The sequence below is a fragment of the Pseudonocardia nantongensis genome (assembly GCF_046546495.1).
Lineage (GTDB): Bacteria > Actinomycetota > Actinomycetes > Mycobacteriales > Pseudonocardiaceae > Pseudonocardia > Pseudonocardia nantongensis.
This window is the reverse complement of the sequence record NZ_JBKGXT010000015.1, coordinates 1-56874: the sequence shown is the minus strand read 5'-3', so window position 1 is coordinate 56874 and position 56874 is coordinate 1. Positions and strand designations below refer to the sequence as shown.

The following is a 56874-nucleotide window of genomic DNA, read 5'->3' as shown; positions in this document are numbered from 1 at the left end:
TCACCCTGCGCGGCGGCACCAACGAGGTCCTGCGCGGCATCGTCGCGCGGGGGATGGGACTGCGTTGATGAGGGAGCAGTGCTGATGGGCCGCAACGCCGAGCTGGCCGAGCTCGCGGAGTCGATCTTCGCGGACTCCTACGACAAGGACGCCGTCGGGCTGGACCACGCCGTCTGGACGGCGTGCGCCGGGGCCGGGCTGACCACGCTGACCGACCCGGGGACCGGCGGGACCCTGGACGACGCCGCCGTCCTGCTGGAGGCGGCCGGTGCCTGGGCTGCGCGGGTGCCGCTGGCCGAGACCGACCTGCTGGGGGGCTGGCTGGCCCGCGCGGCCGGCCTGGAGGTGCCGGACGGCCCGCTGACGGCCGTCGCCGCGGCGCCCGGCTCCGCCCGCCGAGCCGGCTCCGCTCCCGGTACCGGCTCCGCTTCCGGGTCCGGCGCCGACCGCTCCGCCGGTCCCGAGGGACACCCCGGGGGCCTGGCCCGAGACCAGGGTGCCTCCGGGAACACCGGGACGGTGTCGGGGACCCTCGCCCGGGTGCCGTGGGGCCGGTCGCTGGCCGCGGTCGTCGTACTGGACGCCGACCGGGTCCTGGTGCTCGACGCGTCGGACGCGCAGGTCACCGAGGGCGCCAACGTGGCCGAGGAGCCCCGGGACACGCTCACGTTCTCCGGTGCCACACCGCTCGCGGCCGGGGCCGCACCGTCCGGGGCGGCCGAGGAGCTGGCGCTGCGCGCGGCGTTGGCCCGGTCGTTGCTGCTGGCCGGGGCCGCCCGCGGGGCGCTGGCCCGGGCGATCGGCTACGCCGGGGAGCGGGTCCAGTTCGGACGTCCGATCGGGAAGTTCCAGGCCGTCCAGCAGATGCTCGCCGAGGCCGGCTCCGAGGTCGCCGCCGCGTCGGCCGCGTCCGCCGAGGCGGCCCGGGTCGCCGGCACGCACGGGTTCGCCGACCCCGCGACGACGCTCGCCGTCGCCGCGGCGAAGGCCCGCTGCGGCGAGGCCGCCACCGTCGTCGCCCGGATCACCCACCAGGTGCACGGCGCGATCGGCTTCACCCGCGAGCACGACCTGCGGCTGGTCACGACGCGGCTCTGGGCCTGGCGCGACGAGGACGGCAACGAGTCGTACTGGAACGACCGGGTCGGCGCCGCCGCGCTGGACGCCGGCCCCGGCGGGCTCTGGCAGCTGGTCACCGGCACCCCCTGACCCCGGCGCTCAGGAGATCCCGAACTCGCGCAGCTTGCGGTAGAGGGTGTTGCGGCCGATTCCGAGTGCCCTGGCTGCCCGGGTGCGGTTGCCGCCTGCCGTCCGGAGCGCCTCGACCACGGCGTCCCGCTCGGCCGTCTCGAGCAGCCCGGGCGCGCGCCGGGACGCACCGAGCTCGGCCGGCAGGTCGCCCGGTTCGACGATCCCGCCCGCGGACCGCCGGGCCGACACGGTGACGGTGTTGCGCAGTTCGGCGACGTCGCCGGGCCAGCGCCAGGCCAGCAACCGGTCCCAGGCCGGGGCGGAGAATCGGGTGGCCGATGCGGGCCCCGGCAGCTCGGCCAGGATCGCCGCCACCAGCGCCGGCAGGTGCTCGCGGCTCCCGGCCAGCGAGGGCAGGCGCACGGTGCTCGCGACCCGGCGGAGCAGGTCGAGCACGGTCCCGTCGGCCGCGTCGGGATCGACCGTGAGCGCGACCGGCGCCCCGCTGCCGGTGAGCGCCTCGATCTGCGCCGCGGACGGGCACGGTGCCGCGTGGACCCGCCGGACCACCACACCGCGACCCTCCGCGGCGGCCGCCCGTGCCGCCGGGAACCAGTCCGGGTCCAGGTGCGGCGCGACGACGAGCACGTCACCGGCGCCCCGCGCGTCCAGTACCCGACGGGCGGTCCGCAGCTTTCCCGACCCGCCCGCCCGTCCCGCTGATCGCGACGGTCTCGCGGTGCCGCACGACGTCGTCGAGCAGGCGGTCGACCTCCGGGCTGACGTGCAGCGGCTCCGGCGCCGCCCGCGATCCCGCACGACTGCCACGACCCTCGCCGCCGGACCGGTCGGCCGGTCGGGACGGCCGGGGCGTGAGCCGGATACCGAACGCCGGACGCGCGCCCCTGTCGACCGGTTCGACCACGGCGTCGCGCATCCCGCCCGCGAGCGGTACCTGCATCCGCCGCGGCCGGGTCGGACCGTGCTCGCCGAGGAACTCCCAGAGCACCGGGTGCACCTCCGGGCCGGTGTGTACCAGCCCGGCCCGGTTGGCCAGCACGGTGTCCTCGTCGACGACCAGCGCGCCAGCGCTCGCCCGGTCGATCGCCAGGTAGGCGCGGACGAGCCGCCGCCGGCGGTCGCCCGCCTCCTCCAGCAGCCCGTCCTCGATCTGCCGGGCGATGTCACCGGCCATGACCTGCATCAGGGGATGGACGTCCCGCGTCGCGCAGGCCAGTGAGAACGACCCCACCACCCGCCCGGTAAACGGCTCGACGATCGGGGTGCCGGCGCAGGTGAGCCCCTCCAGCCCGAGGTTGTAGTGCTCGGGGCCGCGGACCAGCACCGGGCGCCGCTCGACCAGCACGGTCCCGATGCCGTTGGTGCCGATCGACCGCTCGGAGAAGTCGAACCCCTCCGCCGCACTCGCCCGGTCCATGATCGTCCGCTGCTGCCGGACCCCGACGTGCCGCCGCACGATCCGGCCGTTCGCATCGGAGAGCACCATCGCCACCGGCACCTCGGCGAAGCTGTCCCGGAGCCGGTCCAGCACCGGCTCGGCGGCCCGGACGAAGGCGGGGTCGACGTCGTCGGGCTCCTGGTAGGCGATCCGGTCCGGCGCCGCCGGCACCTCGTCCCCGGCGCAGCGCCGCCAGCTCCGCTCGATGAGCTGCGGCACCCCGCTGCGCCCGGGCGGCTCGGTCAGCAGCCCGCCGTCGGCGAGGGTCTCCCGGCTCCGGCGGATGCGCTCCCGCTGAGCCGACGACAGGCTCGGCAGGTCCCGGCGCTCGTGTCGACGCGTCATCGTCTCGGTCCGTCCCCGGTCGGCCCGCTCGCGGGCGTTCAGCTCCTTCCGGCCGGCGCGCGGCCGCCTCCGTCCACCGTGCCTCAGGTCACACCCGCACCGCCAGCGTCGATCTCCCCGGATGCCGTTCCGCCACCGCTCCCGGCAGGCGTTCCAGAACGGAACACCCACGGCGACGCGGACCGGCCGAGGATCGACACACAGCCGAAGCCGCCCCGCGCGCGGCTCGAGACGGAGGAGGAACCAGATGACAACGGCGCCATCGACCGGTCCTGCGGGCACGTCCGTCGAGTCGGACGCCCTGCGAGCGCTCTACGCCGACTGGGCCGCCATCCTGGCCGGCACCCCCGACCTGCCGCCGCGGCTGCTCCGCAGCCTCTTCGACGAGTGGCACCAACCCACCCGCGAGCCCGAGGACGTGACCTACCGCGACGACGTCGTCGGCGGCGTCCCCGGGATCTGGACGCTGCCGGCCGGGGCGAACGCCTCCGAGGTGCTGCTCTACACGCACGGTGGCGGGTTCGCCGTCGGCTCGGCGGCCAGCCACCGCAAGCTGGCCGGGCACGTCGCGAAGGCGCTGGGCGTCACCGCGTTCGTGCTCGACTACCGCCGCGCCCCGGAGCACCCGCACCCGGCGCAGATCGAGGACGGCGTCGCGGCGTTCCGGGCGCTGACCGAGCGCGGCGTCGCACCGGCCGACATCACGACTATCGGGGACTCGGCGGGCGGCAACCTGGCCGTGGCGATCCCGCTGGCGCTGCGTGAGCGGGGGCTCCCGCAGCCCGGCCGGGTGATCGCCTTCTCGCCGTGGCTGGACATGGAGAACACGGGCGCGAGCCTCGTGACGAACGCCGAGACCGACGCCCTGATCACGGTGCCACTGCTGGAGGGCATGATCGCCGGTGTGCTGGCCGAGGGCCGGATCCCTCCGCGGACCCCGCTGGCCAATCCGCTGCACGCCGACCTGACCGGCCTCCCGCGGCTCTACGTCGACGCCGGCGGCGCGGAGGCACTGCTCGACGACGCCGTCCGGCTCACCGACCGGGCACGGGCCGCGGGCGTCGACGTCACGCTGTCGATCCGCGAGGGCATGCAGCACGTCTTCCCGTTCCTGGCCGGCACCGCCCAGGAAGCCGACGAGGAGATCGCCGCCGTCGCCCGGTGGTACCGCGGCTGACCCGTCCCGAGCGACCCGCGAGAGGAGCATCCCATGAGCGACCCCACGACCACCCCGGACGTCGACGCCGTCGTCATCGGCGCCGGGTTCGGCGGCATCTACATGCTGCACACGCTGCGCGACCGGCTCGGGCTCTCGGCCCGGGCGTTCGAGAAGGGCGGCGGTGTCGGCGGCACCTGGTACTTCAACCGGTACCCCGGCGCCAAGTCCGACACCGAGGGCTTCGTCTACCGGTACTCGTTCGACCAGGACCTGCTGCAGGAGTGGAACTGGAACACCCGCTACCTCGACCAGCCCGACGTCCTAGCCTACCTGGAGCACGTCGTCGAGCGCTACGACCTCGGGCGCGACATCCGGCTGAACACCGAGGTGACCGGCGCGGTCTTCGACGAGCGCACCGACCTGTGGCGGATCACCACCGCGACCGGGGAGACGCTCACCTGCCGCTACCTGGTCAACGCGCTCGGCCTGCTGGCCCGGAGCAACGTCCCCGACATCCCCGGTCTCGACGACTTCGCGGGCCGGCTCGTCCACACCAACGCCTGGCCGGACGACCTGGACATCACCGGCCGGCGGGTCGGTGTGATCGGCACCGGCTCGACCGGGGTCCAGTTCATCGTCGCGGCGGCGCCGCGGACCGAGCACCTGACCGTCTTCCAGCGCTCACCGCAGTACGTCGTGCCCTCCGGCAACCGCCCGGTGGCCCAGGCCGAGGTCGAGCAGACCAAGGAGAACTTCGACGGCATCTGGGAGCAGGTCCGCGGCTCGGCCGTGGCCTTCGGCTTCTCCGAGAGCGACGTGCCGGCGATGAGCGTCTCCGCCGAGGAGCGCCGGCGGGTGTTCCAGGAGAACTGGGACATCGGCAACGGCTTCCGCTTCATGTTCGGCACGTTCTGCGATGTCGCCACCGATCCGGAGGCGAACGCGGAGGCGGCGGGGTTCATCCGCTCGAAGATCAGCGACATCGTCGACGACCCGGAGACCGCCCGCAAGCTGACCCCGACCGATCTCTACGCCAAGCGGCCGCTGTGCGACGAGGGTTTCTACGAGACCTTCAACCGCGACGACGTCGAGCTGGTCTCGGTCCGGGAGACGCCGATCGTCGAGGTCACCCCGGCCGGTGTGCGCACCGCGGACGGGGTCACCCACGAGCTCGACGTGCTCGTACTCGCCACCGGCTTCGACGCCGTCGACGGCAACTACCGCGCGATGGACCTGCGTGGGCGCGGCGGGCAGCACATCGACGAACACTGGGCGGAGGGGCCGACCAGCTACCTCGGGGTCTCGATGTCCGGCTTCCCCAACATGTTCATGATCCTCGGGCCGAACGGGCCGTTCACCAACCTGCCGCCGAGCATCGAGACCCAGGTGGAGTGGATCGGCGAGCTGGTCGGGCACGCCGAGCGGTCCGGGGCACGGACGGTGGAACCGACGCCCGAGGCCGAGCGCGACTGGACCACGACCTGCCGGGAGATCGCGGACGCGACCCTGTTCCCGCAGGCCGACTCGTGGATCTTCGGGGCGAACATCCCCGGCAAGACGAACACGGTCATGTTCTACATGGCCGGGCTCGGGCAATACCGGGAGAAGCTCCGCGAGGTCACCGACGCCGGCTACGAGGGCTTCGTCCTGACCCGAGAGAGCGAGCCGGCCGCCATCTGACCTGCGAGCACGGCCCCGCTCACGACCGGCCGCGCGTCGGCACTCCGGTGCGGTGCTGCGTCGAGGTGCGCAGAGCAAAGGGCGGAGTCAGCCCTGCGGAAGCTTGCGGAAGTCCCAGCTGGTGATCTTCTCCGGGCGCAGCCGCAGCCAGGCGTGCCGGCCGTCGATCGCCACGTGGCCGCCGGTGTAGCGGTCGGCGAAGGCCTGCTCGACCCGCTCCAGCTCGGCGTGCGGCTCGCCGGTGCGCGGAACCTCGCCGACGACCTCCACCGAGCCGCGCAGCTCCACCCCGCGCAGCTCGGTGTAGTCGTGCCCGGCGTCGACGACCGCGGCGATCCGCGGGTCGGCCATCAGGTCGGTCCAGCGCTGGGACCGTGACAGCGAGGTCAGCCAGAGCGCCGTACCGTCCCAGAGGTACCAGAGCGGCGTCGCGTGCGGGCCGTTCGTGCCGTTGGTCGCGACCCGGCAGGTGCGCTCGGCGTCCAGGAACGCGGTGACCTCCTCGTCGGTCATCGCGATCTTGCGGGCGCGGCGCTGCTGCTTCGGTGCGGTCATGGGCCGACAGTAGATCAGCATCGTGGCCGTGCCGAGATGATCCGAGACGGGGGACGACGCGACACGGGGGAGGGCCCCGCGTCCCGGGCGTGGCGGACGCGGGGAGCATCTCCGGCGTGCATCTGAGCCCCGGACTGGAGAAGATCCTCGCCGTCCCCCGCCGGACGCCGTTCCTGGCACTCGATCCGCAGGTGGTGCGCGAGCGCTACCGCGCGCTGAGTGCGGCGTTCGCGGGGGCGCGGCTGCTGTACGCGGTCAAGGCCTGCCCGGAACCGGCGGTGCTGGCCGCGCTGGTCGCCGAGGGCGCAGGGTTCGACGTCGCCTCGCACGCCGAGATCGAGCTGTGCCTGGCCGCCGGCGCTGACCCGGACCTGCTCCAGCACGGCAACCCGGTCCGTGGTCCCGGCGCCGCGACGGCCGCGGCGGCGCTGGGGGTGCGCCGGTTCGTCACCGACAGCGCCGAGGACGTCGACGCGCTGGCCGCCGAGGCTCCCGGCGCCCGGGTCCAGGTCCGGCTCTCGGTCGACGACACCGGTTCGGCGACGCCGTTCCACGGCAAGTTCGGCACGCTGCCCGGTGAGGCGGTCGCGTTGCTGGGCCGGGTCGCGGACCGCGGGCTGGTCCCGGCCGGACTGACCTTCCACGCCGGCTCCCAGCAGACCCGCCCGCAGACCTACGCCGCGGCGGTGCGGCTCGCGCTGGACGTCGCCGGCCGGGCCGGTCTGCGCCGTCCCGAGCTGGACCTCGGCGGCGGCTGGCCGGTGGCCTACCGGGCCCCGGTCGTCGGGCCGGAGCCGTTCGCCGCCGCCGTCGACGCCGCGGTCGACGCCGGTGTCGCCGCCGGCCGGGTGGACGGCGTGGACCTGCTCCTGGAACCGGGGCGGGCGCTGGTCGCCGAGGCGGGGGTGCTGCGCGCGACCGTGCTGCGGGTGTCCCGCAGACCCGGGATCGACCACCGGCGCTGGGTCTACCTCGATGTCGGCCGCTACCAGGGGCTCGCCGAGACCGAGGGGGAAGCGATCGGGTACCCCGTGCACGTCCCCGGCCGGGCCGGGACGACCCCGGCCGGCCCCTGCGTGCTGGCCGGCCCCACCTGCGACGGCGACGACGTCATCTACCGCCGCACCCCGGTCCCGCTGCCGCTGGACCTGACCGCGGGCGAGCCGGTGGACCTGCTGCGCACCGGCGCCTACACCTCGAGCTACGCCTCGGTCGGGTTCAACGGCTTCGGCCCGCTCGACGTCGTGGTCGCGGAAGGAGTCGCGGAAGGAGGCGCCGGAGGAGGCGCCGGGGGGGAGTGGCCGGGTGACATGAACCGGGCCACGGGGACGCGCGCCCCGGTCACGAGACGGTTACCGTATCCGGACGTGTCACCCTCCACCTCGCTGAACGCGCCCGCGCCGACCGTCGCCGGGGAGCTGCATCCGAGCGTCGAGCTGACCGGCTCGTCGCTGCCGGCGCTGCCCAGTACGGCCTCGCCGGTCGGCCGGCACGTCCTGGCGGAGCTCGGCGGGATCGACCCGCGGGTGCTCGACGACTCCGAGCGGCTGCGCACCGACCTGGACGCGGCCCTGACCGATGCCGGCGCCCGGGTCCGCCAGATCGTCACCGAGCGGTTCGAGCCGCAGGGCGTGACGGTCGTCGCCGTCCTCGCCGAGTCGCACGCGTCGATCCACACCTGGCCGGAGCACGGCGGGATGCACGTGGACGTGTTCACCTGCGGGGAGAGCGCCGACCCGGTCGCCGCCGTGCGGAACCTGGCCACCCGGGTCGGGGCCGGGGACACCGCGCTGCAGGTCGTGGACCGGGGCGGCGCCCCGCGCACGGTGACCGAGCCGATCTCCGAGGGGCTGACCCGGCGCTGGGAGCTGGGCCGGGTCCGGCACGTCGCGCACACCGGGTTCCAGAAGGTCGTCATCGCCGACACCGAGCACGGCGTCACGCTGTTCTGCGACGACGAGCGCCAGTCCACCGAGCACACCCAGCGGACCTACCACGAGGCCCTCGTGTGGCCGGGTGCGCTGCTGGCCCGCAACCTCGAGCGGGTCCTGGTCGTCGGGTCCAGCGAGGGCGTCGCCTGCGAGATGGCGGTCGCGGCCGGGGCCACCCACGTCGACCACGTCGACATCGACACCGAGGCCGTCCGGATCTGCGCCGAGTACCTGCCCTACGGCTACACCCCCGAGTCGCTCGCCGCCGCCGAGCGCGGCGACGGCCCGGTGCAGCTCACCTACGGCGACGGCCGGGAGTTCGTCCTGGACGCCACCGAGCACTGGGACCTGATCCTCGTCGACCTGCCCGACGAGCGCCCGGACGAGCCGGACGCCCAGATCAACCAGCTCTACTCCGAGGACTTCGTCCGGGCCTGCGCGGACCGGCTCACCGAGGGCGGGGTGCTGGTGTTCCAGGCCGGCAGCCCGGCGGTGTGGCGCGACGCCACCCTGAAGTCGGCCTGGCAGCGGTTCGCCTCGGTGTTCGGCGCCACCGGCGGTCGCGGCGTCTACATCGGCTGCGAGGAGCACGAGTGGGCGTTCCTGGCCGGGGTCCGCGAGCCGCTCGACGACCCGGGCGAGGCCGCCGCGGCCCGGCTGGCGTCGATGCCGTCCCGGCCGCAGGAGTGGGACGGGACCGCGCTGCGGCACCGCCTGGTCGCACCGTTGTCGTTGCGCCGCCTCACCTCCCCGACCCCCTGAAGCCCGCCTCCCCTCTCCACAACGCGGTGGGGGCGGGGCGTAACCGGGTGTGGGGAAGATCGTTACGTGGGGTGGGTCGGTGCGCGGTGCACCGACCGGTTCCCGACCGGAGGTCCGTGCCCGTGCGTACCCGTCCCGTCCGCTGGCTCGCCGTGGCCGCGATGACCGTGCTCACCTCCGCGGGCACCGGCGCGCTCGCCCCGGCACAGGCCGACGCGCCGACCACACTCGCGACGACGACGCAGTCCGCCCGGAACCTCGACACGGCGCCCGAAGGGCGGTACGTGGCGCTGGGCGACTCCTACGCCGCCGGGCCGCTGATCCCGGTGCAGTCCGGCCGGCCCGCCGGCTGCCTGCGTTCGACGAACAACTACCCCGGCCTGCTGGCGCGCTCGGCCGGGTCGACCGTCACCGATGTCTCGTGCAGCGGCGCGACGACCGAGGAGATGACCGCCGAGCAGGACGTGAAGCTCGGCCCGAACCCGCCGCAGCTCGACGCCCTGGACGGCACCGAGTCGCTGGTCACGATCACCATCGGCGGCAACGACATCGGGTTCGGCGAGATCGTCCAGGAGTGCGCGAGCCGGTCGTCGACCGACCTGCTCGGCGCGGCCTGCAAGGACTTCTACACCACGGGTGGCCAGGACCAGCTGGCCGAGCGGATCGACGACACGGCGTCGAAGGTCGGCGACGTGCTGTCCGAGATCAAGGAGCGGGCACCCCGGGCGCAGGTCGCCGTCGTCGGGTACCCGACGATCCTCCCGGACAGCGGGCCGGGCTGCTACCCGGTCCTCCCGTTCAGCGCCGGGGACACCGCCTACCTGCGGGACGTCACGAAGCAGCTGAACGGGATGCTCGCGGAGCAGGCCGCCGAGGCCGGCGTCGACTTCGCCGACACCTACACCCCGACGATCGGGCACGACGTCTGCCAGCTGCCCGGCGTCAAGTGGACGGAGGGTCTGGTGCCGACCGCGCCGGCCGCCCCGGTGCACCCGAACGCCCAGGGCATGCGCGCGATGGCCGCCGCCACCGGCGAGGTCGTCGGCGTCCCGGTCGCGCCGCCGTCGTCCGAGCCGGCCGAGGCCGCACCGGCGGCGTCCGCCGCTGGTCGCTGACCGGTTCCCCCACCGGCGGCGCGGCGTTAGCGTCGGGCCGGTGGACGGCACGGCGCGGGTCGGGGAGCGAGACCTGGAGGGCATGGACCAGGCCCGGCTGGACGACGGCGGGGTCGCCGAGCTCTGCACGACCGCGCGGGAGTGCACGTTCGTCTTCGCCGGCCCGGACGGCTGGCCCGCCGGGGTGACGATGAGCCACCTGTTCGCCGACGGGGTCTTCTGGTTCACCTCCGTGGAGGGCCGCGCCCAGGTGCGCGCGGTGCGCCGCGACGAGCGGGTCGGGCTGGTCCTCTCGAGTGCAGGGACCGGGCTGGCGGGCCGCCGGATGGTCCGGGTCAAGGGCCGCGCGCGCGTCCTCGACGACGTCGCCACCCGGGCCACGATGCTGCCTGCGCTGGCCGCGCACCTCGCCCCGACCGGGACCGACCGGCTGCTCGCATTGCTGGACAGCCCGAACCGGGTACTGATCCGGGTCGAACCGGTCGCGTTCCCGCAGAGCCACGACTCCCGCCGGATCGCCGGTGACGGCCGCGGGGGAGCCGGGTCCTGATCATCGGCCGCGGCTCGGGCGGGGCCGCCGGAGGTCGTGTCAGACTCACGCCGTGACGACGTGGGCGCGCGAGCTGCGCTCCCGGCTGGCCGGGACGGACCCCGGCCGGACGCGGCTGCACCTGGCCTCGGTCGCGACCGCGGCCATGATCACCGCCGCGCTGCTGGCGAGCGGGCTGCGCGCGCTGACCGGCCAGCCGGTCACGATCGTGCTGTTCGCGGTGGCGCTGGCGATGGTCAGCAACCTCGCGGTCAACGAGAACGACCTGGCACGGCGCCGGGTCACCACCGCGCTGATGCTGCTCCCGGCCGCTGCGGCCGCGACCCTGAGCGCCCTGCTCAGCCGGCAGCAGTTGCTCGCCGACACGGTGTTCGTGCTGGTCATGATGATTGCGATGGCCGTGCGCCGGTACGGGCCGCGGGGCGTCGCGCTCGGCATGGCCGCGTTCATGCCCTACTTCTTCGTGCAGTTCCTGCACGCCGGGCCCGCCGAGCTGCCCTACCTGCTGGCCGGGGCGGCGATCGGGATCGGGAGCACCTTCGTGCTGCGCTGTCTGGTGTTCACCCGGTCGGTCCCGGCGGTGCTGGACGCGCTGGTGCGGGCGTTCGAGGCACGGCTGCACACCATGACGCTGGCCGTGCTCGAGGTCGTCGAGTCGGGGGAGCCGGATCCGGACCTGGAGCCGCTGCTGCGCTGGCAGGCCCGGCTCAACGAGACCGCGCTGCTGGTCGCGGACCGCCTCGACGAGGCCGACGACGATCCGGTTGCCCGCCGCCCGGCGCGCCTGCCCGGCGGTGCCGGGGTGGACGGCGCGGCAGGGGACGCGACGGCGGCCGAGACCGAGATCGCCGGGCTGCGCCAGTGGATCGTCGACTCCGAGCTGGCCGCCGAGCGGCTGGCGATGTCGGTGCGCCGGATCCTCGAGCACCACGACCCGGTCCCGCCCGACGACCGGGAGGCACTGGCCGGCGGGATCCGCGCGCTCGCCGCCGCCACCGCCGTCGGGACGCCGCGGGCGATGGCCTCGACGCTCTACGAGAACGCCCGGCAGGCGGTCGAGGGCATCGTCGACCGCCCGGCCGGTACGGACGCCACGGCCCGCGAGCAGCGGATCGCGTTCGCGGTGCGGCGCCTCGCCGATGCGATGCAGTCCACCGTGGAGCAGGCGCAGGGCCGGATCGCGGCGTACGACGACGCCCGGTCCGGCTCCGGCTCCGGGGCCGGAACCGAGGGGGACCGGGACGCTGGGAGCCGGGACGCTGGGAGCCGGGACGCGGCCTCCGACGACGAGCACGGGCGTTCCGGCGGGATCGCCCTGCACACCCGGCAGGCGGTGCAGGTCGGCGTCGCCACCAGCCTGGCGATCGTCGCCGGCGAGCTGATCTCGCCGGCCCGCTGGTACTGGGCGGTGATCGCGGCCTTCGTCGTGTTCGCCGGGACGGCCAGCCGGGGCGACGTGTTGAGCCGTGGCTGGGCCCGCGCGGTCGGCACCGTCGGTGGCGTCGTCGCCGGCATGCTGCTGGCCCTGGTGGTCGGGACGAACCCGGTCGCCAGCCTGGTGGTGCTGTTCGCCTGCGTGTTCCTGGCGCTGTACCTGGTACGGATCTCCCAGGCGATGATGGCGTTCTGGATCACTGCCGTGCTCGCACTGCTCTACGGCGTGATCGGCCAGTTCAGCGTGCAGACACTGGTGCTGCGGGTGGAGGAGACCGTCGTCGGTGGGGCGCTGGGGATGCTGGCCGCCTACCTGATCCTGCCGACCCGCTCGCGCACCGCGTTCGCGGAGGCCCTCGACGAGGCGCTGGACGCCGTCGGTGCGTCGCTGCGCAGCTCGGTCGACCGGCTGCTGGACCGGCCGGGCGAGGAACCGCTGGAGAAGGCCCGCGAGGTCGACACGGCACTCGCCACGGTGCGCGCCCGCGCGGTGCCGCTGGAGCACCCGGTCGCGCGCCGCCCGCTGCGCCGCGGGGTGCACCACACGGTGCGCGTGGTCGGGGCCCTGGACCACTACTCCCGGCTGCTCGCCGCGCAGGCCGCCGGCACCCGGGCCCCGGAATGGGCCGCCACCCTCGACCCGGCGGTCGTGCGGGTCCGGGACAACATCGACGCGCTGCGCGGGATCCTGAACGACGGCTGGGGCCCGCCCTCGGAACGCGCGCACGGCCCCGGCGCCGACCCGGCCGACTACGGCGTCGCCTCCGCCGAGGATCTGCTCGACGCCGCCGAGGCGGCTGCCGCGGGGGCCCGGGCACCGGCCGGCGGGACACCCGCCCCCGGCCCGGGCACCGCGGAACCCGGTGCCGGCGATCGGGGGCGGGACGCGCTGCTCGGCGCGGCGCGGATGTTGCGCCGGGTCGACCAGCTCGCCGTCGGGCTGGCGCGGGAGCTCTGCGGCGGGCGCTGGAGCGAGCCGGCCACCGGGGAGCGGGCCGGTGCGAGCGGACGCGGGGCCGCGTCCGGTTCGGGTTAGGCTCCGCGAGTGATCACCGTGAGCACCACCGACGGCGTCGGGCTGATCGAGCTGGACCGTCCGGACCGCCGCAACGCCCTGGACGTCGCCACCTGCCGCGAGCTCGTCGACGCCTCGGCCCGGGTGCGGGCGGACGGGGCGCGCGCGGTCGTCGTGGCCGGGACCGGTCCGGCGTTCTGCTCCGGCGCCGACTTCGGCGAGGTCTACGGCGAGGACTTCCTGGAGGCGCTCTACGCCGCCCTGCACGCGGTGGCGGACCTGCCGATGCCGGTGATCGCCGCGGTGCACGGGCCGGCGATCGGGGCCGGCCTGCAGCTGGCGCTGGCCTGCGACCTGCGGGTCGCGGCCCCGGAGGCGGTGTTCGCGCTGCCCACCGCCCGGCTCGGGCTGGCCGTGGACCCGTGGACGATCGAGCGGCTGGTCCAGATCGCCGGCGGCGGCACCGCGCGCAGCCTGCTGCTGGCGTGCGCGACGGTGGACGCCGGCACCGCGCACGCCCGCGGGCTGGCGGACACTCTCGGTGACCGGGAGGCCGCGTTCGCGATGGCCGCGGACGTCGCCACCATGGCGCCGCTGACCCTGGCCTACAACAAGCGCGTCGCGAATGCCTTCGGCCGGGGCGGGCACACCGAGGAGCGGGACGTGCGGGCACTGCAGTCCGCGTTCGAGGACTGCTGGAACGCCGAGGACATCGCCGAGGGCCGCACCGCCCGGGCCGAGAAGCGGCCGCCCCGGTTCCAGGGTCGCTGAACGCGGTATCCCGGGCACCCCGATCGGTCGAAGATCGAGCCGGCTACTCTCCGGTACCAGTTGATCGCCCAGCGCCGAACCCGCCTCCGCGGAGCCGTGCCGGTGATCGGAGACCGGGGCCTACGGATGCCCTACTCGGTGTTCTTCGCCGAGGGTGGGGTGGCGTTCATCAGGGATCGAGGGACACCCCGTCCGCGGGCTGCGTGAAGCTGACCGAGACGGACGCCCGGCACTACTTCGGTGCGCTGGAGGTCGGCGACCAGGTGCAGGTGCACTGAGCAGCCCTGCCGGGATGTGACGAGGAACCCGGGTGGGCTTCTACGTGCAGTAGAGCAACTCGCGTACGATGACCACCGTGACGAGTCTGGGCGAGCTGGAGCGGGCGGTCATGAACGTTCTGTGGGAGGCCGACCGGGACGTGACCGCGCGTGAGGTCCAGGACCAGCTCGCGGACCGCGACCTGGCGACCACGACGGTGCTGACCGTTCTGGGCCGGCTCGAGCGCAAGCAGCTCGTGCAACGCATCCGGGACGGCCGGGCGCACCACTACCGCCCGGTCGCCGGCCGCGAGGACCACGTCGCGGAGCTGATGACCGACGCCCTGGACGACGCCTCGGACCGCGGTGCGGCGCTGGCCCGGTTCCTCGGTTCGATGACCGAGGAGGAGCGGTCCCGGTTGCGGGACCTGCTCGGCTGACGGGACCGACCGGGGTGTCGCGCGGGAGATGTGTCCTCGCGCAACGGTGGGGCCGTGCGGCGTGGCCGTCCGCCGTCGGCCACGATGAGACGCGATGCAGCTGACCGCGCTCGGACTCGGACTGCTCGGCGTGCTGCTCGCCGAGCCGGTCAGCCGGGTGCTGTCACGGGCGAGCTGGCCCGGTCGGGACCCGGTCGGGGCGCTGCTGCTGTGGCAGGCCGTCGGGCTCGGTGGCGGGATCTCGCTGTTCGGTGCGGGGCTGGCCTACGGGCTGTCCCCGCTCGGGGACAGCCTGCCGGCGGCGACCGGCGTGCTGGTCCGGTCGCTCGCCGCGGGCGGGTTCCCGCGCGCGCTGGACCCGCTGCACCTCGGTGCGCTGCTGATCGCGCTCGGCGTGCTGCTGCGGCTGCTGTCGGTCCTGGTGATCACCACCGTCCGCACGTTGCGGACCCGGCGCCGGCACCGCGACCTGCTCGACGTGCTGGCCACCCCGTGGCCGTTCGCCTCCGGTACCCGGGTGCTCGACCATCCGGTCCCGGTCGCCTACTGCCTGCCCGGACGCGGCTCCCGGCTGGTCGTCTCGGCCGGCGTCCTGGACGCCCTGGACACCGCCGGGGTGGTCGCGGTCCTCGCCCACGAGCGGGCCCACCTGCGGGAACGGCACGACCTGGTGGTCCTTCCGTTCGTCGCGTGGGGGGCGACCGCACCGTTCGTGCGCGGGATGGTGTGCGCGCAGCTGGCGGTGGCGCGGCTGATCGAGATGCGGGCCGACGACGTCGCCCGCAAGCTCTGCGACCCGACCGAGCTGGTCACCGCGCTCAAGGCGATCGGCGGGTCCGCGCCGGCCGCCGCGCTGACGTCGTTCAGCGCGGCGCTGGAGGCCCGGATCGACCGGGTCACCTGCCCGCCGCCGCCGCTGCCCGCGGCCCTGCACTGGCTGATCCGGGCCGTGGCGCTCGCGCTGGTCGCGGTGCCGCTGTGGCTGCTGCTCGCACCGTGAACGGGACCCGCACCGACGGCAGGGCTGGTCAGGGCCGGGCGACCCGGTCGTCGGCGGTGGCGCGGTAGTCCTGGAACAGGGCGGGCCCGGATGGTGGCCGCGGGGGCCGACGAGCGTGTTCAGCGCGGTGCCGCAGGCCGAGCCGGTCGGCGACCGCGTCGCCGTGGAACCCGGCCGATGATCACTGGTGATCGCCGACAGCTGCCGGTGCCCTGGCCACCGGGCTCTCGACGGCGCGCCGCGCACCGCGTCCGGGCGTAGCGTGGAATCCGTGCCCGTCACACCTGACCTTCCCCGTACCGTCGGTGCCCTCCGGGCGTCCGGCCACGAGCTGCGGGGCGTGAAGCAAGAGATCCGCGACAACCTGCTGGCGGCCCTGCGCGAGGGCCGCGACCCCTGGCCCGGCATCGTCGGGTTCGCCGACACCGTGATCCCGCAGCTGGAGCGGGCCCTGATCGCCGGCCACGACGTCGTCCTGCTCGGCGAGCGCGGGCAGGGCAAGACCCGGGTGCTGCGATCGCTGGGCAACCTGCTCGACGAGTGGGCCCCAGTGATCGAGGGCTCGGAGATCGGGGAGCACCCGTACGAGCCGATCAGCCCGGCCTCGGTCCGGCGCGCCGAGGAGCTCGGCGACGACCTGCCGGTCGGCTGGGTGCACCGCACGCACCGCTACACCGAGAAGCTCGCCACCCCGGACACCGCGGTCGCCGACCTGATCGGCGACGTCGACCCGGTCAAGGTCGCCGAGGGCCGCTCGCTGGGCGACCCGGAGACCATTCACTTCGGCCTCGTCCCGCGGGCGCACCGCGGGATCGTCGCCATCAACGAGCTGCCCGACCTGGCCGAGCGGATCCAGGTCGCGCTGCTCAACGTGATGGAGGAGCGCGACATCCAGGTCCGCGGGTACACCCTGCGGCTGCCGCTGGACGTGCTGCTCGTCGCCTCGGCGAACCCGGAGGACTACACCAACCGCGGACGGATCATCACCCCGCTCAAGGATCGGTTCGGCGCCGAGGTCCGCACGCACTACCCGCTGGAACTGGCCCCCGAGATCGACCTGGTCGTCCAGGAGGCCGAGCTGGCCGCCGAGGTCCCGCGGCACCTGCTCGAGGTGGTCGCCCGGTTCACCCGGCACCTGCGGGAGTCCTCGGCGATCGACCAGGGCTCCGGCGTCTCGGCCCGGTTCGCGGTCGCCGCCGCGGAGACCGTGGCCGCGGCGGCGCTGCGCCGGGCCGCGCTGGTCGGTGAGGGCCGCGCGTACGCCCGGCCGGTCGATCTGGAGTCGGTGCCGACCGTGCTGCGCGGCAAGCTGGAGTTCGCCGCCGGCGAGGAGGGCCGCGAGGACGACGTGCTGGAGCACCTGCTTCGCCGGGCCACCGCCGACACCGCGCGCTTCGCGCTGCGCGGCGTCGACCTGGACGAGCTGGCCACCGAGGTCTCGACCCGCCCGGTCCGCACCGGTGAGCGGGTCCCGGCCGGCGAGGTGGTGGCCGCGCTGCCGCAGGTCGGGGCGCTGACCGAGATCGCCGGGAAGCTCGGCGCGTCCGGCACCGAGGACCCCGGTCCGATGGCCTCGGCCGCGGAGCTGGCCCTGGAGTACCTGTTCCTGACCCGCAAGCTGGCCAAGGACTCCAGCGACGACGGGGACACGGTCTCGTATGGCTGATGGGCGGGCCGGGAGAGAGCGTTACAGCCGGCGGCGCTACGCCTACGGGCCCTACACCGGCGGGCCCGACCCGCTGGCCCCGCCGTACGACATCCGGTCCGCGATGGACCAGATCGGCCGTGACGTCATGGAGGGCAGCTCCCCGCGCCAAGCGCTGCAGGAGCTGATGCGGCGCGGCCTGGACGACCGCCGCGGGCTGGACGACCTGACCCGCCGGGTCTGGGAGCAGCGGCGCGACCTGCAGCGGGACAACCGGATCGACGGCACGCTGCAGGAGGTCCGCGAGCTGCTGCAACGGGCCATGGAGGCCGAGCAGGAGGCGCTGCGCAACGAGGACTCCGACGACGCCCGATTCCGCGAGATGCAGCTCGACGCGCTGCCGTCGGACACCGGCGGTGCCGTCCGCGAGCTGGGCGAGTACGACTGGCGCTCCTCGGACGCGGCCGAGGCCTACCAGGAGATCCGGGACCTGCTCGGGCGGGAGATGCTCGACCAGCGGTTCGAGGGCATGAAACAGGCGATGGAGGGGGCGACCCCGGAGGACGTCGAGCGGATCAACGCGATGCTCGACGACCTCAACGACCTGCTGGAGCACCATGCCCGCGGGGAGGACACCACGGAGCGGTTCGCCGAGTTCATGCGCCGGCACGGCGACCACTTCCCGGAGAACCCGCAGAACACCGAGGAGCTGATCGACGCGCTGGCCGCCCGGTCCGCGGCCGCCCAGCGGATGCTGAACTCGATGTCGGCCGAGCAACGGGCCGAGCTCGCCGAGCTGGCCCAGCAGGCGTTCGGCGACCCGCGGCTCGCGCAGGCGCTGTCGCAGCTCGACGCCCAGCTGCAGGGGCTGCGGCCCGGTGAGGACTGGTCCGGCGAGGGGAACTTCCGGGGCGAGAACCCGATGGGCATGGGCGAGGCCACCCGCGCGATGGAGCAGCTCGGACAGCTCGACGCGCTGGCCGAGCAGCTCGCCCAGAGCTACCCGGGGGCGCGGATGGAGGACATCGACCTCGAGGCGCTGACCGAGATGCTCGGCCCGGAGGCGGCCGCAGACGCCCGGACGCTCGCCGAGCTGGAGCGGGAGCTGCAGCGTCAGGACCTGTTCCGGCGGGCGCCGGACGGGTCGTTGATGCTCTCCCCGAAGGCGCTGCGGACGCTCGGGCAGTCGGTGCTGCGCGACGTCGCCGACCGGATCGCGGACCGGCAGGGTGCCCGGGAGACCCGGCGCGCCGGAGCGGCGGGGGAGGCGACCGGGGCGACCCGGCCTTGGGAGTTCGGCGACACCGAGGCGTGGTCGGTGCCGCGTACCCTGCTCAACGCCCAGCTGCGCCGTGCCGGAGGCGCGCATCTGCACGGTGCCGGAGGCGCGCATCTGCACGGTGCCGGTGGGGACGACCGCCGGCTGGACGTGTCCGACGTCGAGATCGTCGAGACCGAGCAGCGGACCCGGGCCGCGGTGACGCTGCTGGTGGACACCTCCTGGTCGATGGTCGCCGAGGGCCGCTGGGTGCCGATGAAGCGCACCGCGCTGGCGCTGCACCAGCTGATCTCCACCCGGTTCCGCGGCGACGACCTGTCACTGATCACCTTCGGCCGGCACGCGCAGACCGTCGACCTGGCCGAGCTGGTGGGCCTGGAGGGCGTGTACATGCAGGGCACGAACCTGCACCACGCCCTGCTGCTGGCCCGGGGGCGGCTGGCCCGGCAACCGGACGCGACCCCGGTGGTCCTGGTGGTCACCGACGGCGAGCCGACCGCGCACCTGGAGCGCGACGGCGAGGCGTCCTTCGACTACCCGCCCAGCCCGCAGACGCTGCGGGCGACCGTGGACGGCCTGGACCGGTTGATCGGGATGGACGCGAGGTTCACCTTCTTCGTGCTCGGCGACGACCCGGGGCTGGCCGCGTTCACGGACCGGCTGGCCCGCCGGGCCGGCGGCCGGGTGGTCAACCCGGACCTGGACGGGCTGGGCGCCGAGGTCGTGTCGGACTACCTGCGCAAGCGCCGGGGCTGAACACATCGAGCGTTGCCGGACGGTCATGATGTCGACCGTGACGCGATGCTCGGTGGCGGGTGGGGCGCGGACCCGGCCGAGGGCAGGTGCTCGGCGGCCCAGGACCGCAGCGTCGTCGGGGTGGTGGTCGTCGCGTCCCGCGGCTGCTCGGGGACGAACCCGTCGCTCAGGCCGGCCGCCATCCCAGCGATCGCGTCGACCTCGGGCGGACTCAGCCCGGCACCGGACAGGGCGGCGCGGAAGTCGGCATCGGGCACATGCACCGCGTGCACCGGCCGGCCGGCGAGCTCGCCCAGCACCGCAGCGACCTGCGTGAACGTCAGGTCCTCCGGGCCGTGCACGGCCTGCACCGCCCGGCCTGTCCACCCCGGAGCGAGCAGCCGGGCGGCCGCGACGTCACCGATGTCGCGCGGGGCCACCCACGGCAGCGGGTGATCCGGAAGCCACGGTGTCGACAGCGTCCCGGTCGCGATCTCGTCGGCCGAGGCGAGCAGGTTGGTCATGAAGTACCCGCAGCGCAGGTGCAGCACCGGTGCCCCGGTCGCGTCGAGTGCCTCCTCGGTCGCGCCGAGGCCGTCGATGTCGCCGGCGCCGTGTCGCTTCTCCGCACCGCCGCTGCTCTGGAACACCACGCCGCCGATGCCGTGCTCCCGGACCGCGTCGGCCACCACGCGCGCGCAGGCCGCGTGCTGCGCGAGCGGGTCCGAGCCGAACGGCGCCGGTGGGTTCACCCAGTACAGCCGGTCCGCGCCCGCGGTCGCGCGCAGCACGGCGTCCCGGGCGGTCTGGTCGGCCCGCACCGGCTCGACCAGGCCGGACAGGTCCGGCGGTAGCCGCGCGGGGTCGCGCAGCAGCGCCACCGGGCGCACCCCCGCCTGCACCAGCAGCCGGAGCACCCGCGAGCCGACATTGCCGGTCGGTGTCGTCACCACGATCCGCATGCCGGCACGGTGGCACGGGCCCCCGACAGGGAACCGGCGCCAGGCAGTACAGCTAGGCCACGATCAGCGGGCGCAGCGTGCGGTACGCGACCTCGAGCCCGGTGTGGACCCTCTCCTCGGTCCCGCCCCACACCGGGTCCTCGTGCTCGACCGAGAGCACGCCGTCGAACCCGCCCTCGTACAGGGTGTCGACGACCCGGCGCCAGTCCACCTCGCCGAGGCCGAGCCGGGCCGCCGCCTCGGCGGAACGGTCCGGTGTGGACGCTGAAACCCGGGTCACCGCGCCGCCCGCGGCGCGCACGGCGTGCGCGTGCACCCCGCCGATGAACCCCGTTCCGATGATCCCGGCACGGAGGGTCCTGGTCTGCGTCATTCCGTCCTCCCGGTCGCTTCGCGGTCGTGTCGGCTGAGTTGTGACGTGTGCGGTCGGGGTGTGCGACGTCCACATCAGTCGCGGGGCAGGTGCCGTCACACGATCCGCATGCCGGGCAGTGCGTCGGCGACCCCCACAGGAATCGGCGGATCAGCCCAGCCAGGGCTTCGCGAACCGGTCCCAGGTCCCGTCCGTCCGGGCGGTGCGCAGCCAGGTGTCGACCCGCCCGGTGAAGACGGGGTCGCCTGCCGGGGTCAGGTAGGCCTTCTCGGACTCGGTGAAGGGCGCCTCCGGGCGTACCGCGCAGAGCACACCCGGGTGTTGGGTGGCCTGCCAGCGGGTCTCGATCGCATCGGTCACCATGACGTCGGCGCGGCCGTCGGCGACCGTGTCGAAGATCGTGTTGTTGTCCGGGTACGGGACGATCGTGGCGTCGCCCAGCGTCTCGCGTGCGAACCGCTCGTTGGTGCCGCCCGGGTTCACCACGGCCCGCACCCCGGGCCGGTCGATCTGCTCGACCGTGCGGTACCTCTCGACGTCCGGGCAGCGGACGATCGGGCTCTTGCCGTCGCGCAGGTAGGGCACGGTGAAGGCCGCGCGCTCCGCGCGGTCCGGGGTGATCGAGACGCCGCCGACGGCGATCTCGCAGCGGCCGGCGACGACGTCGTCGAGCAGCGTGGACCAGGTCGTCTCCACCATCGTCACCCGGGCGCCCAGCTCGGCGGCGAGGTCACCGGCCATGTCCACGTCGATGCCCGACCAGCGGCCGCCGTCGAGGTGGGTGAGCGGCCGGTAGTCGCCGGTGGAGCAGACCCGCAGCTCGCCGGACTGGGCGATCCGGTCCAGCGCCGGTGACTCCGGCGGGGTGTCGGTGCCGCAGCCGGAGAGCGCGGCCGCGCAGAGCAGGACGATGGACAGCAGACCCCCGCTACGTCGCACGGGGGTGGACCTTATCCGCCGGCGGATGGTGCCGGGTACGGGATCGGTGCGGTCGGAACGATCATTGCGGCGCCGGGTGCTGTTCGGCGGACCGGCCGCGGCACTCGTCGTGCTGCCGGTGATGCTCGTCCGCCGGATCCAGCTGAGGCCTGCGCGACGATCGCGGACCGTCTCGGTCGGCGGCGCGCACCTCGACGACGAGGTCCCGGCTCCGGCACGATCCCGGGGGTGACCGACACCCCGGCACCGGCCTGCCGGCTCTGCGGCACGCCCGGGCCGGCGGGTCCGGGCGCCGCCGCGATGGCGGGCTGGGTGACCGAGCGGGATGCGCGCGGCCGGGAGACCTGGCTGTGCCCGGACTGCGCGCGCCGGCACGCCCGCGACATCGAGGCCAGGCTCGACGCCGAGTGGTGGTGAGGCGTGGCGTCGTTCAGCCGAGCCGGGCGGCTCCGGCGGACGGGGTGCCGGGGAAGGCGACCGGCGCCGTCCAGCCGCGTCCGGCGTAGGCGGCTTCGACGGCCTCGGTCACGGCGGCGACGTCGCGGGCCCCGCACAGCGCGATGACACAGCCGCCGAAGCCGCCGCCGGTCATCCGTGCCCCGTACGCCCCGGCCGCGCGGGCGGCCTCCACGGCGACGTCGATGTGCGGGACGGTGATCTCGAAGTCGTCGCGCATCGAGGTGTGCGAGGCGTCGAGCAGCGGCCCGATCTCCCGCGGGTCGGTGCCGACGCCCAGCAGCCGGACCACCTCGCGGACCCGGTCGTTCTCGGTGACGACGTGCCGGGCCCGCCGCCGGACCCGGTCGTCGGCCAGCCGCTCGACGTCGTCGAGGAGGGCGTCGCGCAGTGCCGGCACCCCGAGGGCGGCGGCGGCCTCCTCGCAGTCCCTGCGCCGCTGCCCGTACTCCCCGCCGGCGTGCGCGTGCGGCGCCCGCGAGTCGATCACCAGCAGCTCCAGGTCGTGCGCGGGCAGGTCGAACGGGACCAGCTCGACGGTGTCGTCGCGGGTGTCGAGGAAGACCAGCCGCCCGGCCCGCCCGTGCATCGCCGCCATCTGGTCCATCCCGCCCGTCGGCGCGCCGACGAACTCGTTCTCCGCCCGGCGCGCGATCCGGGCCAGCTCGGTCGGGCCGACCTCGACCCCGGCCAGCCCGGCCAGCGCCACCCCCACCGCGGACTCCACCGCCGCCGACGACGACAGCCCGGCCCCGACCGGGACGTCCGAGTCCAGCTCCAGGTCCAGCTCCGGCACCGGGTACCCGGCCTCCCGGAACGCCCAGCAGGTCCCGGCCACGTAACCGGCCCAGCCGGGCACCTCACCCGGGACGACCGTGGCCGCGGAGAACGTGACCGGCTCCGCCTCCTGCGTCGAGCGGACCGTGCTGCGCCGCCCGGCAGCCGGGCCCGCGGCCAGCACCGCGCGCTGCGGCAGCGCGAAGGGCAGCACGAACCCGTCGTTGTAGTCGGTGTGCTCGCCGATCAGGTTCACCCGGCCCGGCGCGAACCAGACCCCGGCCGGGGACCGGTCGTGCCGGGCGGCGAACGCGGTGCCGGCGCGGATGCCGGTGTCGTGGCGGGTGCCGTGGGTCATCGGGGTCCTTTCGGGAGGTCCGGGACGGCACGCTAGCCGAACCGGCGGTCGTCGCCGACGGCCGCCGTACCGGTGACGGGGTGCGGCGGCCGCGGCGAGATGCGGCGGGCAGGATCGGTGGCATGCCCCAGTCCCCGGACTCCCTGACCAACCCGGTCCCGGCGGCCCTGCACGGCCGGTTGCACGCCTTCGGCGCCGTGCGCGGGGGTGCGGTCCGGTTCGATGCCGAGGTCTCGCCGTTCGCCGGGCTGCCGCCCACCCCGTCCGGCGACGACTGGGCGGACCTGGCGGCGCTGTGCGAGCCGGGTTCGCCCGCGGTGCTGGTCCGTCCCGGCGACGGCCCGCCGGACCTGCCGCCGGGCTGGTCGCTCGTCCACCCGTTCCCCGGCGTCCAGATGGAGGGCTCCGGCCTGCAGACCGAGCCGGACGAGCACGCCGTCGAGCTGGGCCCGGACGACCGCGCCGAGATGGCCGGGCTGGCCGCCCGGACGCGGCCGGGCCCGTGGCTGGAGCGCACCGCCGAGCTCGGCCGCTACCTGGGGATCCGGCACGACGGCCGGCTGGTCGCGATGGCCGGCGAGCGGATGCGGCTCGGGCCGGAGGGCGCCGGCGGCGCGTGCGAGATCTCCGCCGTCTGCACCGACGAGGAGTGGCGGGGCAAGGGCCTGGCCGCCCGGCTGGTCCGCGCGGTCGCCGCCGGCATCGTCGCCCGCGGCGAGCTGCCGGTGCTGCACGCCTCGGCGGTGAACGAGGGCGCGATCCGGCTCTACCGGCGGATGGGCTTCACGATCACCCGCGAGATGCGGTTCGACATGGTGCAGGCGCCCGTGACCGGATAGCGAGGCCCCGACCGCGATAACCACTCACGGGCGCGCCAGCGCACCGTCGACGGCGGCGGGGGAGAGCACCTCGTCGAGCACCAGGATCGCGCAGCCGATCACGCCGCTGCGCTCGGCGAGCAGGCCCGGTTCGATCCGCAGGTTCTGCGTCGCGGCGGCCATCGAGCGCCGGTAGATCGCCTCTCGCACGCCCGCGACGAGCGGGTCGAACGCGCCGACCAGGTCGCCCCCGATGGCCACCAGCGCCGGGTTGACCAGGTTCACCGCGGCCGCGAGCACCTCGCCGAGCCGCCGCCCGGCGATCCGGACAAGCCGGACCGCGTCCGGATCGCCCTGCTTGACCAGCGCGACGACGTCGCCGATCGCGGACACCTCCCGGACCGGGACGGCGCGGTCGGGGGCGGCGCCGGCGTGCGCGGCGAGGTCACGCACCAGGGCCCGCCCGGAGGCGAGCACCTCCAGGCAGTCGACGTTGCCGCAACCGCAGCCGACGCCCGGGCCGTCGTGCACCGGGGTGTGACCGATCTCGCCGGCCGCGCCCCAGGCCCCGCGCTGCAGGAACCCGCCGGACACCAGCCCGGCGCCCACCCCGGAGCCGATCTTGACCATGAGCAGGTCGTCGACGTCCGGGTGCGCGGCGTGCTCGGCCAGCGCCATCACGTTGACGTCGTTGTCCACCCGCACCGGCACCGGGAACCGCTCGGTGAGCAGCGGCGGCAGCGCGATCCGTTCCCAGCCCGGCAGCGACGGGACACCGACCGACCAGCCGTTGCGGCCGTCCACGCTGCCGGGGATGGACAGCCCGATGCCGCGGATGCCTGCGTCGTCGGCGCCGGCCTCGAGCAGCAGCTTCTCCAGCAGCGCGATCGCGTCGCCGAGCAGCCGCTCGGGCCCGACCGACGCCGGATGGTCCAGGGTGTCCTCGGCGAGGATGGTGCCGGTCAGGTCGCAGACCGCCGCCTTGCTGCGGCTGACGCCGACCGAGAGCGCGAGCACGGTGCCGCCTGCCGAGTTGAACTCGAGCCGGGCCGCCGGCCGGCCGCCGGTGGCGGCGGCTCCGACGACCTCGGTGACCAGGCCGTCGGTGAGCAGCCGGTCCACCCGGGCGGCGACGGCGGTCCGGGAGAGGCCGGTCTCCCGGCCGATCTCGGTCCGGGTGCCGGCCAGACCGTCCCGGACCAGCCGGAAGATCTCACCGGCGGTGGCCGGTGCGCTGGTCGGGGTACGTCCTCGCATTCGTCCAGTGAACCACAGGGCTTTGAGCTGGCAAAACGCTGATCAGGCAACAGTAAGGTCTTGTGAGTACCGAAGAGGTTCGCTAGTGTGCGTATCGCACGGCATCGATGCACCTCCGCCCGGTCCGACCACCGCCCACCACCTGGAGACCGACGCACCGTGACCCGTACCCCCGGCCCCGCCGGGCCCACCCTCCCGGCCCCGCACCCGGTTCTCGCCGAGGTCACCGAGCGGGTCGTCGCCCGTTCCGCAGGCACCCGCGCCGCCTACCTCGAGCGCATCCGCTCGGCCGCCGCACAGGGCCCCGCCGCAGGCCCGAGCCGCGAGGGTCTCGGCTGCGCCAACCTGGCGCACGGCGCCGCTGCCTGCGGCCCGGACAAGCTGACGCTGACCGCGACCCCGGCCCGCAACCTGGCGATCGTCACCGCCTACAACGACATGCTCTCGGCGCACCAGCCGTTCGAGACCTATCCGGCACTGCTCAAGCAGGCCGCCCGGGAGGCCGGCGGCGTTGCCCAGGTGGCCGGCGGCGTGCCCGCCATGTGCGACGGCATCACCCAGGGCCGCGCCGGGATGGAGCTCTCGCTCTTCTCCCGGGACGTGATCGCGATGTCGACCGCGGTCGCCCTCTCGCACGACATGTTCGACACCGCCGTGCTGCTCGGGGTCTGCGACAAGATCGTCCCGGGTCTGGTCATCGGGGCGCTGTCGTTCGGCCACCTGCCGGTGCTGCTCGCCCCGGCCGGGCCGATGCCCTCCGGGCTGCCGAACCGGGAGAAGTCCCGGGTCCGGCAGGCGTTCGCGGCCGGCGAGGTCGGCCGCGAGGAGCTGCTCGACGCCGAGTCGCAGAGCTACCACGGCCCCGGGACCTGCACCTTCTTCGGCACCGCCAACTCGAACCAGCTGCTGATGGAGGTCATGGGCCTGCACCTGCCGGGCTCGTCCTTCGTCAACCCGGGCACCCCGCTGCGCGACGCGTTGACCGCCGAGACCGCGCGCCGGGCACTGGCCGCGGCCGGCGACCCGTCGCTCGCCATGGGCGAGATCGTGGACGAGCGCGCCGTGCTGAACGGCGTCGTCGCGCTGCTGGCCACCGGCGGGTCGACCAACCACACCATGCACCTGGTCGCGATGGCTGCCGCCGCGGGCGTGCAGCTGACCTGGGACGACTTCTCCGACCTGTCCGCGGTCGTGCCGCTGCTGGCCCGGATCTACCCGAACGGCAGCGCGGACGTGAACCACTTCCGGGCCGCCGGCGGGATGCAGCTGCTGATCCGCGAGCTGCTGGCCGCGGGCCTGCTGCACGACGACGTCCGGACCGTGGACGGTCCGGGCCTGTCCCGCTACACCCGCGAGCCGTTCCTGGACGGCTCCGGGGACGACGGTGAGCTGATCTGGCAGGAGGGCCCGGCCGAGAGCCCGGACAAGGCCGTGCTGCGCGGCGTCGCCGACCCGTTCGCCCCGGACGGCGGCCTGCGGGTGCTGCACGGCGACCTCGGCCGGTCGGTGGTCAAGACCTCCGCGGTGCATCCGGCTCACCGGGTCGTCACCGCGCCCGCCCGGGTGTTCGACGACCAGGCCGACCTGCTGAGCGCCTACGAGGCCGGCGAGCTGGACGGGCGGGATCTCGTCGCGGTCGTCCGGTTCCAGGGCCCGCGCGCCAACGGGATGCCCGAGCTGCACAAGCTGACGCCACCGCTGAGCGTGCTGCAGGAGCGCGGGCAGGCCGTCGCCGTCGTCACCGACGGCCGGATGTCCGGCGCGTCCGGCGCGGTCCCGGCCGCGCTGCACGTCACCCCGGAGGCCGCCGACGGCGGACCGCTGGCGAAGGTCCGGGACGGGGACGTGCTCCGGCTCGACACGCTGACCGGCACGCTGTCCCTGATCGACGCCGGCGGGTTCGACGCCCGGGACCCCGTCGCCCCGGCCGGGGGACCCGGGCCGACCTCCGGCACCGGGCGTGAGCTGTTCGCCGCGTTCCGGGCCGCCGTCGGCCCCGCGGACCGCGGCGCGTCGGTCGCGCTGTCGAACTGATGCCGCCGAGCTGCCCCGGAAGGAACCCATGAGCGAGAAGCTGCTGCAGCGGGCCCCGGTCGTCCCCGTCGTCGTCCTGGACGACGCCGCGGCGGCCGTGCCGCTGGCCCGTGCCCTGGTCGACGGCGGCCTGCCGGTGATCGAGGTGACCCTGCGGACCCCGTCCGCCACCGAGGTGGTGCGGCGGATCGCGGCCGAGGTGCCGGACGCGGTCGTCGGGACCGGGACCGTGTGCAGCCCCGACGACGTCCGGCGCTCCGCCGAGGCCGGCGCCCGGTTCCTGGTCAGCCCGGGTGCCAGCGCGCGGCTGCTGGACGCGATGGAGGACTCCGGGCTGGACCTGCTGCCCGGCACGTCGACGATCTCGGAGATGCTGGCCGTCGCCGAGCGCGGGCACACCGCGATGAAGTTCTTCCCGGCCGAGGCGGCCGGCGGGCGCCCGTTCCTCAACGCCGTCGCCGGTCCGCTGCCGGACCTGCGGTTCTGCCCGACCGGCGGGGTCACCGCCGACTCGGCCCCGGACTACCTGGCGCTGCCGAACGTCCCCTGTGTCGGCGGCACCTGGCTGACCCCGCCGGACCTGGTCGCGGCCGGGGACTGGGATCGGATCCGGGCCGTGGCGGCGACAGCTGCGGCGCTGGGTTAACCTGCATACGGTGTGCCGGGAAGTCTGGTCGGCGAGCGGTCCGACCTGCCCGAAACCCCCGGAGACCCGTGAACACTCCTCGTAAGGCCCCCCGACTCTTCGCCCTCCGCTCGTGGCCGGAAGCGCGCCGCATCGGCGAGGTGCTGCGCGCCGAGACCGTCGGTGGGGTCCTGCTGGTCGGGGCCGCGGTGCTCGCGCTGCTGTTCGCCAACTCCCCGTGGCGGGAGGCCTACTTCGACCTCGCCGGGTTCACGATCGGCCCGGCGGCGCTGCACCTGGACCTGTCCCTGGCCACCTGGGCCGCAGACGGGCTGCTCGCGATCTTCTTCTTCGTCGTCGGGCTGGAACTCAAGCGCGAGTTCCTGGCCGGCGACCTGCGCGACCCGGCGAAGGCGCTGCTCCCGGTGGCTGCGGCCGTCGGCGGCATGATCGCGCCGGCCCTGATCTACGTGGCGATCAACGCGGGTAACCCGAACGGGCTGGTCGGCTGGGCGATCCCCACCGCTACCGACATCGCGTTCGCGGTGGCGGTGCTGGCCGTGATCGGGTCCAGCCTGCCGTCCGCGTTGCGGATGTTCCTGCTCACCCTGGCCGTGGTCGACGACCTGCTGGCCATCACGGTGATCGCGATCTTCTACACCGACGACCTCGCGTTCGGTCCGCTGCTGCTGGCCCTGGTCCCGCTGGCGCTGTTCACGCTCGCGGTGCAGCGGGGGGTGCGGGCGTGGTGGTTGCTGCTCCCGCTCGCCGTCCTGACCTGGGTACTCGTGCACGAGTCCGGGGTGCACGCCACCGTCGCCGGCGTGCTGCTCGGGTTCACGGTCCCGGTGCTGGCCCGGCGCAGCGACACCACGACCGACGGGCACTCGCTCAACGAGCGGTTCGAGCACTTCTGGCGGCCGATCTCGGCGGGCGTCGCGGTGCCGGTGTTCGCGTTCTTCGCGGCCGGGGTCTCGGTGATCGACAGCGGCGGCTTCGGCGCCACCCTGGCCGACCCGGTGACGCTCGGGATCATCGCCGGGCTCGTGCTGGGCAAGACCGTCGGTGTGCTCGGGTCGACCTGGCTGGTGCAACGGTTCACTCAAGCCCGGCTCTCCGACGACCTGAGCTGGTGGGACCTGCTCGGCCTGGCCCAGCTGGCCGGCATCGGGTTCACGGTGTCGCTGCTGGTGGGGGAGCTGGCCTTCGGCACCGGCACCCCGCAGGACGACCATGTGAAGGTCGGCGTGCTGACCGGGTCGCTGACCGCGACGCTGGTGGCCGCGGTGGTGCTGCGCCGGCGCAACGCGCACTACCGGAAGATCGCCCAGGCCGAGACCCGCGACGACGACGCGGACGGGGTCCCGGACGTCTACCAGGAGGACGACCGGGAACGGCCGGACTGAGCGCGCGGGGGCGACAGCCCGGCTGATCAGGCGGCCGGGGTGCGCACCTCGGCGAGGATCTCCGGCCCGTGCGCCTCGACGCGGCGGACGGCGAGAGCGCCCCACCACCAGGCCACCGCGATCCCGATGGCTACCCCGACCGGGACGCCCGCCCAGGCGACGACGGGTAGCTCGGCGAGCCGCCCGATGAGCACCAGCGCCACCACCGGCAGGGTCACGGGCACGAGCAGGAGCAGGAAGGCGATCGCCGCCAGGCCCTGCAGGCATCCGATGCCCGATCCGGAACCGCCCCGGCTGAACGGGTTCGACCCCGGCGGCAGGGCCACCGGCAGGTACGCCGACTGCAGCACGACGAGTCCGGCCCCGGCGCCGAGCAGGGTGGGCACCAGACCGGCCAGCCACACCGGCGCCGACGACGACCCCGTCAGCACCGGCCCGGCGACCGCCGCCGCGACGACGAGCGGCCCGACCAGCACCAGCCACGCCAGCTGGCGCCCCCGCACGTCGGCGCGCACCGATCCGGGCACCACCAGCAGTGCCCACATCGAACCGCCGTCAAGGCCGTAGCCATTGGCGAGCTGGGTCGCCCCGAACACCGCGATCCACAGCGCGGCGTACGCGCCGGCGGTGCTCCCGCCGGCGGACCAGGCGACGGGCAGCACCAGCCCCAGCACGAGCGCCGTGAGCAGCACCGAACGACGGCGCGCGTCGCGGCGCCACAGGCGCAGCTCCCGCACCACGACGGCGCCCAACGGCCGCCGGCCCCGCCGCCGCGCCGTGGGCGGAGCCGACGACGCGTCCCGGTGCGCCGGACCACCCCTTGAAACCGTCGCCGTGAGCCGCCGGCGCAACAGCACTCCCCACAACCCGAGCAGTCCAGCCTGCAGCACGACCAGCCCGAGCAGCGGCGCCAGGGTCGGCAGGAGCTCGCCCGCCGCCGCAGACCGCACCGCGACCGCTCCCCACCCGGTCGGCAGGGCCCGCAGGACGGCACCCGCGGTGCCGAGTCCGCCGCCGGCGAGCATCGGGGCGAGCAGCCCGGACAGGAACTGCAACGGGAGGAAGGCCAGCGCGCCGAGCGAGGCCAGCAGGGTGCCCAGGTCGCGCCCGCGGCGAGAGCCGATCATCGTGCTGAGCGCCGCCACGACGGTGCGGGAGACCAGTACGACCAGGCCCAGCTCGAGCACGGTGGCCAGGACCCCGACCAGGGCGGGCCCGATCCCGGCCCGCAGCCCCACCCATACGTGTGCGGTGAACGCGAGCAGCGTGACGACGGGTCCGGCGCCGACCAGTGACGCGGCGCCCATCGCCCGGGCGAGCTCGCCGGGCCGCAGCGGCAGCAGCGCGAAGTTCTCCGGACGCACGGTCTCGTCACCCCCACCGAGGGCGATCGGTCCGACGGCCCAGCCCAGGGCCCACGCCGCGACGAACACCGCGATCAGATCGGTGGCCGTCGCGACGTCCGACGCGGCGAGCGGGACCAGCGCCGTCACCGCGGCGCCCGCGAGCCCGTAGACCGAGCCGAGGGCGACGAGCACCGCCCGCCGCCCGTGCAGGGTGTGCCGCAGGATCCGCAGCTTCAGTCCGACGACGACGCCAACCACGACAGCCCCACCTCTCCGCCGGTCCGGGCTCCCACGAGGCGGACGAACGCGTCCTCCAGCGTGCCGCCGGCGGCGATCTCGGCCACGCGGCCCTCGGCGACCACCTGGCCGGCGGCGATGACGCCGACGTGGTCGCAGAGCTGTTCGACCAGCGTCATGAGGTGGCTGGACAGTACGACCGCGCCACCGCCGGCGACGAAGCGCTGCAGGATCGTGCGGATGGTGCTCGCGGAGACCGGGTCGACGGCCTCGAACGGCTCATCGAGCACCAGGAGCCCCGGCGCGTGCAGCAGCGCCGCCGCGAGTCCGATCTTCTTGCGCATGCCCGCGGAGTAGTCGATCACCAGGGTGCGTTCGGCGCCGGCGAGGTCGAGCACCTCGAGCAGTTCCTCGGTGCGCCCGGCAACGGTCTCGGGATCCAGGCGGCGCAGCGCACCCATGTAGGTCAGCAGCTCGTGGCCGGTCAGCCGCTCGGGCAGCGCGAGTCCGTCGGGCAGCACACCGACCCGCGCCTTGGCGGCGACGGGGTCGGCCCACACGTCGGTTCCGAGAATGCGGACCCGACCGGCGTCGGGCCGCAGCAGGCCGACCGCCATCGACAGCGCCGTGGTCTTCCCCGCGCCGTTCGGCCCGACCAGGCCGTAGAACGATCCCGGCGGCACGGTGAGACCGAGGTCGTCCACCGCACGCGTGGTGCCGAAGGTCTTGCACAGCCCCTCGGTGGCCAGGGCCGGCGGGCTCACGGGTGGCGGGCCGGAGTCGGCCCTCGCGCCGGCGTCGGTCATCGGTCGTCCTCGAACGCGGCAGCCGGAGATCGCATACGCAGTGAGGATAGGACGACGTGCGGGTGTGGAGCAGCCGCAGCGCCCCCCGTGGCCGAGCTGCCCCCGAACGTGCCCGCAGGCTGTCGCGCTGTCGCGCTGCCGCGCTGTCGGCGGGAGTGCCGGGGCGGGAGCCGGACGGCTACCGGTGGTCGGCCTGCGCCGCGGCGTGCCGGATCGCGGCGGGGGAGAGGCCGCGCCGTACCGGGTTCCAGTCGCCGGTGTCCGGGGTGAGGCAGGGCAGCGCGTGCACGAAGGTCCGCAGCGGGCCGCCGTCGGCGGCGCCGTGCGGGGCGGCCCGGGCTGTCCGGAGCGGCTCGCGGGTCCGGTCGATCGAGGACCAGCAGCGCTCGCAGAGCAGGGTGCGTATCACGCCGCGCGGTCCTGCCATCCGGCCGGCGTCTCCGACGGCACGGACCCGCACGGGTCGACGTGCACCGCCGCGTGGTTCCAGACGACGTGCCCGGAGGCGTCGGCGTGGTCGATGTGCGCGAGCCGGAAGAAGCGTTCGGTGGCCGGGTCGATCTGGCCGTAGCACCGTTCGCAGAGCTGGATCATGATTCGGACCTTCACCGGGGATGGACGGGTCGTACCTGCATGCTCCACGCGCGCGGCGGGCCCGGCACCCCGATGTGGCCCAGCCCGCCCTGTGCGCTGCGGCACCGTCGGGTCGGCGGCGGCGCACCGGGTCGGGTCCGCGGGAGATGTCGGTGGCCTCTCCTACACTCGGTGCGTCGAACGACAGGCCTGTCGTTCGCGCTCCCGCTCCCCGAACCCGGAGGTCCGCGATGCGCCTGGTGCACGCCGCCGACCTGCACCTGGACAGCCCGCTGCGCGGCCTGGCCCGGCTGGGCGACTCCGAGCTGGCCGGCACGCTGCGCGCGGCGACCCGGCGCGCCTGCGAGAACCTGGTCGACGCGGTGGTCGACGTCCGGGCGGACGCGTTGCTGCTGGCAGGCGACATCTACGACGGGGACTGGAAGGACTACGCCACCGGCGCGTTCTTCGTCCGCCAGCTGTCCCGGCTGCACGACGAGGGCATCCCGGTCTTCCTGATCAACGGCAACCACGATGCGGAGTCCGAGATCACCCGGTCGCTGCGGCTGCCGCCGAACACCCGCCGGCTCTCGGTCGAGGCGCCGGAGACGGTCGTCCTCGACGATCTGGGCCTGGCCGTGCACGGGCAGGGTTTCGCCCGCCGCGCCGTGCTGGAGAACCTGGTCCCGGCCTACCCGGACCGGGTCCCGGGCCTGGTCAACGTGGGGATGCTGCACACCTCGGTGCAGGGCGACGACCGGCACGACACGTACGCGCCGTGCCGCCCGGAGGACCTGTCCGGCTGCGGCTACGAGTACTTCGCCCTCGGCCACGTGCACGAGCAGCGGACGGTCTGCGGGGGCTCGCACCGGGCCGCGTTCTCCGGGAACCTGCAGGGCAGGCACCCGCAGGAGCGCGGACCGAAGGGCGCGCTGATGGTCGACCTGGAACCGGAGCGGTCGGCCGCGGTCGAGCCGATGGTGCTCGACGTGGCTCGCTGGGAGCTGGTGGAGGTCGACATCGCCGGCCTCGCCGACGCCGACGAGGTGTTCGACGCGGTCGCCGCCGCGCTGCGCGAGCGGTGCGTGCAGGCCGCGCCGCGCACCGTCGTCGCGCAGGTCACGCTGTCCGGTTCCGGACCGGCCGCGGCCGCCCTGACCGACACCGCGAAGGTCCGCACCGAGCTGGAGCTGATCGCCGGGCAGGCCGGGGCGGCGCTGGAGAAGGTGCGCCTGCGCACCCGGCCGCCGGCCGACGCGCTGGCCGTGGACCCGGAGCTGACCACGGCGGTGTCGGAAGCGGCTGCGGGCCTGGCCGGGGACCCGGAGCGGGTCCGGGAGCTGGCAGGCCCGCTGGAACGCGAGATCGGGCGCCGGCTGCGCGAGGCGGGCCTGCTGGACCTGCGGGACGACGAGCGGCTGGCCGCCATGGCCCGCCAGGCCGAGCAACAGCTGCTGGCCCGGATGGCCGGGACGGGGGAGCACCGGTGACGGACGCGCGGCTGCGCTCGCTGGTCCTGGAGCGCTACGGTGCCTACACCGACCGCGAGCTGGAGCTCGGCTCCGGCCTGACGATCGTCTCCGGGCCGAACGAGGCCGGCAAGACCACCCTGCTCGACGCGCTGTCCGACCTGCTGTGGGGGATGCCCCGCCCGGCCCGGCACGCCTACGCCGTCAGCCCGGCCCGGCTCGCCGTGGCGGCGACGGTGCAGACCCCGGACGGGGACCGGCAGGTACGGCGCACCACCCGCGGCCTGCACACCGCCGACGGTGACGGGGACGGCGCCGAGCCGTACGAGAGCCCCTGGGGAGCCGCCAACGCCGAGGCCCGCCGGCACTGGCGGGAGGCGTACGGGCTCGGGCACGAGGAGCTGCGCGAGGGTGGCCGCCGGCTCTGCGCCGGCGGCGGGGACCTCGCGGAGCTGGTGTTCACCGCCCGCAGCGGCCGGGACGCCCGCGCCCTGATCGCCGCGCTGGACGCCGAGGCCGACGCGCTGTGGAAGGATCACCGCGGCTCGAAGTCGGTCGAGGTCCGAACCGCGTTCGCCCGGTTCACCGAGGCCGAGGCCGCGGCCGGCGAGCGCACGGCCCGGGCCGGCGAGGTCACCGCGGTCGCCGACGAGATCGGCCGCCTGGAGCGGCGTGCCGCCGAACTGGCCCGCACCCGCCGTTCCGCCGCGACCGGCGCGGACCGGGCCCGGCAGGCCGTGCGCGGCCACGAACCCGCCCGCGAGCTGGCCCGGCTGCGGGCCGAGCGGGAGAGCCTCTGCGCGAGCGGGGCCGCCCTGGACGCGGCCGCGCTCGCCGAGTACACCGAGGCCACCGCGGCCCGGGAGTCCGCGGAGGCTGACCGGGACGGGCACCGGGAGCGGGCCGACGAGCTGCGGGCCCGACGCGCCGAGCTCGACCTGGACGAGGACCTGCTCGCCGACGCCACCCGGATCCGAGAGCTGGAGTCCGCAGCCCAGGCCCGCGCCGCGGACGCCGACCGCGCCGCCCGGCTGCGCACCGAGGCGGCCGAGCTGCACCGGCGCGCCGAGACCGCGCTCGCCGGGCTGGTCGCCGAGGACGGTCGGTCCGCCGGTGAGCGGCTGGCCGCGGTGCACCTGCCCGCCGACCGGGCCCGGGACCTGGACGAGGCGGCCCGCCGGCTACACGAGGCCACGGTCGAGGCGGAGCGCGCCGAGGCGATGCACGCGGCCGCGCTGGCCGAGGTGCGCGACGCCGCCGAGGCCCCCGGCGGGCTGGACCCGGACCGGGTCGGGCGGGTCGCCGAGGTGCGCCGCGCGATCGAGAGCGAGGGCTCGGCCGCGGCGCTGTGCCGGGCGGCGGTCGTCGAGCGGGACGCGGCGACGGCCCGCCGCACCGAGGCCCTGATCGCGGCCGGCCACCGTGGCGCCGGGGACCCCGACGGCTCGGCCGGCACCGGGGAGCCTGACGCCGGGGACCCTGGTACCGGCGACCGTGGCGCCGGGAACCCGGACGGCTCGGCCGGCACCGGCGCCGGCCCGGCTGGTGCCGGTCCGGCCGCGCCCGCCGTGCTGGCGCCGCCGACCCGCGAGGTCCGGGCGGCGCGGGCCACGCTGCGGGCCGCCGAGCAGGACCTGCGCGCCGCCGACCGGACCGCCGCCGAGGCCGGCGAGCGTGCGCACCGCGCCCGCTCGGCCCGGGATGCGGTCGCCGGGCGCGGCCGCCCGGTCGGGCCGGACGCGCTGTCCGCCGCCCGCGCCGAGCGGGACGCCGCCGTGCAGGCCCTGCTGGGCGCGTCCGCCGGGGACACCGCGGCCGCCGCGGGCCGGGTCACCGTGGCGGTCGTCGCCGCGGACCGGGTCGCCGACGACATGATCTCCTCCGCCGACCGGGTCGCCGAGCTGGCCCACCGGGAGTCCGAGCTGACCGACGCCGACACCGCGGCCGGCGCGGCGGGCGAGACCGTCACCGCGGCCCGGGAGCGGGCCGAGGCGGCCGACACGGCGTGGGCGACCCTGTGGCGCTCGCACGGCGTCGCCGTCCCGGAGCCGGACGACGCGGACGCCGTGCTGGCCGCGCTGGCCGAGGCGGCCCGCGCGCAGGACGAGGTGGCCCGGGCCGACGAGCGCCTGGTCCGTCTGCACGACCAGGCCGGCGAGCAGGAACGGGCGCTGGCCGCCGCGCTGGCCGCGGCCGGCCGGCCACGCGCGGACGCCCCGCTGGACGTGCTGCTGGTCGCCGCCGAGGACCTGGCCGTGGAGGCCGAGCGGGCCCGGGACCGCCGGGTGCTGCTGGACCGGCTGCGCAGCGAGGCCGAGCGGGCCGGTGGCGCCGCGGACGCGGCCCGGCACGAGCGGGAGCTCGCGACCCAGCGGTGGCGGTTCGCGCTGCGCGGCGCCGGGCTGCCCACCGACCTGGAACCGGCCGGCTGGGACACCCGGCGGGACACCGTCACCGACGCCCAGGAGGCCGGTGGGCTGGCCCGTCGCAACGACGACGAGGCCCGGCGCCTGGAACGGGCGGCCGCAGCGCACCGGCGCGCGGTCGGCACGCTGGCCGAGCGACACCTGGAGCGGGCCCCGACCGGCACCGCGTCCGCGGACCGGCTCGGTGAGCTGGCCGACCGGGTCCGCGAGGTGACCAAGGGGGCGGTCTCGGCCGGGCACCTCGACGACGGCATCGTCGCCGGCGAGGACGCGGCGACCCGCGCGGCCCGCGAGGTCGCCGCGGCCGGGGCGGTGCTGGACCGGCTCGCCGTCGAGCTGGCCCTGACTGAGGCGATGGAGCCGGGCGGGCTGGAGGCTGCGGCCGAGCGCGGCGCGGTCGTCGCGGACCTCGACGCGCGGGCCGGCGAGCAGGCCCGGCTGCTCGCCGCCGCCGCCCCGGACCTGGACGCCGACGAGCTGGCCGGGACCGCCCCGGAGACCGAGCCGGGTGCGCTCGCCGAGGCCCGGGACCGGGCCGAGGAGCACGAGCGCGAGCTCGACACCGAGCAGGACGAGGTCCGCGAGCAGCTCGGTGGGCTGCGCGCCCGCCGTCGGGAGCTGGAGGGCACCGACGGCGCCGCGGAGCTGCACGCCCGCGCCCAGGAAGAGCTGGCCGGTGTCGCGGACGCCGCGGAGCGCTACCTGGTGCTGCACCTGCAGCGCGAGATCCTGCGCCGCGAGCTGGAGGCCTACGAGCGCAGCCATGCCTCGCCGCTGCTGGTCCGGGCCGGCGCGCTGCTGGAGCGGCTCACCGGCGGCCGGTTCGTGGCGCTGCGCCCGCCGGCCGAGCCGGGCGCCGGGTCCCGCACGCTGGTCGCGGTGCGCGGCGACGGGGAGGAGCTCGCCCCGCAGAAGCTGTCCGAGGGCACCGCGGACCAGGTGCACCTGGCGCTGCGGCTGGCCGGGATCGAGCAGCTGCAGGCCGACCGGGTCGGGTCCGGGCTGCCGCCGGTGCCGGTGGTGCTCGACGACGTCCTGATGACCTTCGACGACGAGCGTGCCCCGGCCGCGATCCGGGTGCTCGCCGAGATCGCCGGGGACCAGCAGGTGCTGCTGTTCACCCACCACGAGCACCTGGTCCGGCTGGCCCGCGACACCGGGGTCGAGTTCACCGTCACCGAGCTGGGCCCGCCCCGGCCGGTGGAGGCGGTCCTGGACGCCGACGCGGCGCGCGCCACCCCGCTGGCGGGTTGATCGGGCAAGGCAGACTGCGGGGCGTGGACGCGTGCGGTGAGCGATTCGTGATCGTCTCCGGGGACGCCCGGGCCGAGGTGGACGAGGTCGGCGGCGGGCTCTCGGGGTTCTCCCAGGGCGGCCGGGTGCGGGTGGAGCCGCACCCGCCGACTGTCCGGCCGCCGCAGGGCTCCGGGGCGGTGCTGGCGCCGTGGCCGAACCGGGTCCGCGGCGGGACCTGGACCCACCGCGGCACCGAGCACCGGCTGGCGCTGACCGAGCCGGCCGCCGGCAACGCCCTGCACGGGCTGCTCCGGCACGTCCGGTGGACGCTCACCGACCGGGCCGGGGACCGCATCGCGCTGGCCGCGGTCGTGACGGTGCAACCGGGCTGGCCGCAGCCGGTCCGGGTCACGATCTCCTACGCGGTCGGCGCCGACGGCCTGACCGTCGAGACCGAGGTGGAGAACCTGGGCGACACGCCGGTGCCGTTCGGGCTGGGCTTCCACCCGTACCTGCGGGTCGGCGACGTCGACACCGACGAGCTGGAGCTGACCCTGGCGGCGCGGACCTCGCTGCCGCTGTGTGCCGGCATCCCGACCGGCCCGCCGGTGCGGCTGGAGCGGGATGTCGCCTCGACCCCGTTGGCCGGGCTGGAGCTCGACGACGCGTTCGGCGGCTGCGTCCCCGCCGACCGGGACGGCCTGGTCCGGCACCGGGTCGCGGCCCCGGACGGCGGCGGGACCGAGCTGTGGGCCGAGCCCGCGTTCGGCTGGGTGCAGGTGTTCACCCCGGACGGGTTCCCGCGTCAGGGCCCGGACGGTGTGGTCACGGCGTCCCGGGCGGTCGCGGTGGAGCCGATGACTTGCCCGCCGGACGCGCTGAACTCCGGCGCCGACCTGATCGAGCTCGTGCCCGGGGAGCCGCAGGTGCTGCGCTGGGGCGTGCACGCGACCGGCTGAGTAGCCAGTGAGCGCGGTCCCGGTGATCGGCACCACACCCCGCCGGGGGAAGATCGACCAGTGATTGAGCGTTCTACCGTTTCGTGACCACACAGACTTCCCCGACGCTGCTCCCGCGATTGGACGAGCCGGGCCGCGCCGCGCTGTTCACCGACGCCCGCACCGCGAACGCCTTCACCGACGAGCCGGTGTCCGACGACACGCTGCGCGCGATCTGGGAGCTGGCGCAGTGGCCACCGACCGCGGCCAACACCCAGCCGCTGCGGGTGAGCTTCGTCCGCTCGGCCGAGGGCAAGGCCCGGCTGCTGCCGCTGCTGGCCGAGGGCAACCAGCCCAAGTCGGAGGCGGCCCCGGCCGTCGCGCTGCTGGCCGCGGACCTGGACTTCCACGAGAACATCCCGGAGGTCTTCCCGATCAGGCCGGAGATGCGGGACGGCCTCGAAGAGGGGGGCCGGGACGGCCGCGAGCCGATGGCCCGGTTCAACGCCACCCTGCAGACCGGCTACTTCGTGCTCGCCGCCCGCGCGCACGGCCTGGCCGCCGGGCCGATGGCCGGGTTCGACGCCGAGGCCGTCACCGACGAGTTCTTCCCGGGCGGGCAGCACCGGGTGCTGCTGGTGGTCAACCTCGGCCACCCCGGCCCGGACGCCTGGCACCCGCGGCTGCCGCGGCTGGCCGCCGAGACGGTGCTGTCCTTCGCCTGAGCGCGGTACGGGCCCCGGCTACCGGACGCCCTCACGGGCAGCCGTGCAGCGCAACTCTCACAGGCACCCGTGCAGCGCCCCGAGCAGTGCTGACGCCCGGTTGTCGGCGTCCTCGGCACGCAGCTCGTTGGTGAGGAACGAGTAGCCGATCCCGCGCTCCGGCCAGGCGCCGTGCCGCCCACCGCCGGCGCCGCTGTGCCCGAACGCCACCGGTTCCGGACCGTGCGTGCCGAGCGGATCGGCCAGCTCGTAGCCGAGCCCGAACCGCAGCGGCCGGTCGTTGATGGCGTCGGTGCCGACGCCGTGCGGAGCGCACGCCCGTCCCAGCGCGGCGGCCGGCACGGGGGAGCGGCCCGGGGCGGTGGGTGTTGCAGCGAGCGCGGCGTAGAACCGGGCGAGCGCCGGCGCGCCGGCGACCCCGCCGCCGGCCAGTGCCCCGGACCGGTACCAGACCGGGGTGTTGACCGTCTCGGCGTCGTCGAGCAGCACCCGGTACATCCGCTCGACGGTCCGGCGCCGGACCGGGTCGTCGAGGAACGTGGAGATCCGGTAGCCGGGTGCGCGCACGATCCGGGCCGGCGGCGGGGGAGCGGTCGCCAGGAACACCCGGGCGCCCGGGACCCGCGCGACGACGGCCTCCACCACCGTCCGCGGGTCCGCGCCGGTCACCCGGCCCAGCAGCTCCGCGACCAGGTGCCCCCAGGTCAGAGCGTGGTAGGCGACCCGGCTGCCGGGTCGCCACAGCGTCGGCTGCCGGGCCAGCGCGGCCGCACCCGCCCCGTCGTCGAGCGCAGCCGCCGGGGCCGGCTCGGGATCGACGTAGGGCAGGCCCGCGGTGTGCGCGAGCACGTTCCCGACGGTGACCTCCGCCTTGCCGGCCGCCGCGAACTCCGGCCAGTACCGCGCGACCGGTGCGTCCGGGTCGAGCCGGTCGGCCAGCGCCGCACACGTCGTCGCGGCGAGGCCCTTGGTGCCGGAGAACAGCACCGCGACCGTGCCGGAGTCCCACGGCCGTCCGGTCGCCGGGTCGGCGAGCCCGCCGTGCAGCTCGACCAGCGGCGCACCGTCCCGCACCACCGAGAACGCCGCCCCGCCCCGGGAACCGGCGAGCACCCCGGCGAACGCGTCCGCGACCGCCGAGAACCCGGGCGCGACCGTCCCGGCCACCGCCTTTGCTCTGCTCACCGGGACGCAGCGTCGTGCCGTGCCGCAGCGCCGTGCCGTGCCGCTCCCCGCGCACCCGCCGAGATGCAGCTCAGCGGGCCGTGGAGATCCACAAAGCCCGCTGGTCCGCATCTCGGCGAGGACGGTCCGGGCACGGGCGGCCCGGTGCGGGTCACCGGAGCGCTGCCATGGAGGGGGTGTGCTCCAGCAGCTCCCGGGTGTAGGCGTGCTGCGGGTCGGACAGCACCTGCTCGACGGTGCCCTGTTCGACGATCCGCCCGCCCTGCAGCACCGCGATCCGGTCCGCGACCTCGCGAGCCAGCGCGATGTTGTGCGTCACGAAGAGCATCGCGGTGCCCAGCTCGCTGCGGACCAGCGCGAGCAGGTCCAGGATCGCGGCCTGCACCGAGACGTCCAGCGCCGAGGTCACCTCGTCGCAGACCAGCACGTCCGGTGCGGTGACCAGGGCACGGGCGATCGCCGCCCGCTGCCGTTCGCCGCCGGAGAGCCCGCCCGGGTAGCGGGCGGCGAAGGTGTCGTCGAGCTGGACCTGGCCGAGCATGTCCAGCACCCGGGCCCGACGGGCGTCGGCGTCGAGTTCGGTGAGGTGGCGCAGCGGCACCTCCAGCGAGCCGGCGATCGTCCGTCGCGGGTTGAGCGAGGCGAACGGGCTCTGGAACACGTACTGCACGCTGCGCAGCTGGGCGTAGCTGCGCGGGGTGGCCAGCGGATCCCCGTTCAGCGACAGCGTCCCGGAGTCCAGGTCCAGCAGCCCGGCCAGGCCGCGGGCCAGCGTCGTCTTCCCGGAGCCGGACTCGCCGAGCAGCATCAGGCACTCGCCGGGCCACAGCTCGAGGTCGATGCCGTCGAGCACGGTCTTCGGTCCGTAGCTCTTCCCGGCCCCGGAGACCCGCAGCAGCGGGGGCCCGGCGCCGTCCCCGGAGGGCACCGGCTCCCGGTCGACCCGCCGGTGCAGGTCCGGCACCGCGGCGATCAGGTCCCGGGTGTACGGGTGCTCGGGTGCGGTCAACACCTGCGTCACCGTGCCGGTCTCCACCACCTCACCGGCCTGCATCACCGCGACCCGGTCCGCCAGCCCGGCGACGACGGCCAGGTCGTGGGTGATGTAGAGCGCCGCGGTCCGGGACCGGGTCACCAGCTCCCGGACGGTGTCCAGCACCAGGTCCTGGGTGGTCACGTCCAGCCCGGTCGTCGGCTCGTCCAGCACGACGACGTCCGGACGGTTCGCGAACGCGGCCGCGATCCCGACCCGCTGCTGCTGGCCGCCGGAGAGCTGGTGCGGGTACCGGTTCAGGAACGTCTCGTCGCAGGCCAGCCCGACGTCGCCGAGCACCTCCCGCACCCGCTCGGGGACGTCGCCGTCGTAGGAGTGCGCCTCCAGCACCTCGGCGACCTGGGTGCCGATCCGCAGCAGCGGGTTCAGCGACAGCGCCGGGTCCTGTGGCACGTAGCTGACCAGGCGCCCGCGGACCCCGCGGATCGTGACCTCCGGCGCGGCCAGCAGGTCGTCGTGGTCCTCGGTGTGCCCGTGGAACGCGATCGTCCCGCCGGTGCAGGTCAGGCCGGTACGGAAGTGCCCGAGCGCGGCCAGCGCCGCGGTCGTCTTGCCGGAGCCGGACTCGCCGACCAGGGCGAGGATCTCGCCCGGCGCGACGGCGTAGTCCACCCCGTGCAGCACCTCCCGGCCACCGGTGGTCGCCACCCGCAGGCCCGTGCACCGGATGGTGCAGTCGTCGGCGTTCATGCCGCCTCCCCCGTGGTGTCCGCGGACTCCTTGGCCAGCGCGTCCGTGATCATGTTCGTCCCGACGGTCAGCACGGCGATCGCGGCGACCGGGAGCAGCACGCCCCACGGGGCGACGATCAGCGCGATCCGGTTCTCGTTGATCTGCAGGCCCCAGTCCGCGGCCGGCGGCTGCACGCCGAGGCCGAGAAACGATAGCGAGGCCACGTAGCCGATCGAGTAGGTCAGCCGCAGGCCGAGCTCCACCATCAGCGGGCCGGTGATGTTCGGCAGCACCTCGGTGCCGAGGATCCGCCGCCGGGGCACGCCGTACATCCGGGCGGCCAGCACGTAGTCCTGGCCGGCCACCGACAGCGTCGCCTGCCGGGCGACGCGGGCCACCCGCGGGATGTGCGTGATGCCGATGACCAGCACCAGCAGCCAGCCCGACGAGCCGAGCACGGCCACCGCGAGCAGCGCCAGCACCAGCTGCGGGAAGGACAGCAGCACGTCCCCGCCCCGCATGATCAGCGAGTCCAGCCGGCCGCCGGAGTACCCGGCGAGCATCCCGGCCACGGCACCGCCGATGATGCCGATCGCGGTCGCGGCCAGCGCGTAGAGCAGCACCGGGCCGCCGCCGGCCAGGAACCGGACGAAGACGTCCCGGCCCAGGTCGTCGGTCCCGGCGACGCCGTCCGGCCGGAACGGGCGACCGGCGAAGTCGTCGACGCCGTAGCCGGCCAGCAGCGGTCCGAGCAGCGGGCCGAGCAGCGCCACCGCGACGATGATCAGGGTCAGCACGGCCCCGATCCGGGCCTGCCGGCGGCGGAACGTCCGCCGCAACAGCCCTGCAGGTACTGCGGGGGCACTCATGCGCCACCTCCCGACGAGGTCCGGATCCGCGGGTCGGCCAGCATCCCGGCCACGTCCGCGGCGAGGTTCACCAGCACGTAGAACGCGGCGATGATCATGGTGATGGCCTGGACGACCTGCACGTCGCGGTTGGCGACGGCGTCGATCAGGGCCTGGCCGATGCCGGGGTAGCGGAACAGGAACTCCACCACCACGACGCCCCCGGCCAGCCACGCCAGCTGCATCGCGATCACCTGGGCGACCGGGCCGATGGTGTGCGGGACGGCGTGCCGCAGCAGCACGGTCCGTTCGGGCAGTCCCTTGAGCCGGGCCATCTCGACGAACCCGGCGTCCAGCGCCTCGGACAGCGTCGCGCGGGCCATCCGCACCACGTACGGGATCACCACCAGCGCGAGCGTGACGACCGGCAGCACCAGCTGCTCGGGCCGGGCCCAGACCGGCTCGCCGGGCCGGGCGATCGTCACCGAGGGCAGGATCTGCAGCACCGAGGTCGCCAGCAGCACCACCAGCAGCACGCCGATCACGAACTCCGGCAGCGCCGCCAGCACCAGGCTCGCGCCGGAGACGGCGGAGTCGGTGCGGGTGCCCCGCCGGGTGGCGGCCCAGGCGCCGAGCGCGAGCGCGATCGGGGTGGAGATCACCGCGGTGAGCACCAGCAGCAGCCCGGACGCGGCGATCCGCCCGCCCAGGAGCTCGGACACCGGGCCTCCGGTGGCGGCCGAGAACCCGAGGTCCCCGGTGAACACCCCGCCGAGCCAGGACAGGTAGCGCTCCCAGACCGGCCGGTCCAGGCGGAGCTGCTCGGTGAGCGCGGCGACCCGCTCCGGGGTGGCCTGCTGACCGAGGATCGCCCGGGCCGGGTCGCCGGGCAGCAGCAGCGTCGCGCCGAACACCAGCAGCGACACCACCAGCAGCACCAGCACGCTGATCAGCAGCCGCTTCGCGATCATGCGGGTGAGAGGGGACATCACGCGTTCACCCACGCCTTCCGGAACTCGTAGCCGGACAGCGACAGCCCGGTGCGGTTGGGGAGCAGACCGCCGACGTAGGCCTGGTGCGCGTCCACCCGGTCCGGGAAGCCCCAGATCAGGTAGCCGCCGCGATCGAACTCGATCTGCTGGGCCTGCCGGACCAGCTGCGCGCGCGACCGCGGGTCGAGCTCGGACCGCGCCCGCCGGACGACGGCCTGGTACTCCGGGTCCTCCCAGTGCGTCTCGTTGAACGGCGCGCCCGGCATCGAGGACTGCGATGCCTGCGGGATGTAGTTGCGGGTGTTCCAGAAGCTCTGCGCGAACTCCCACTGCAGGTACTGGTCGGAGAAGAAGGTCGAAGTGTCCACCCGGCGCAGCCCGATCTCGACGCCGGCGTCGCGGGCCTGGGTGGCGAACACCTGGGCGGCCTCGACGGTGCCGGCCTGGATCGGCGAGGTGACCAGCTCCAGCGACAGGTTCGGCCGGCCCGCCGCCGACAGCAGGTCGCGCGCTCGCTCGATGTCCCGGTCGCGACGGGGATCGAGGTACTCGGGGTCGAACCGGGCGTACAGGTCCACCCCGCGGGCGCCGTTGCCGGACAGCACCTGGTTGACCATCTGGTCCCGCCCGGCGATCAGGCGCAGCGCCTGCCGGACCCGGACGTCGTCGAACGGGGGCGCGTCCACCCGCATGGTGAAGGGCAGCCAGGACCCGGTCTCCGAGGTCAGCAGCCGGACCGACTCGTAGGACCCGACGACCTCGGTCAGCGACAGCGGCACCTGGTCGATCGCGTCGACCTGGCCGGCGAGCAGAGCGTTGATCCGGGCGTCGTCCTCGGCGAAGTTGATCAGCTCGAGCCGGTCCACGTAGGGCTGGTCCGGCCGCCAGTACCCCTCGTGCCGGACGAACGCGCTCTGCTGGCCCGCGGTGAACGCCTCGAACCGGAACGCCCCGGTCCCGACCGGCCGGGAGACGTCGAAGTCGGCGGGCACGATCCCGCACGAGTACTCGGCGAGGTACTCGTCGAACACCGGCGACGGCTCGGTCAGCACGAACCGCACCTGCCGGTCACCGGCGACGACGACCTCGCGCAGCACCGAGAGCTGGGACGCGCCGGACTTCGGGTCGTCCGGGTCGGTGATCCGGGCGAAGGTGGCGACGACGTCGTCCGGGGTGACTGGGCGGCCGTCGTGGAACGTGATGCCGGCGCGGATCGTCGCGGTCCAGGACCGGGCCCCGGGATCCGGGCGCACCGCCTCGGCCACGGCCGGCTGCAGGATGTAGGCGTCGTCCCAGTGCAGCAGCGGCTCGTACAGGCTCAGCGTGCGGGCGATGTCCGGGTTGGTCGCAGGGCTGTGCGGGTCCAGGGTGTCCGACGACCCGCCGCCGGTCACCCCCACCCGCAGGACGCCGCCGCGCCTGGGCGGCCCGGCGTCGCGGGCCGCGGCGGGCCCGCCGCAGCCGGCCAGCAGGGCCGCCGCGGCCAGGCCGGCCGCCCCACCGAGCAGGCGGCGCCGGGAGAAGGGCGCCGCTGTCGGGCTGATCATGAAATTCTCCTCGGGAAGGGCCCGGGAGGTCCGGGCCGCGGTCGGGGCTCAGTTCGGGGGCCGACGCACCACCCCGTCACCCACCGGTGCGATCGACCGGCCGGCGTGCTCGGGTTCCGGGGCCGCCGGGTCGGCGAACCGGTCGAGTGCGGCCGCGACCGCGTCCGGGAACGGCCGGGCGCCCTGGGCGCCGACGTGCAGGCACATCAGCTCCTCGGTGGCGACGAGCCGGTCGCCGCTCTCGGCCGAGCGGGTGGTGACCCGGAGCTCGTGCCAGAGCCGCAGCCGCTTGGCGTCCCGGCCGAGCACGCGGGTGCGCACCTCGAGGTCGGCGTCCGGGCCGACCTCGCGCAGGTACCGCACGTGCGCCTCCACCGTGTACAGCGAGCAGCCGGTCGTCGACCGGTAGTGCTCGTCCAACCCGGCGCGGTCCATCAGCGCCGTCGTCGCGTCCCCGAACACGAGCACGTAGTACGGCTCGGAGAGATGTCCGTTGTAGTCGATCCACTCCGGACGCACCCGGTCCGTGTGCACCGATGTGGTCACGATCGTCCGGCCGCGCGGGCCGCCTCGACCGCCCGCCGGACCGCGATCACGGCGCGGTCCCGCTCGGCGACCAGCTCGGGCATCGGCCGCCCGCCGGCACTGACCTCGGCGCCGGCGACCATGTCGTCGCGCAGTGCGGTGGTCAGCTCGGGCGCGTCGAGCCGGGTCCAGGGCGCCTTCAGCGACGGTCCGAAGTGGTCGAGCATGTGCGCCATCCCGCCCTCGCCGCCGGCCAGGTGGAACGTCAGGCACGGCCCGTGCACCGGCCAGCGCAGGCCGGGCCCGTCGGTGATCGAGCGGTCGATCTCCTCCGGGGTGGCCTCGCCCTCGGCGACCATGTGCAGCGCCTCGCGCCAGATCGCCTCCTGCAGCCGGTTCGCGATGAAGCCGGGCAGCTCCCGGTCCATCTCGATCACCGACTTGCCGATGTGCCGGTAGAACTCGCCCGCCCGCGATACCACCCACGCCGCGGTCCGCTCGCCGCCGACGACCTCGACCAGCGGGATCAAGTACGGCGGGTTGAACGGGTGACCGACCACCAGGCGCCCGGCGCCTGCCGCGTTTTCGATCCCGTCGGCCATGTCGGTCATCGGGAACCCCGACGTCGAGGACGCGACGACCACGTCCGGCCCGGTCGCGGCGGCCAGCTCGGCCAGCAGGGACCGCTTGAGCGCGAGGTCCTCCGGTGCGCTCTCCTGCACGAAACCGGCACCGGCGACGGCCTCGGCCACGGTCGGGAACAGCTCGACCGCGTACGGGTCCGCACCCTCGGCGAGGCCGAGCTCGGTGAGCGCGGGCCAGGCCGCGTCGACGATCCGGCGCAGCGTGTCCGCGGCGTCCGGTGCCGGGTCCCAGGCCCGCACGCGCAGCCCGCGGGACAGGAAGTACGCGACCCAGCCGGCCCCGATCACCCCGGTGCCGACGCAGGCGACGGTGCGGATCCCGGACACCGGCCCGGGCTGCTGCGCCTCAGGCACCGGTGCGCTCCTTCAGGCCGAGGATCTCGCGGGCCCGGTCCGGGGTCGCCACGGTGGCGCCCAGGTCCTGCACGATCTGCACCGCGCGCTCGGTGAGCTGTTCGTTGGTCGCCTTGACCCCTCGCGAGAGGTAGAGGTTGTCCTCCAGCCCGACCCGGGCGTGCCCGCCGGCCAGGATGGACTGGGCCACCCACGGCAGCTGGTTGCGGCCGATGGCGAACGACGCGAAGTTGGCGCCCTCGGGGAGCAGGTTCACCTCCGCGGCCAGCACGCCGGCGTCGGCGGGGGCACCGTAGGGGATGCCCATGCACAGCTGGAACAGCGACGGGGCGTCGATCAGCCCCTCGTCGACCAGGGTCGTGGCGAACCACAGCTGCCCGGTGTCGAAGATCTCCAGCTCGGGCTTCACCCCGAGCTCCTGCACCCGCTTCGCGCCGGTCCGGAGCATGTCCGGTGTGGACACGTAGAGCTGGTTGCCCTCGCCGAAGTTCAGCGAGCCGCAGTCCAGCGTGCAGATGTCGGGCAGCAGCTCCTCGACGTGCGGGAGCCGCTCCAGGGCGTTGACCAGATCGGTGCCCTCGACCGGCTTCAGCGGGTCCTCGGCGTCGATCACCAGGTCGCCGCCCATACCGGCGGTCAGGTTCAGCACGACGTCGACGCCGGAGTCCCGGATCCGGGTGACGGTCTCGCGGTAGAGCGCGACCGCCCGGGACGGGTCGCCGGTCTCCGGGTCGCGCACGTGGATGTGTACGACGGCGGCGCCGGCGCGGGCCGCGGCGATCGCGTCGGCGGCGATCGCGGCCGGGGTGACGGGCACGTGCGGGCTCCGGCCCGGCGTGTCACCGGCCCCGGTCACCGCGCAGGTGACGATGACGTCACGGTTCATTCATTCTCCGTCCGGTGTGGAAGGTTCTGCCGCGGCCGCAGGAGTACGGCCCGGTCGATGAAGTCGTGCAGCACCGCGCGCATGGCGGCCGGGTCGGTGCCCGGGGTGCCGGCCATGACCTGGATGCCCAGGCCGTCGATCAGCGCGGTGAGCTGGCGGGCCAGCGGCTCGGCCCGGCCGGGCACGAAGACGCGGGCGTCGGCGCCGTCGGAGAGCGTCATGAGCACGCTGCGGTACCAGCGGTCGTAGGAGGCCCAGTAGAGCTCCCGGCGGGCGGGGTCGATCGCGGACTCGGCCCACACCTGGATCCAGATCGACCACTCCCGGCGCAGCAGCTCGCCGTCCGGGAGCTGCAGGTCGATCAGCTGCAGCAGCCGGTCGTGCGGGTCGGTGACCTCGCCGAGCTCGGCGACCTGCCGGTCGAACGCGAGCTTCACGTTGTGCCGAAGCGCGGAGTCCAGGAGCTCGGAGCGGCTGGGGAAGTGGTAGTGGATCGTCGCCGGGCTGGTGCTGCAGGCCCGCGCGACGTCCGCCGTCCGGACCCGGTGGTAGCCGTGGTCGGCGATCAGGTTCCATGCCGCCTCCAGGATCCGGCGCCGCGCCGCGGCGCCCCGGCTCGTCCCGGAGTCGGTGAGCGCGGAACCGCCGGGGACGGCGGTGTGCGTGCGGGCGTCGTCGCGACCGTGCAGCAGTCGGTTCACCGTGGCCCCGGTGGCGTCGGCGATCGCGACCAGCTCGGCCGCGGCGAACCGGCGACGCCCGGCCAGCGCCTTGGACAGCTTGGTCTCGTCCAGCCCGATCGCGGTGGCGAACCGGCGCTGGGTCCAGCCGTCCCGGGCTATGAGGTCGCGCACTCGTTCCGCGACGCCGGGGTCGGCGGGCGCGGGTCGAGGGGCGGTCACGGGGCGCAACGGTAGAGTGGACTTGCGATTGTCGCAAGTGCTCGTCCTTGAACACACTGCGCACGTGCCCGGTAGCGGTGCGTTCCTGGTGATCCGTTCAGCTTCGGTGTCGATCAGGGTGCGGGTGCTGCGCCCGGCGGTAGGGTCTGCCACGGAACGCCGAGGGAGAACCGGGGGAGGGCTTGCGCATGCGCTCGCTGGACGAGGCCGCGATCTGGAGCGAGGGCGTCGAGGGGGTGGACGTCCCCGGTTACGACCGGGCGGGCGTGCGCACCGGGATCGTCCACATCGGTGTCGGCGGGTTCCACCGCGCGCACCTGGCGATGTACGTCGACGCGTTGCTGGAGGCCGGGGAGGCGCGGGACTGGGGGATCTGCGGGGTCGGCGTGCTGGCCGCGGACGACCGGATGCGCGACGTGCTCGGCGCCCAGGACGGGCTCTACACCCTGGTCCGCAAGGAGTCCGACGGGGCGCTGTCGCCGCGGGTGATCGGCTCGCTGGTGGACTACCTCTACGCCCCGGACGACCCGGAAGCGGTGATCGAGCGGATCGCGCACCCGGACACCCGGATCGTCTCGCTGACGATCACCGAGGGCGGCTACGCGATCGACCAGAAGACCGGCGAGTTCGACCCGGACTCCCCGGGGGTCGCCGACGACGTCGCGGCGGCGGTCCCCACCGGCGCGTTCGGCCTGGTCGCCGAGGCGCTGGCCCGGCGCAGGGCGCGGGACACCGGCCCGCTCACGATCATGAGCTGCGACAACATGCAGGGCAACGGGGACACCGCCCGCCGGGTCTTCACCGGCGTGGCCCAGCTGCGCGACCCCGACCTCGGCGCCTGGGTCGCCGAGCACGTCACCTTCCCGAACTCGATGGTCGACCGGATCACCCCGGCGACCGCGGACGCCGACCGGGACGCGCTGGCCGAGCGCTTCGGCCTGCACGACGGCTGGCCGGTGGTGTGCGAGCCCTTCACCCAGTGGGTCCTGGAGGACGACTTCGCCGCAGGCCGCCCGGAGTTCGAGCGGGTCGGGGTGCAGGTCGTGGACGACGTGGTGCCCTACGAGTTCATGAAGCTGCGGCTGCTCAACGCGACCCATCAGGCGCTGGGTTACCTGGGCTACCTGGCCGGGCACCGGTACGTGCACGAGGTCGCCCAGGACCCGACCTTCGCGTCGTTCCTGCGCGGCTACATGAACGCCGAGGCCGCCCCGACGTTGCGCCCGGTGCCGGGCATCGACCTCGACGAGTACCAGGACACGCTGATCGCGCGGTTCGCGAACCCGGGCGTGGCGGACACCCTGAAGCGGATCAACTTCGGCAGCTCGGACCGCATCTCGATCTTCCTGCTGCCGGTGGTGCGCGAGCAGCTCGCGCAGGGCGGCCCGGTCGAGCGGGCCGCCGCCGTCGTCGCGGGCTGGTGCCGGTACGCCGAGGGCACCGACGAGCAGGGCGAGCCGATCGAGCAGCAGGACCGGCTGGCCGAGGAGCTGACCCCGCTGGCCCGCCGGGAGCGCTCCGAGCCGCTGGCCTTCCTGGGGTACCGGCCGGTGTTCGGCGAGCTCGCCGAGGACGAGCGGTTCGCCGGCGCGTTCCGCCGGGCGCTGGAGTCGCTGTACGCGCGCGGAGCCGCCGCGACGGTCGCCGATCTCGCCTGATCGCGGTCGCCGGGTGGGTCCGTCTCACCCGGAGCTGTGGCGGACCCGGGGTTCGTGCCGGCGCAGCTCGACGGGGTCGTGCGCGCAGACCATGTCGACCTCACCGGGGTGCAGCAGCCACCCGGCACCGGTATCGACGGCGACGCCCGCGTGGCCCGGGGTGTGACCGGCGGGGACCAGTCGGCGCGAGGTCTCGATGAGCAGGCAGGGCAGACCATCTCGGCGCGGCGCAGCAGCGTGCCGGAACCGTCGATCAGCCGACCCCCGAACGGGCGCATCGTTCCGCAGTCGAGGTGATGGACGATCATCGGGCGAGCACGTTCAGCCACGGACGGCGAGGAGAGATCGACATGGGCACGATCGACGTGCACGAGTTCATCAGCCTGGACGGCGTGGTCGAGGAACCCTCCTGGACTGCCGACTACGGCTTCCCGGAGGCCATGGGGGAGGCCATCGGAAAGCTGTGCGACCAGGCGATCCTGCTGGGCCGCAACACTTACGAGATGTTCTACCCGGCCTGGTCGGCGCGCGGGCACGATGCCGAGTCCGGCGGCGCGTTCTTCAACGGGGCGCCCAAGCACGTCGTCACGTCCACTCTGGATGGTCCGCTGGAGTGGGAGAACTCCACCGTGCTCGGGCCGTACGCCCCGGAGCGGATCCGGGCCCTCAAGGAGTCGGTCGACGGCGGGATCTACGTCAGCGGCAGCGTCGCGCTGGTGCGGGCGCTGCTGGCCGACGGTCTGGTCGACACGCTCAACCTGTTCGTCTTCCCGGTCGTGCTCGGCTCCGGGCTGACGCTGTTCGCCGAGGGGCAGCGGGTGCCGCTGCGGCTGATCGAGTCCGAACCCTACGGGAACGGCGTCGTCCGGATGACCTACGGCCCGGCGACCTGAGCGGGGGTGATCCGCCGGCGGTCGTGCACCCTCTGCAACGCCCGCGTACGGTCGTGAGCACAGCCAACTATTGCACGGCGGAACCCTGTCCGGGGCCGCCGTCCGTGCCGTGCGGAGGGATACGTGGCCGAGAGCGCCCAGCAGGACGAGTCGTCGCCCCGGAGCAGGACGGCCAAGGACCTGGCACTCGCCCTGTGGTTCCCGGCGTTCTTCGTGCTCGGCTTCATGCTGTTCTACCTGCTGCCCTTCCACGCGCCGTCGCCGCACGAGATCCCGGTCGGCGTGGTGGGGCAGCAGGCCGCGACGACCGTCGGCGGCGAGCTGGAGCGCGCGGTCCCCGGCGGGTTCGACGTCTCGCCGGTGGCCGCCGCCGGTGACATCCAGGAACTGATCTTCGAGCGGGACGTGGTCGCCGGCTACGACCCCGGTGCGCACACCCTGTACATCGCCAAGGCGGACGGCATGCAGCTGTCCCAGGTCCTGCAGGGGATCTTCGGGCCGCTGGCCGCCGGCTCCGGCGCGCCGCTGCAGGTGATCGACCTGGCGCCGACCGCGCCCGGCGACGGGTTCGGCACCGCACTGTTCTACATCGCGATGGCCTGGAACATCTCCGGCTACATCGCGGTCATGATGATGATGCAGGCGGCCACCCTGTCCCGGCGCACCAAGCTCGGCGCCCTGGTCGGGTTCGGGGCGGGCGCCGCCGTCGTGTGCTGGCTCTTCGGGACGGCGATCGACGCGATCCCGTTCCACCCGGAGGTGCTGCTCGTCGGGTTCCTGCTGTCGCAGGCCGTGGCCTGGACGACGTTCGGGCTGGCGCCGTTCGTGAAGCGGGCGCTGCCCGGGGTCGCGATGGGGATGTTCGTGCTGCTGTCGATCCCGTCCTCCGGCGGGGCCATCCCGAAGGAGATGGTGCCGGCGTTCTTCCAGGTCCTGCACCACGTGATGCCGCTGGGGCAGGCGATCGACGCCGCCCGCGGGATCCTCTACTTCGACTACTCGGCGATCACCGGCCCGATCCTCGGCCTGCTCGCCTGGTGGGCGTTCGGTGCGCTCCTGGTCGCGCTCGGGGCGTGGAAGCAGCGGCGTGCCGAGGCCGCGGACCCCGGTGACGACCCGGTCGTCGAGGAGGACCGGCTCGAGCACCGGATCGCCGAGGCCCTCGCCGACGAGGCCGCCGTCGGCGGTGCGCACGCGGGGTCGCTCACCGACGCGCGGCTGCTCGCGCACCCGGTGCCGACCCTCATCGGCCGCGTCGCCGGCGATGCCGGGCACCCGGTGCCCCGCGCCCGGGTCACCGTCGTCGACGGCGCCGGGGTGCAGGTCGACGTGGCCGCCGGCTCGGAGGACGGCCGGTTCGCCGTCCGTGGCCGGGGCGACGAGTGGGTCACCGTGCTGGTCTCCGCGCCGGGATACGAGCCGCTCTCCGAGCGGCTGCGGCTGCACGGCCCGGTCTCGCACCGCAGCTTCCGCCTGGCCCTTCCCGGGCATGCGGCCACCCCGTACCGTGCCGCCCCCGCCCCGGCGGCCGCCACCCCCTGACAGAAGCGCGCACCGAACCGGCGCGCATTCGGCTCGGCCGCCTGTGCGTCGGGCCCAACCGGTGCGCTGGATCCGTGCATGTGGGTTGCGGGGCGGCGACGCCGGAGCCGGCACCGCGCCTGGGGTGTGACACCGTCGGCCGGGGAGCCGACATCGTCGATCGGATCCGTACGCGCACCGGATCGGTGAACGCGCGCCCGATCGGGCGCGCGTTCACCGATCTCGTGCGCGTTCGGCTCGGGGCGGCCGCCAGACCCGTGACGGACGACGCGGATACCGGGGCGTCGGCGGGGCGGGGCGGGTCAGCTGTGGGCGAGCAGGGCCGCGCCGATGATCCCAGCCTCGTTGAGCAACGCCGCCGGGATCATCGTCGTCCGGGTGTGCACGTACGGCGACCACTTCTCGAACTTCTTGCTGACCCCACCGCCGACCACGATCAGGTCCGGCCACAGCAGGTTCTCCACGTGCGAGAAGTAGCGGGTCAGCCGCTCGCCCCACTGCTCCCAGTCCAGGTCGTCACGCTCCCGGGCGGAGTCGGCAGCCCGGGTCTCGGCGTCGTACCCGTCCAGCTCGACGTGCCCGAACTCGGTGTTCGGGACCAGCAGGCCGTGCGCGATCAACGCGGTCCCGATACCGGTGCCCAGCGTCGCCATGAGCACGACACCGCTCTCGTCGGCCGCGGCGCCGAACTCGTTCTCGGCGGCCCCGGCTGCGTCGGCGTCGTTGACCAGCACCGCGTCCCGGCCGGTGACCTCGCGCAACACGGTGGCGGCGTCACAGTCGATCCAGGACGGGTCCACATTGGCCGCGGTACGGGTCACCCCGTGCTGGACGACGGCCGGGAACGTGCAGCCGAACGGCCCGTCCCAGCCGAACGAGTCGAGGACCTCCTTCACCACCCCGGCCACCGCCTCGGGGGTGGCCGGCTGCGGCGTCGGGATCCGCACCCGGTCGTCGGAGAGCCTGCCCTTCCGCAGGTCGACCGGTGCTCCCTTGATCCCGGAGCCGCCGATGTCGATGCCGAACCCGTGCTCGTGCTTCTTGGCCACGGGCCAGATCCTGCCTCAGGAGCCCAGCGCCGACGCGACCACGTCCCGCGCCTCGGACTGGATGCGGGCCAGATGCTCGGGTCCCCGGAAGCTCTCGGCGTAGACCTTGTAGACGTCCTCGGTGCCCGACGGCCGGGCGGCGAACCACCCGGACCCGGTGACGACCTTGAGGCCGCCGATCGGGGCGTCGTTGCCCGGGGCTCGGGTCAGCCTCGCCGAGATCGGGTCACCGGCCAGCTCGGTCGCGGTGACGGCCTCGGCGTCCAGCTTGGACAGCGCCGCCTTGTCCTCGCGGGAGCAGGCGACGTCGGTGCGGGCGTAGGCGGGCTCGCCGAACCGGCGGGTGAGCTCGCGGTAGTGCTCGCTGGGCGTCGTACCGGTCACTGCGGTGATCTCCGAGGCCAGCAGGGCCAGCAGCAGGCCGTCCTTGTCGGTGCTCCACGGCGAGCCGTCCCGGCGCAGGAACGACGCCCCGGCGCTCTCCTCGCCGCCGAAGGCGATCTCCCCGGAACGCAGGCCGGGCACGAACCACTTGAACCCGACCGGCACCTCCAGCAGCGTGCGGCCCAGGTCGTCGGCCACCCGGTCGATCATCGACGAGCTGACCGCGGTCTTGCCGACCGCCGCGGCGGCCGGCCAGTCCGGGCGGTGCCGGTACAGGTAGTCGATCGCGACGGCGAGGTAGTGGTTCGGGTTCATCAGGCCGTCGTCGGCGGTGACGATGCCGTGCCGGTCGGCGTCCGCGTCGTTGCCGGTGGCGATCCGGAACGGGGCACCGCGTGCAGCGTCAGCGGAACGCGCATCTGCGCTGCCGGCCTCCATCCGCTGGATCAACGACGCCATCGCGTGCGGCGACGAGCAGTCCATCCGGATCTTGCCGTCCCAGTCGAGCGTCATGAACCCGAACGCCGGGTCGACCGCCGGGTTCACCACGGTCAGGTCGAGCCGGTAGCGCTCGGCGATCGCACCCCAGTACGCCACCGACGCCCCGCCGAGCGGGTCGGCGCCGATCCGGACCCCGGCGTCCCGGATCGCGGCCATGTCCAGGACGTTCTCCAGATCGGAGACGTAGGCGTTGAGGTAGTCGTAGCGACCGAGGTCGGCGGTGTCGACGGCACGTCGCCGGACTCCCCGCAGACCGGTCTCGAGCAGCTCGTTCGCCCGGTTCGCGATCCACGACGTCGCCTCGGTGCCGGCCGGTCCGCCGTCCGGCGGGTTGTACTTGAAGCCGCCGTCGGCGGGCGGGTTGTGCGAGGGCGTCACGACGACGCCGTCGGCGAGCCCGGTGCTGCGCCCGGCGTTGGCGGTGAGGACGGCGTGTGAGATCGCCGGGGTCGGGGTGAGCCCGTCCCGGGTGTCGACCAGCACCTGCACGTCGTTGGCCGCGAACACCTCGGCGGCGGTGCGCCAGGCGGGCTCGGACAGCGCGTGCGAGTCCCGGCCGAGGAACAGCGGCCCGTCGGTGCCCTGGGCGGCCCGGTACTCGACGATCGCCTGGCTGGTGGCGGCGATGTGATCGTCGTTGAACGTGGCGTTCAGCGCCGACCCGCGGTGGCCCGACGTGCCGAACGCGACCCGCTGGACGTCGTCCGCCGGGTCCGGATGGATCTCCTGGTAGGCCGCCAGCAGGGCCGGGACATCGACCAGGTCTTCGGCCCGGGCGGGGGTGCCGGCGCGGTCGTGCACGGACATCGTGTGTGGTTCCTCCCTGGCATACGGGTCGGGCGGGCCGGGCCGGCCTCCCCACGGCACACCCTGCCGCATCAGGTGCCCCGTCGGCAGTACGTGCTTAGGCTGCGGGCGTGCGGATCGCATCGTTGCTGCCGGCCGGGACCGAGATCGCCGGGCGGCTCGGGCTGGCCGACCGGCTGGTCGGGGTCACCTTCGAGTGCGACGAGCCGGCCGGGATCCGGGACCGGGTGCCGGTCGTCGTGGACACCGCGCTGCCGCCCGGCGGGTCACCGGCGGAGATCGACGCCGTGGTCCGCTCGCGCGCCGCCCGGGCGTTGCCGATGTACGAGCTGGACCGGGCCGCGCTGGCCGCCGCGGACCCGGAGCTGATCCTCACCCAGGACCTGTGCGCGGTGTGCGCGCTGCCCGGCTCGACGATCGACCAGGCGCAGGAGTCGATCGGCACCCGGGCACGGGTGCTGTCACTGGACCCGCACCGGCTGACCGAGGTGCTCGACGTGATCGGTGCGGTCGGCACCGCGGCCGGCGCGGAGGCCGCCGCGTCCACACTGGTCGGAGAGCTGCGCTCCCGGCTCGACGCCGTCGCCGCGGCGGTGCGCGGGCGGCCCGCCCCGGAGGTGCTGGTGCTGGAATGGACCGACCCACCGTTCCTGCCCGGGCACTGGGTGCCGGACCTGGTCACCGCGGTCGGCGGTGTCCCGGTCGGCGCGGTCCCGGGTGGCCGCAGTGTCGCGGTCGGTTGGGAGGATCTCCCGTCCCGGTCGGGCGAGGGCCTCGACGTCGTGCTGGTCGCGTCCTGCGGGTTCGGCCTGGACGACGCCGCCGCCCAGGCCCGCGCGGTCGCCGACCGGTTCCCGGCCGGGACACCGGTGTGGGCGGTGGACTCGGCGTCCTACGTGGTGCGCGCCGGCCCACGGCTGGTGGACGGCGTCGAGGCGATCGCTTCGGCGCTGCACCCGGGGGTGGTGCCGGATCCGCCGCCGGGCCGGATCGCCCGTGTCCGGTAACGGTGTCTCGTGTCCGCGGGGACGAACTCGACCGCACGGGCAGCGGCCCGGTGGTACGGGGCCGTGACGGTGTCCCTCGCGGACCTGAGGACGTGGACCCGCACCGGCCGCTCGTATCCACCCGGCAGTCGTGATCGCCGCGCGAGCGACATTTGAAACCTCAGAACGGGGGCGCCTCGTCGCGCGGAGTGGCGGGGTTGTCGAGTGGCGGGGCGCGGTCCCGACGACGCAGGGCCGGCTCGTGGTCGGTGTCGGGTGCCGGGTCGTCGAACCAGGGATCGGGGTCACGGGGCACGATCTGCGGTGCCGGGGGCAGGATCGGTTCCGGCTCGACCGGATA

Annotated in this window: 52 protein-coding genes (1 of these 52 only partly in view); 28 read left to right on the top strand and 24 right to left on the bottom strand. The window is 74.9% G+C overall.

Annotated elements, in window-relative coordinates; translation table 11 throughout:
- Both ACLFMI_RS17175 and ACLFMI_RS17170 read left to right on the top strand, forming a co-directional pair.
- A protein-coding gene (locus tag ACLFMI_RS17175; RefSeq protein WP_410948885.1) for an acyl-CoA dehydrogenase family protein crosses the window boundary here: on the top strand, positions 1-68 show its end. 1123 nt of this gene lie to the left of the window's left edge; the window shows 68 of its 1191 coding nt (coding positions 1124-1191); the start codon falls outside the window, past its left edge; it ends in the stop codon at positions 66-68.
- 16 nt (positions 69-84) lie between these two features.
- Positions 85-1209, top strand: coding sequence for an acyl-CoA dehydrogenase family protein (locus tag ACLFMI_RS17170; RefSeq protein WP_410948884.1), 1125 nt, complete (start codon positions 85-87; stop codon positions 1207-1209).
- 9 nt (positions 1210-1218) lie between these two features.
- On the opposite strand, the gene ACLFMI_RS17165 is transcribed toward ACLFMI_RS17170, so the two are convergent.
- The gene (locus ACLFMI_RS17165) at positions 1219-1839 is read right to left on the bottom strand and encodes a helix-turn-helix domain-containing protein (RefSeq protein ID WP_410948883.1); all 621 of its coding nucleotides are present in this window, start codon (positions 1837-1839) and stop codon (positions 1219-1221) included.
- A gap of 1 nt (position 1840) precedes the next feature.
- Positions 1841-2995: a GAF domain-containing protein gene (locus ACLFMI_RS17160; RefSeq protein ID WP_410948882.1), complete on the bottom strand. Its 1155-nt coding sequence runs from the start codon at positions 2993-2995 to the stop codon at positions 1841-1843.
- 247 nt (positions 2996-3242) lie between these two features.
- Here ACLFMI_RS17160 and ACLFMI_RS17155 point away from each other — a divergent pair, with 247 nt between their 5' ends.
- On the top strand, positions 3243-4172 hold the full coding sequence (locus ACLFMI_RS17155; RefSeq protein ID WP_410948881.1) for an alpha/beta hydrolase: 930 nt from the start codon (positions 3243-3245) through the stop codon (positions 4170-4172).
- 33 nt (positions 4173-4205) lie between these two features.
- Complete coding sequence (locus ACLFMI_RS17150) at positions 4206-5834, top strand: flavin-containing monooxygenase (protein ID WP_410948880.1); 1629 nt, start codon at positions 4206-4208, stop codon at positions 5832-5834.
- Positions 5835-5921: 87 nt separating this feature from the next.
- Here the strand turns inward: ACLFMI_RS17150 and ACLFMI_RS17145 are convergent, their stop codons facing one another.
- Entirely contained in the window at positions 5922-6389 is a 468-nt protein-coding gene (locus tag ACLFMI_RS17145) for a pyridoxamine 5'-phosphate oxidase family protein (RefSeq protein WP_410948879.1), read from the bottom strand.
- A 116-nt stretch (positions 6390-6505) separates the two neighbouring features.
- Here ACLFMI_RS17145 and speD point away from each other — a divergent pair, with 116 nt between their 5' ends.
- The 9 genes from speD (at position 6506) to ACLFMI_RS17100 (ending at position 19344) form a co-directional block, all read left to right on the top strand.
- Positions 6506-9082: an adenosylmethionine decarboxylase gene (gene speD, locus ACLFMI_RS17140; RefSeq protein WP_410948878.1), complete on the top strand. Its 2577-nt coding sequence runs from the start codon at positions 6506-6508 to the stop codon at positions 9080-9082.
- A gap of 122 nt (positions 9083-9204) precedes the next feature.
- A complete protein-coding gene (locus tag ACLFMI_RS17135; protein ID WP_410948877.1) occupies positions 9205-10197 on the top strand; it encodes an SGNH/GDSL hydrolase family protein in 993 nt (330 codons plus the stop codon).
- 40 nt (positions 10198-10237) lie between these two features.
- Complete coding sequence (locus ACLFMI_RS17130; protein ID WP_410948876.1) at positions 10238-10747, top strand: pyridoxamine 5'-phosphate oxidase family protein; 510 nt, start codon at positions 10238-10240, stop codon at positions 10745-10747.
- A 52-nt stretch (positions 10748-10799) separates the two neighbouring features.
- Entirely contained in the window at positions 10800-13217 is a 2418-nt protein-coding gene (locus ACLFMI_RS17125) for an FUSC family protein (protein WP_410948875.1), read from the top strand.
- A gap of 9 nt (positions 13218-13226) precedes the next feature.
- Positions 13227-13967, top strand: coding sequence for an enoyl-CoA hydratase (locus tag ACLFMI_RS17120; protein ID WP_410948874.1), 741 nt, complete (start codon positions 13227-13229; stop codon positions 13965-13967).
- 355 nt (positions 13968-14322) lie between these two features.
- Positions 14323-14664, top strand: coding sequence for a BlaI/MecI/CopY family transcriptional regulator (locus ACLFMI_RS17115; RefSeq protein WP_410948873.1), 342 nt, complete (start codon positions 14323-14325; stop codon positions 14662-14664).
- Positions 14665-14758: 94 nt separating this feature from the next.
- Complete coding sequence (locus tag ACLFMI_RS17110) at positions 14759-15664, top strand: M56 family metallopeptidase (RefSeq protein WP_410948872.1); 906 nt, start codon at positions 14759-14761, stop codon at positions 15662-15664.
- A gap of 271 nt (positions 15665-15935) precedes the next feature.
- Positions 15936-17330: an ATP-binding protein gene (locus tag ACLFMI_RS17105; RefSeq protein ID WP_410948871.1), complete on the top strand. Its 1395-nt coding sequence runs from the start codon at positions 15936-15938 to the stop codon at positions 17328-17330.
- Complete coding sequence (locus tag ACLFMI_RS17100; protein ID WP_410948870.1) at positions 17323-19344, top strand: VWA domain-containing protein; 2022 nt, start codon at positions 17323-17325, stop codon at positions 19342-19344. Before ACLFMI_RS17105 ends, ACLFMI_RS17100 begins: the two co-directional genes overlap by 8 nt.
- Positions 19345-19367: 23 nt before the next feature.
- On the opposite strand, the gene ACLFMI_RS17095 is transcribed toward ACLFMI_RS17100, so the two are convergent.
- The 3 genes from ACLFMI_RS17095 to ACLFMI_RS17085 form a co-directional block, all read right to left on the bottom strand.
- The gene (locus ACLFMI_RS17095; protein WP_410948869.1) at positions 19368-20285 is read right to left on the bottom strand and encodes an NmrA family NAD(P)-binding protein; all 918 of its coding nucleotides are present in this window, start codon (positions 20283-20285) and stop codon (positions 19368-19370) included.
- A gap of 52 nt (positions 20286-20337) precedes the next feature.
- Complete coding sequence (locus ACLFMI_RS17090) at positions 20338-20658, bottom strand: hypothetical protein (RefSeq protein ID WP_410948868.1); 321 nt, start codon at positions 20656-20658, stop codon at positions 20338-20340.
- A 150-nt stretch (positions 20659-20808) separates the two neighbouring features.
- Positions 20809-21597 (bottom strand): transporter substrate-binding domain-containing protein, encoded by a 789-nt coding sequence (locus ACLFMI_RS17085; RefSeq protein WP_410948867.1) that lies wholly within the window; start codon positions 21595-21597, stop codon positions 20809-20811.
- A 25-nt stretch (positions 21598-21622) separates the two neighbouring features.
- Between ACLFMI_RS17085 and ACLFMI_RS17080 the strand changes: the two genes are divergently transcribed.
- Together ACLFMI_RS17080 and ACLFMI_RS17075 are read left to right on the top strand one after the other, a co-directional pair.
- Positions 21623-21829: a hypothetical protein gene (locus tag ACLFMI_RS17080; RefSeq protein WP_410948866.1), complete on the top strand. Its 207-nt coding sequence runs from the start codon at positions 21623-21625 to the stop codon at positions 21827-21829.
- Positions 21826-22014, top strand: a complete 189-nt coding sequence (locus ACLFMI_RS17075; protein WP_410948865.1) for a hypothetical protein — start codon at positions 21826-21828, stop codon at positions 22012-22014. Before ACLFMI_RS17080 ends, ACLFMI_RS17075 begins: the two co-directional genes overlap by 4 nt.
- Positions 22015-22027: 13 nt before the next feature.
- Here ACLFMI_RS17075 and galK read toward each other — a convergent pair whose 3' ends face one another.
- Positions 22028-23188: a galactokinase gene (galK, locus tag ACLFMI_RS17070; RefSeq protein ID WP_410948864.1), complete on the bottom strand. Its 1161-nt coding sequence runs from the start codon at positions 23186-23188 to the stop codon at positions 22028-22030.
- Positions 23189-23310: 122 nt separating this feature from the next.
- On the opposite strand from galK, the gene ACLFMI_RS17065 reads away from it, so the two are divergent.
- On the top strand, positions 23311-24027 hold the full coding sequence (locus ACLFMI_RS17065; RefSeq protein ID WP_410948863.1) for a GNAT family N-acetyltransferase: 717 nt from the start codon (positions 23311-23313) through the stop codon (positions 24025-24027).
- Positions 24028-24051: 24 nt separating this feature from the next.
- On the opposite strand, the gene ACLFMI_RS17060 is transcribed toward ACLFMI_RS17065, so the two are convergent.
- On the bottom strand, positions 24052-25263 hold the full coding sequence (locus ACLFMI_RS17060; RefSeq protein ID WP_410948862.1) for an ROK family transcriptional regulator: 1212 nt from the start codon (positions 25261-25263) through the stop codon (positions 24052-24054).
- A 159-nt stretch (positions 25264-25422) separates the two neighbouring features.
- Between ACLFMI_RS17060 and edd the strand changes: the two genes are divergently transcribed.
- The 3 genes from edd (at position 25423) to nhaA (ending at position 29328) form a co-directional block, all read left to right on the top strand.
- Positions 25423-27297: a phosphogluconate dehydratase gene (edd, locus tag ACLFMI_RS17055; RefSeq protein ID WP_410948861.1), complete on the top strand. Its 1875-nt coding sequence runs from the start codon at positions 25423-25425 to the stop codon at positions 27295-27297.
- 28 nt (positions 27298-27325) lie between these two features.
- Positions 27326-27943: a bifunctional 4-hydroxy-2-oxoglutarate aldolase/2-dehydro-3-deoxy-phosphogluconate aldolase gene (gene eda, locus ACLFMI_RS17050; protein WP_410948860.1), complete on the top strand. Its 618-nt coding sequence runs from the start codon at positions 27326-27328 to the stop codon at positions 27941-27943.
- A gap of 68 nt (positions 27944-28011) precedes the next feature.
- Positions 28012-29328, top strand: coding sequence for a Na+/H+ antiporter NhaA (gene nhaA / locus ACLFMI_RS17045; RefSeq protein WP_410948859.1), 1317 nt, complete (start codon positions 28012-28014; stop codon positions 29326-29328).
- Between the two features lie 26 nt (positions 29329-29354).
- On the opposite strand, the gene ACLFMI_RS17040 is transcribed toward nhaA, so the two are convergent.
- The 4 genes from ACLFMI_RS17040 to ACLFMI_RS17025 all read right to left on the bottom strand — a co-directional run bounded on the left by ACLFMI_RS17040 (position 29355) and on the right by ACLFMI_RS17025 (position 32311).
- The gene (locus tag ACLFMI_RS17040) at positions 29355-30932 is read right to left on the bottom strand and encodes a hypothetical protein (protein ID WP_410948858.1); all 1578 of its coding nucleotides are present in this window, start codon (positions 30930-30932) and stop codon (positions 29355-29357) included.
- Positions 30908-31717: an ABC transporter ATP-binding protein gene (locus tag ACLFMI_RS17035; protein WP_410948857.1), complete on the bottom strand. Its 810-nt coding sequence runs from the start codon at positions 31715-31717 to the stop codon at positions 30908-30910. The genes ACLFMI_RS17040 and ACLFMI_RS17035 overlap by 25 nt, the downstream gene beginning before the upstream one ends.
- 178 nt (positions 31718-31895) lie before the next feature.
- Positions 31896-32126, bottom strand: coding sequence for a hypothetical protein (locus tag ACLFMI_RS17030; RefSeq protein WP_410948856.1), 231 nt, complete (start codon positions 32124-32126; stop codon positions 31896-31898).
- Positions 32123-32311: a hypothetical protein gene (locus ACLFMI_RS17025; protein WP_410948855.1), complete on the bottom strand. Its 189-nt coding sequence runs from the start codon at positions 32309-32311 to the stop codon at positions 32123-32125. The genes ACLFMI_RS17030 and ACLFMI_RS17025 overlap by 4 nt, the downstream gene beginning before the upstream one ends.
- A gap of 230 nt (positions 32312-32541) precedes the next feature.
- Between ACLFMI_RS17025 and ACLFMI_RS17020 the strand changes: the two genes are divergently transcribed.
- The 4 genes from ACLFMI_RS17020 (at position 32542) to ACLFMI_RS17005 (ending at position 39084) form a co-directional block, all read left to right on the top strand.
- On the top strand, positions 32542-33780 hold the full coding sequence (locus ACLFMI_RS17020) for a metallophosphoesterase family protein (RefSeq protein ID WP_410948854.1): 1239 nt from the start codon (positions 32542-32544) through the stop codon (positions 33778-33780).
- The gene (locus tag ACLFMI_RS17015; RefSeq protein WP_410948853.1) at positions 33777-37439 is read left to right on the top strand and encodes an AAA family ATPase; all 3663 of its coding nucleotides are present in this window, start codon (positions 33777-33779) and stop codon (positions 37437-37439) included. The genes ACLFMI_RS17020 and ACLFMI_RS17015 overlap by 4 nt, the downstream gene beginning before the upstream one ends.
- 23 nt (positions 37440-37462) lie before the next feature.
- Positions 37463-38380 (top strand): aldose 1-epimerase family protein, encoded by a 918-nt coding sequence (locus ACLFMI_RS17010; protein WP_410948852.1) that lies wholly within the window; start codon positions 37463-37465, stop codon positions 38378-38380.
- A gap of 83 nt (positions 38381-38463) precedes the next feature.
- Complete coding sequence (locus ACLFMI_RS17005; protein ID WP_410948851.1) at positions 38464-39084, top strand: malonic semialdehyde reductase; 621 nt, start codon at positions 38464-38466, stop codon at positions 39082-39084.
- Between the two features lie 57 nt (positions 39085-39141).
- Here ACLFMI_RS17005 and ACLFMI_RS17000 read toward each other — a convergent pair whose 3' ends face one another.
- The 9 genes from ACLFMI_RS17000 to ACLFMI_RS16960 all read right to left on the bottom strand — a co-directional run bounded on the left by ACLFMI_RS17000 (position 39142) and on the right by ACLFMI_RS16960 (position 48693).
- Positions 39142-40269: a serine hydrolase domain-containing protein gene (locus ACLFMI_RS17000; RefSeq protein ID WP_410948850.1), complete on the bottom strand. Its 1128-nt coding sequence runs from the start codon at positions 40267-40269 to the stop codon at positions 39142-39144.
- A 151-nt stretch (positions 40270-40420) separates the two neighbouring features.
- Positions 40421-42013: an ATP-binding cassette domain-containing protein gene (locus tag ACLFMI_RS16995; protein ID WP_410948849.1), complete on the bottom strand. Its 1593-nt coding sequence runs from the start codon at positions 42011-42013 to the stop codon at positions 40421-40423.
- Complete coding sequence (locus tag ACLFMI_RS16990; protein WP_410948848.1) at positions 42010-42864, bottom strand: ABC transporter permease; 855 nt, start codon at positions 42862-42864, stop codon at positions 42010-42012. Before ACLFMI_RS16990 ends, ACLFMI_RS16995 begins: the two co-directional genes overlap by 4 nt.
- Positions 42861-43832 carry an ABC transporter permease gene (locus ACLFMI_RS16985; RefSeq protein ID WP_410948847.1) on the bottom strand — a complete coding sequence of 324 codons (972 nt, stop codon included), beginning with the start codon at positions 43830-43832 and terminating at the stop codon, positions 42861-42863. The genes ACLFMI_RS16990 and ACLFMI_RS16985 overlap by 4 nt, the downstream gene beginning before the upstream one ends.
- Positions 43832-45382 carry an ABC transporter substrate-binding protein gene (locus ACLFMI_RS16980; RefSeq protein ID WP_410948846.1) on the bottom strand — a complete coding sequence of 517 codons (1551 nt, stop codon included), beginning with the start codon at positions 45380-45382 and terminating at the stop codon, positions 43832-43834. The genes ACLFMI_RS16985 and ACLFMI_RS16980 overlap by 1 nt, the downstream gene beginning before the upstream one ends.
- Positions 45383-45430: 48 nt before the next feature.
- A complete protein-coding gene (locus tag ACLFMI_RS16975; protein WP_410948845.1) occupies positions 45431-45928 on the bottom strand; it encodes a thioesterase family protein in 498 nt (165 codons plus the stop codon).
- A complete protein-coding gene (locus ACLFMI_RS16970; RefSeq protein ID WP_410948844.1) occupies positions 45925-46905 on the bottom strand; it encodes a 3-hydroxyacyl-CoA dehydrogenase NAD-binding domain-containing protein in 981 nt (326 codons plus the stop codon). Before ACLFMI_RS16970 ends, ACLFMI_RS16975 begins: the two co-directional genes overlap by 4 nt.
- Complete coding sequence (locus tag ACLFMI_RS16965; protein WP_410948843.1) at positions 46898-47791, bottom strand: beta-keto acid cleavage family enzyme; 894 nt, start codon at positions 47789-47791, stop codon at positions 46898-46900. The genes ACLFMI_RS16970 and ACLFMI_RS16965 overlap by 8 nt, the downstream gene beginning before the upstream one ends.
- Entirely contained in the window at positions 47788-48693 is a 906-nt protein-coding gene (locus ACLFMI_RS16960) for a TetR family transcriptional regulator C-terminal domain-containing protein (protein WP_410948842.1), read from the bottom strand. Before ACLFMI_RS16960 ends, ACLFMI_RS16965 begins: the two co-directional genes overlap by 4 nt.
- A gap of 188 nt (positions 48694-48881) precedes the next feature.
- Here ACLFMI_RS16960 and ACLFMI_RS16955 point away from each other — a divergent pair, with 188 nt between their 5' ends.
- From ACLFMI_RS16955 to ACLFMI_RS16940, 4 genes are all read left to right on the top strand, one after another.
- Positions 48882-50351 (top strand): mannitol dehydrogenase family protein, encoded by a 1470-nt coding sequence (locus ACLFMI_RS16955; protein WP_410948841.1) that lies wholly within the window; start codon positions 48882-48884, stop codon positions 50349-50351.
- A 54-nt stretch (positions 50352-50405) separates the two neighbouring features.
- On the top strand, positions 50406-50648 hold the full coding sequence (locus tag ACLFMI_RS16950) for a hypothetical protein (protein WP_410948840.1): 243 nt from the start codon (positions 50406-50408) through the stop codon (positions 50646-50648).
- 53 nt (positions 50649-50701) lie between these two features.
- On the top strand, positions 50702-51244 hold the full coding sequence (locus ACLFMI_RS16945; RefSeq protein ID WP_410948839.1) for a dihydrofolate reductase family protein: 543 nt from the start codon (positions 50702-50704) through the stop codon (positions 51242-51244).
- 123 nt (positions 51245-51367) lie between these two features.
- On the top strand, positions 51368-52786 hold the full coding sequence (locus ACLFMI_RS16940; protein WP_410948838.1) for a carboxypeptidase regulatory-like domain-containing protein: 1419 nt from the start codon (positions 51368-51370) through the stop codon (positions 52784-52786).
- A 302-nt stretch (positions 52787-53088) separates the two neighbouring features.
- Here ACLFMI_RS16940 and ppgK read toward each other — a convergent pair whose 3' ends face one another.
- Positions 53089-53835, bottom strand: a complete 747-nt coding sequence (gene ppgK, locus ACLFMI_RS16935; RefSeq protein WP_410948837.1) for a polyphosphate--glucose phosphotransferase — start codon at positions 53833-53835, stop codon at positions 53089-53091.
- A 15-nt stretch (positions 53836-53850) separates the two neighbouring features.
- Positions 53851-55527, bottom strand: a complete 1677-nt coding sequence (gene pgm, locus ACLFMI_RS16930; RefSeq protein WP_410948836.1) for a phosphoglucomutase (alpha-D-glucose-1,6-bisphosphate-dependent) — start codon at positions 55525-55527, stop codon at positions 53851-53853.
- A gap of 110 nt (positions 55528-55637) precedes the next feature.
- Here pgm and ACLFMI_RS16925 point away from each other — a divergent pair, with 110 nt between their 5' ends.
- Positions 55638-56534: an ABC transporter substrate-binding protein gene (locus ACLFMI_RS16925; protein WP_410948835.1), complete on the top strand. Its 897-nt coding sequence runs from the start codon at positions 55638-55640 to the stop codon at positions 56532-56534.
- Between the two features lie 160 nt (positions 56535-56694).
- Here ACLFMI_RS16925 and ACLFMI_RS16920 read toward each other — a convergent pair.
- Positions 56695-56874: hypothetical protein (locus ACLFMI_RS16920; RefSeq protein WP_410948834.1), on the bottom strand; the 180-nt coding region annotated here is incomplete at its 5' end.

Bases quoted from the DNA above. Each gene is read 5' to 3' on its own strand.
- ACLFMI_RS17170 (WP_410948884.1), top strand. From the start codon at position 85: ATGGGCCGCAACGCCGAGCTGGCCGAGCTCGCGGAGTCGATCTTCGCG.
- ACLFMI_RS17160 (WP_410948882.1), bottom strand. From the start codon at position 2,995: ATGACGCGTCGACACGAGCGCCGGGACCTGCCGAGCCTGTCGTCGGCT.
- ACLFMI_RS17155 (WP_410948881.1), top strand. From the start codon at position 3,243: ATGACAACGGCGCCATCGACCGGTCCTGCGGGCACGTCCGTCGAGTCG.
- ACLFMI_RS17150 (WP_410948880.1), top strand. From the start codon at position 4,206: ATGAGCGACCCCACGACCACCCCGGACGTCGACGCCGTCGTCATCGGC.
- ACLFMI_RS17145 (WP_410948879.1), bottom strand. From the start codon at position 6,389: ATGACCGCACCGAAGCAGCAGCGCCGCGCCCGCAAGATCGCGATGACC.
- ACLFMI_RS17110 (WP_410948872.1), top strand. From the start codon at position 14,759: ATGCAGCTGACCGCGCTCGGACTCGGACTGCTCGGCGTGCTGCTCGCC.
- ACLFMI_RS17100 (WP_410948870.1), top strand. From the start codon at position 17,323: ATGGCTGATGGGCGGGCCGGGAGAGAGCGTTACAGCCGGCGGCGCTAC.
- ACLFMI_RS17095 (WP_410948869.1), bottom strand. From the start codon at position 20,285: ATGCGGATCGTGGTGACGACACCGACCGGCAATGTCGGCTCGCGGGTG.
- ACLFMI_RS17090 (WP_410948868.1), bottom strand. From the start codon at position 20,658: ATGACGCAGACCAGGACCCTCCGTGCCGGGATCATCGGAACGGGGTTC.
- ACLFMI_RS17080 (WP_410948866.1), top strand. From the start codon at position 21,623: ATGGTGCCGGGTACGGGATCGGTGCGGTCGGAACGATCATTGCGGCGC.
- galK (WP_410948864.1), bottom strand. From the start codon at position 23,188: ATGACCCACGGCACCCGCCACGACACCGGCATCCGCGCCGGCACCGCG.
- ACLFMI_RS17065 (WP_410948863.1), top strand. From the start codon at position 23,311: ATGCCCCAGTCCCCGGACTCCCTGACCAACCCGGTCCCGGCGGCCCTG.
- ACLFMI_RS17060 (WP_410948862.1), bottom strand. From the start codon at position 25,263: ATGCGAGGACGTACCCCGACCAGCGCACCGGCCACCGCCGGTGAGATC.
- eda (WP_410948860.1), top strand. From the start codon at position 27,326: ATGAGCGAGAAGCTGCTGCAGCGGGCCCCGGTCGTCCCCGTCGTCGTC.
- ACLFMI_RS17035 (WP_410948857.1), bottom strand. From the start codon at position 31,717: ATGACCGACGCCGGCGCGAGGGCCGACTCCGGCCCGCCACCCGTGAGC.
- ACLFMI_RS17025 (WP_410948855.1), bottom strand. From the start codon at position 32,311: ATGATCCAGCTCTGCGAACGGTGCTACGGCCAGATCGACCCGGCCACC.
- ACLFMI_RS17020 (WP_410948854.1), top strand. From the start codon at position 32,542: ATGCGCCTGGTGCACGCCGCCGACCTGCACCTGGACAGCCCGCTGCGC.
- ACLFMI_RS16995 (WP_410948849.1), bottom strand. From the start codon at position 42,013: ATGAACGCCGACGACTGCACCATCCGGTGCACGGGCCTGCGGGTGGCG.
- ACLFMI_RS16990 (WP_410948848.1), bottom strand. From the start codon at position 42,864: ATGAGTGCCCCCGCAGTACCTGCAGGGCTGTTGCGGCGGACGTTCCGC.
- ACLFMI_RS16985 (WP_410948847.1), bottom strand. From the start codon at position 43,832: ATGTCCCCTCTCACCCGCATGATCGCGAAGCGGCTGCTGATCAGCGTG.
- ACLFMI_RS16980 (WP_410948846.1), bottom strand. From the start codon at position 45,382: ATGATCAGCCCGACAGCGGCGCCCTTCTCCCGGCGCCGCCTGCTCGGT.
- ACLFMI_RS16965 (WP_410948843.1), bottom strand. From the start codon at position 47,791: ATGAACCGTGACGTCATCGTCACCTGCGCGGTGACCGGGGCCGGTGAC.
- ACLFMI_RS16955 (WP_410948841.1), top strand. From the start codon at position 48,882: ATGCGCTCGCTGGACGAGGCCGCGATCTGGAGCGAGGGCGTCGAGGGG.
- ACLFMI_RS16945 (WP_410948839.1), top strand. From the start codon at position 50,702: ATGGGCACGATCGACGTGCACGAGTTCATCAGCCTGGACGGCGTGGTC.
- pgm (WP_410948836.1), bottom strand. From the start codon at position 55,527: ATGTCCGTGCACGACCGCGCCGGCACCCCCGCCCGGGCCGAAGACCTG.